Genomic DNA, 52,666 nt, shown 5'->3' with positions numbered 1-52,666 from the left:
AGGCGCAGAGCTTCCTGCTGATGAGCCAGATCCTCGAAGACATCGCTCCCGAGGCACGCATCGGTGTGCTCTCCGGCCCCAACCTGGCACGCGAGGTGGCCGACCACGCCCTAACCGCCACCGTGGTCGCCAGCGAAGACACCGAGCTGTGCCAGCAGGTGCAGGCCGCCCTGCACGGCAAGACCTTCCGCGTCTATGCCAGTGCCGATCGCTTCGGCGTCGAGCTGGGCGGTGCGCTGAAGAACGTCTACGCGATCATCGCTGGCATGGCCGCGGCGCTGGGCATGGGCGAGAACACCAAGAGCATGCTGATCACCCGCGCGCTGGCGGAGATGACCCGCTTCGCCGTGAAGCTCGGCGCCAACCCCATGACCTTCCTCGGCCTGGCCGGCGTCGGCGACCTGATCGTCACCTGCTCCTCGCCCAAGAGCCGCAACTACCAGGTCGGCCACGCCCTGGGCGAAGGCCTCAGCCTGGAAGACGCGGTGGCGCGCCTGGGCGAGGTGGCCGAGGGCGTCAACACCCTCAAGGTGCTCAAGGCCCGTGCCGAGGAGCTGCAGGTGTACATGCCGCTGGTCGCTGGCCTGCATGCCATTCTTTTCGAGGGGCGTACGCTGGCCCAGGTGATCGAGGCGCTGATGCGCGCCGAACCCAAGACCGACGTCGACTTCATTCCCACCAGCGGCTTCTGAGCCCCGCCAACTTCGGACAAGGAGATTCCCATGAGTGATGAGCGCGAAGACCTGCAGCGGGAGTCGATCCTGCTGCGCGTGCTGTGGATGCTGATCTTCGTCGTCGTCTGGCAACTGGCCGAGATCGTCCTCGGCGTGGTGGTCCTGGCGCAGCTCGGCTACCGGGCCTTCTACGGCGCGCCCAGTGGCGGCCTGATGGGGTTCGGCGACAGCCTGAGCCAGTACCTGGCGCAGATCGGCCGCTTCGGCACCTTCAATACCGAGGAAAAGCCCTGGCCCTTCGCCGACTGGCCCACGCCGCGCCCGCCGGAAGGCGAGGCCGCCCATGTGGTGCCGCCGGCACCGCACCCCGCGCGCGACGAAGAGCCCAAGCTGTGAGGCTGTGGTTGCTGCGCCACGGTGAGGCCGAGCCCCGCGCGACCACCGACGCCGAACGCCCCTTGACCCGCAATGGCCGCCAGGAGGTGCTGCATGCTGCGGCACGCCTGGCCGGTCGCCCGTTGCAGGCCATCATCGCCAGCCCCTACCTGCGGGCCCAGCAGAGTGCCGAACTGGTGCGCGAGGCGCTGGATTTCTCCGGCGCGCTGGTGACGCAGCCCTGGCTGACCCCGGAAAGCGACCCGCGTGAAGCCCTCGCGCGACTGGCCGAGCGGGAGGAGGGCGAGCTGTTGCTGGTGACCCACAACCCCTTCGTTGGCGAACTGGCGGGCCTGCTGATCCACGGTCATCGCCAGCAGCCGCTGCCCCTGGGCACCGCCAGCCTCGTCGAGCTGGAGGGCGATATGGCCCTCGCGGGCCTGATGGAGCTGCGCTCCCTGCACCACGCACACCGGATCTGACCCCGCCCCAAGGACGACCCACATGCTCAGACGCATCACGCTCCGCGCCCTGATGGCGCTCGCCACCCTGCTGCCCGGTTCCACCCTCCTGGCGGCGGACAACCCGGACCCTTCCTTCTTCGTCGGCAACTACTGGATCGTCGGTCGCGACCTCGACACCGGCAAGCCCTACACCGGCGAGCTGGACATCTACCAGGACGAGGGCGAGCTGTCCCTGGCCTGGACCGTGGGCGAGGAGAGCTGGACGGGCAAGGCGCACTTCGAGAACTCCGAACTGGTGGACGGCGCCTCGGGGCTGCGCATCGACTTCAAGCGCAACGGCAAGGAGTACCAGGGCACCATGCTCTGGCGCACCGACTGGGACAACTATGCGCGGGTTTCCGGTTACATCTACCGGCCCGGTCAGCAGACCGACAAGCCCGGGCTCGAGGCCTGGTTCGTCTCGCCGTCGAACTGACGGGCGCTCCCGGTCCGGAGCACTCGGCCCGCCCTGTGGCGGGCCCGCTCGGGTAGGGGCGCCTGAGTCGCCAGGCAGCGCGCAACGCCGCCGCCCTCTCCATCATTTCCCGCTGCAACCCCCGCCCCAGAGGCTCCCGGAGCCTGTGTCCGAGCCCGATACATTTCTTAACTTGCGCCGCTTCCTACTGCGTGGAATATTCGCCCAAGCAAGTGCTTGGTTGTCCCCAGAAAAACAAAAAAGGAGGAGGCCCTGTGGCTGATGCAGTCCGTTTGCCGCTCGATATGTTCTTCGAGCGAGAGGCACGTCACCCCAACAAACGCTACCTGGTCCAACCGCTGTCCGGCGGCAGGGTCGAGGAGCTGACCTGGGGCGATGTCGGCGACCAGGCGCGACGCGCCGCCAGCTGGCTGAGAGGGCGTGACCTGCCTCCGGGCAGCCGCATCGCCATCATTTCCAAGAACTGTGCCCACTGGATAGTCGCCGATCTTGCGATCTGGATGGCCGGGCACGTTTCCGTTCCCCTCTACCCCAACCTCACCGGCGAGTCCGTGCACCAGGTACTGGCGCATTCGGAAACCGCCCTGGCCTTCATCGGCAAGCTGGACGACTGGCCCGCCATGGCCAGCGGCATTCCCGAAGGCGTGGCCACCATCGCGCTGCCGATCCACCCCGAGGGCACCTTCGACTACCAGTGGAGCGAGTTGCAGGCGGAGACGCCGATCCGCGACAACCCCCGGACCGCCGCCGAGCAGCTGGCCACCATCATCTACACCTCCGGCACCACCGGGACGCCCAAAGGCGTGATGCAGAGCTTCGGCAATTTCGCCTTCGCCGCCGGCCACGGTGTCGACCTGTTCAAGACCGGTGAAGACGACCGCCTGCTGTCCTACCTGCCGCTGTGCCATGTGGCCGAGCGCATGTTCGTCGAGATGGCCTCGCTCTATGCCGGGCAGACGGTGTTCTTCGCCGAGAGCCTCGACACCTTCCTCGAAGACCTCAAGCGCGCCCGTCCCACCGCCATCTTCGGCGTGCCGCGCATCTGGACCAAGTTCCAGATGGGGGTGTACGCGAAGATGCCGGCGCAGAAGCTCGACCGCCTGCTCAAGCTGCCGATCATCGGTCGCATCGTCGGCCGCAAGGTGCTCGCCGGGCTCGGGCTGGACGCCGTGCGCGTGGCCCTGTGCGGCGCCGCGCCGGTGCCCGAGGCGCTGCTGCACTGGTACAAGCGCCTGGGCCTGGATGTGCTGGAGGTCTACGGCATGACCGAGAACTGCGGCTACTCCCACGTGTGCCGCCCGGGCGAGCAGAAGACCGGCTGGATCGGCCGCAACAGCCCCGGTGTCGAGGTGCGCATCAACGACGATGGCGAGGTGCAGGTGCGCAGCGGCGCCACCATGCAGGGTTACTACAAGGACCCGGAGAAGACCGCCGAGACCATCACCCCCGACGGCTTCCTGCGCACCGGCGACAAGGGCGAGCAGGACGCCGCCGGCAACCTGCGCCTCACCGGCCGCATCAAGGAAATCTTCAAGACCAGCAAGGGCAAGTACGTGGCCCCGGCACCCATCGAGAACCGCCTGGCGGTGCATACCCGCATCGAGCAGGTGTGCGTGGTGGGCGATGGCCTGCCGCAGCCGATGGCGCTCTGCGTGCTTTCCGACGTCGGTCGCCAGGAAGCGGCCAACGGTACCCGCGCCGAGCTGGAGGGCAGCCTGCGCGAGTTGCTGGAGCAGGTGAACGAGGCGCTGGACAAGCACGAACGCCTGCTCGGCCTGGTGCTGGTCAAGGAGGTCTGGGCGGTCGACAACGGCTTCCTGACGCCTACCCTGAAGATCAAGCGCAACGTCGTGGAGGGCACCTACGGCTCGCGCTTCCCCGAGTGGATCGAGCGCCGCCAGGCGGTGCTCTGGCACGAGTGACCCCTGACCGCCGGGAGCCCTGGCCACCCCGGCGGCATTCTTGCGAGGAGCCGACATGAGCCTGTGGCGCCAGACCCCCGATCTCGAAAAACTCAATGCATCCCAGCAAGGCACCATCGGCGGCCTGCTGGATATCCGCTTCGAAGCCTTCGACGACGAATCGATCACCGCCAGCATGGTGGTCGACAGCCGTACCCACCAGCCCTACGGCCTGCTCCACGGCGGCGCTTCGGTGGTGCTGGCCGAGAGCCTCGGCTCCACCGCCAGCTACCTGTGCATCGACACCAGCCGCTTCTACTGCGTGGGCCTGGAGGTCAATGCCAACCACCTGCGCGGCCTGCGCAGTGGCCGCGTCACCGCCGTCGCCCGTCCCGTGCACCTGGGGCGCACCACCCATGTATGGGACATCCGCCTCAGCGGCGACGACGGCAAGCCCAGCTGCATCTCGCGCCTGACCATGGCCATCGTGCCCCTGGGCGAGCAGCCGCCGAAGGGGTGATCACACCGCTCTATGCAGGGGCGAGTTCAGTCGCCCCTGCGGTTGCCGCGTGCCTTCGGCGGATGATTCCCGGCAGTCGCGCAATTTCATCCAAGCCGATCGCACTGCCACGCGCTAGAGTGGCGTCCATGGAGCGCATCAGTCATATCGTCAGCGGCCTGCCCGGCGTCCGCCTGATCGATGCCGAGTACCGCGATTTCGCCTTTCCCCGGCATTTCCACCTGGAGTACCACGTGGGCCTGCTGCTGAACGGGCGGCAGCGTTTCGTCTGCCGGGGCGAGTCGCGCCTGGCCGGGCGCGGCGACGCGCTGCTGATGGCGCCGGAACAGATCCACGATGGCGCCAGCCAGGGCGGGGAGGGTTATCACATCCGCGTGCTGGCCATCGAGCCGCAATGGCTGGATGAAGCCAGTCGCGTGCTCAGCGACGGTCGCCAGGGCGCCCCCCGCCTGACCAGCGCGACCCTGCGCGACCCCACCCTGCAGGCACGCCTGCAGGCCGTGCACGCGGGGTTTCTCGGCCACTCCCGCCTGGCCCTGGAAAGCCTGCTCTGGCCGGCGCTGGCCTGCCTGCTCGGGCAGGGCTCGACGCTGCGGGTCAGCGAGCCCGCCCAAGGCTTCGATGCACGTACCTGGCAGCGCCTGCGCGAGTGGCTGGAGTCGCGCCTGGAATCGCCGCCGTCCCTGGAGGAGCTGGCGGCCTTCTGCGGCCTCAGCCCCTGGCAGGCGCTGCGGCGTTTCCGCCAGCACTGCGGCCTGCCGCCCCACCAGTGGCTGACCCAGCTGCGCCTGGAGCGGGCCCTGCCGCTGGTGCTGCGTGGCCAGCAGCCACTCAGCGACGTGGCCCTGCAGCTGGGCTTCTACGACCAGGCGCATTTCTCCCGGCTGTTCCGCCGCACCTACGGAGTGCCGCCGGCACGCTTGCGCACGCTGGGTTGAGGGCCGTCCGCCGCTGTGGCAATAGCGCCATCATCACTGGCAGTTACGGTCATTGCCGAGGGCGCCGGGCTGCCGGAAAATCCCTGGCAGTTCCCAACCAGCCGGCATCGCCATGTCCCAGACGATCTTCTTCGCCCATGCCAACGGCTTCCCGTCGGCCACCTACGCCAAGCTGTTCCAGGCGCTGGGCCCGGACTTCCGCATCCGGCACCTGGACCAGCACGGCCATGACCCGCGCTTCCCGGTCAACGACAACTGGGAAAACCTGGTGGACGAACTCATCCACCACCTCGAGGCCCACGGTGAGCCGGTGTTCGGCGTCGGCCACTCCCTCGGCGGCGTGCTGCACTACCACGCGGCACTGCGCCGCCCGGACCTCTACCGCGGCGTGGCGATGCTCGACTCGCCGGTGCTGACCCTGGCCGACCGCATCGTCATCCGCGCGGCCAAGCGCTTCGGCTTCATCGACCGCATCACCCCGGCCGGGCGCACCCTGGGCCGGCGCGAGGAGTTCGCCGACCTCGACGAGGCGCGCCTGTATTTTTCCGGCAAGTCCCTGTTCCGCCGCTTCGATCCGGACTGCCTGGAGGCCTACGTGCGCCACGGCTTCACCGAGACCGGCAGCGGCCTGCGGCTGAAGTTCGACCCGGCCACCGAGATCAGCATCTACCGCAGCGTCCCGCACAACAGCCCGGGCCGTCCGCAGCAGCTCGAGGTGCCCCTGGCGGTGGTGCGCGGCCGCCACAGCCGCGTGGTGCTGCCCCATCACGCACGCCTGGTCAAACGCGTACCCAAGGGTGAATACCTGTCCCTGCCGGGCGGCCACATGTTCCCCCTGGAGCGCCCGCAGGACACCGCCGAACTGCTGAGGAACCTCTTCAACCGCTGGGAAGGCCAGCGCACCGACCGGGAGCACGCATGACCGCGCACGTCGAGGAAATCCGCCTGAACCTGCCCCACGTCGAACTGGCGGCGCACATCTTCGGGCCCGAGGACGGCAAGCCCGTGCTGGCCCTGCACGGCTGGCTGGACAACGCCATGACCTACGCGCGCCTGGCTCCGAAGCTCCAGGGGCTGCGCATCGTGGCCCTGGACTTCGCCGGCCACGGCCATTCCGGGCACTACCCGGCGGGCTCCAGCTACCAGCTGTGGGAATACGCCGAGGACGTGCTACTGGTGGCCGAGCAACTGGGCTGGGAGCGCTTCTCGCTGATGGGGCACTCCCTCGGCGCCATCGTCTCGGTGCTGGTGGCCGGTTCCCTGCCCGAGCGCATCGAGCGCCTGGCGCTGATCGACGGGCTGATTCCCTACACCGGCGAGGCCGACAGTGCGCCCAAGCGCCTGGGTGATGCGCTCAAGGCGCGGCTGGCGCTGCGCGAGAAGCGCAAGCCGGTGTACACCGATGTCGAGCGCGCGGTGGAGGCGCGCATGAAGGGCGTGGTGGCGGTGAGCCGCGAGGCCGCCGAACTGCTCGCCAACCGTGGCCTGATGCCGGTGCCCGGCGGCTACACCTGGCGCACCGACATGCGCCTGACCCTGCCGTCGCTGATGCGCCTGACCTTCGCCCACGCCACCGAGTTCGTCCGCGCGGTACGCTGCCCCACCTCCCTGGTGCTGGCGGAGCAGGGACAGATCCGTGCCGAGCCGCGTATCGCCGAGCTGCTCCAGGGTCTAGGCTTCGACGTGCACTACAAGCCGGGCGGCCACCACCTGCACCTCAATGACGAAAGCGGCGCCCAGGCCGTAGCAGACTGTTTCAATAGCTTCTTCGCCTCGCCTTGACTTGATCGGGGCAACCGGGAAGGCTGGGCGCCTTCCCAAGGAGAGCCCGGATGATCGATCTCTATACCGCTGCCACGCCCAACGGACACAAGGTCTCCATCGCCCTCGAGGAACTGGGCCTGCCCTACCGGGCCCACGCGCTGTCCTTCGAGCGCAAGGAACAGAAGGCGCCGTCCTTCCTGGAGATCAACCCCAACGGGCGCATCCCCGCCATCGTCGACCGTGATGAGGGGGACTTCGCCGTGTTCGAGTCCGGCGCCATCCTCGTCTACCTCGCCGAGAAGACCGGCCGGCTGCTGCCTGCCGACGCCAAGGGCCGCTCGGTGGCCATGCAGTGGCTGATGTTCCAGATGGGCGGGGTCGGGCCGATGCAGGGCCAGGCCAACGTCTTCTACCGCTACTTCCCGGAAACCCTCCAGCCGGCCATCGACCGTTACCAGCACGAGACCCGCCGCCTCTACGAGGTGCTCGATTCGCGCCTGGCGCTGGTGGAATACCTGGCCGGCGACTACGGCATCGCCGACATCGCCACCTTCCCCTGGGTGCGCCTGCACGACTGGGCCGGTGTGCCGGTCGAGGGCCTCGTCCACCTGCAGCGCTGGCTGGCGGCCATCGAGGCCCGCCCGGCCGTGCAGCGTGGCCTGCAGGTGCCCAGGCGCCAGGAAACCGCCGAGACGGTGGTCAAGTCCGCCCAGTCCATGTTGATTCGCTAAGGAGGCGCATGCGCTCTTTCATCGTTAGCGGCCTGCTCCTGGCCGCGTCCCTGCAGGCGATCGCGGTGCACGCCGCCGACCTGCCCGACAGCCACGACCTCAGCGCGTTGCCGCGCTTCCCCCACGCCGAGATCGTCGACTTCAAGGAAGCCGGCGACCAGGAGCGCATCTACCCGCAAGGCTCGATCCGGCGCATCAGCAACCAGCTGCGCTTCGAGCAGAAGATCGATGCCCAGGGCCGGCAGACCTCGGTCACCTACCTGCTGCCCAGCGGCCACGGCTCGGGCGAGGCCTTCGACAACGCCCGGGTCGCCCTGCTCGACAAGGGCGCCGTGCCCCTCTACTGGTGCCAGGGCCGCGACTGTGGCTCCAGCAGCCTGTGGGCCAACTCGGTGTTCGGCAACGCCCGTCTCTATGGGCCGGACGAGCAGCAGGCCTACCTGCTGGTGCGCCTGGCCGAACCCCAGCAGGACAGCCTGCTGGCGCTGTATGCCATCACCCGGGGCAATCGCCGCGCCTACCTGCACGCCGAGCAGCTGGATTCCGCAGCGCCCCTGGGCGAGATACTGCCGACCCCCGGCACCCTGATGCGCGAGCTCAAGAGCAGCGGCGAGCTTCACCTCACTAGCCTGCCGGCGGCGCCCACGCCCGCCTGGGCGACCCTGCTGGCGCGCTGCCTGAACCTCGACAGCACCCTGCGCATCAGCCTGTCCGGCATGGGCGGCGAAGCCTGGCGCCAGGCCCTGGTGGAGCAGGGCGTGCGCGCCGCACGCCTCGAACTGGGTGAAAACACCGCAGAAGGCCTGCACCTCGAGTGGCTGCGCTGAAGCGCAGCGTCCATGCTTGTCACCCGTGGCGCCCTTCGGCGCCACGGTCGCGTTTTGCCACGGAGTGCCCCGTTCATGCTGAATAACGATCGCCTGCTGGTGCAGATACTGCTGCTCGCGTTGCTGGGCGCCTGCATCTGGGTGCTGGCCCCTTTCTGGTCGGCGCTGTTCTGGGCGGCCGTGCTGGCCTTCGCCAGCTGGCCGCTGATGCGCCTGCTCACGCGGCTGCTGGACGGACGCGTGTCCCTGGCTGCGGGGCTGCTCACCGCTGGCTGGATGTTGCTGGTGGCGGTGCCGCTGGTGTGGATGGGCTTCAACCTCGCCGACCACATCCGCGATGCCACCGAGCTGGTCAAGAACGTCCAGGTGGAAGGCCTGCCGCAGCCACCGGAGTGGTTGGGCGAGCTGCCCCTGGTGGGTGAGCGCCTGGTGGCGCTGTGGCAACGGGTCGACGCCCAGGGCGCGGCCTTCTTCACCAGCCTCAAGCCCTACATGGGCCAGGCCGGCAACTGGATCCTGGCACGCAGCGCACAGATCGGCGGCGGCATGCTGGAACTGGCCCTGAGCCTGGTGCTGGTGTTCTTCTTCTACCGCGACGGCCCGCGCATGGCACTGTTCGCCGAGCGTGCCCTGGAGCGCCTGATCGGCGACCGCGCACCGCACTACCTGGAGCTGGTGGCCGGCACCGTGCAACGGGTGGTCAACGGCGTGATCGGCACCGCCGCCGCACAGGGCCTGCTGGGGCTGATCGGCTACTGGATCGCCGGGGTGCCGGGTGCGCTGGTGCTGGGCCTGGCCACCTTCGCCCTGAGCCTGATTCCGATGGGGCCGCCGCTGGTGTGGGTGCCCGCCACCGCCTGGCTGTTCTGGCACGGCGACTACGGCTATGGGGTGTTCCTGGCGATCTGGGGCTTCTTCATCATCAGCGGCGTGGACAACGTGCTCAAACCCTACCTCATCAGCCGTGGCGGCAACCTGCCGCTGGTGGTGGTGCTGCTCGGTGTGTTCGGCGGCATCCTCGCCTTCGGCTTCATGGGCCTGTTCCTCGGGCCGACGCTGCTGGCGGTGGCCTACAGCCTGATCTCCGACTGGATCGGCCGGCCCCAGCCGCTGGTGATCGACAAGCCTGACGGGCCCGGCCCGCACTGAACGTCGACTGGCCAGCAGAACCGCAGGCCGCCGCTTGGAGGCGCAATGGCGCAGTGATAGCCTTTGCGCCGCATTTTTCCGCGCCGCTTTGCATCGGCCCCGCTTGCGGATGCAGGGAAGCAACATTCACATGGATACTCCGCGAGTCGAACAATGAGCAAAACCGTAAAGATCGCCCTGGGCGCAGTCGTCGCCATCGCCGCTGTCTCCGCCGCGGGGGCCTGGTACACCGGCACCCAGCTGCCCGCCGTGCTGGACACCTCCATCAAGGAGGCCAATGCGCAGCTGAAGCTGTCCGCGCCGGCCTTCGGTACCTCCGCCTCGATGGAGCTGGTCTCCCTCGAACAGGGCCTGTTCAGCAGCACCGCCCATTACCGCGTGCGCGTCGGCGAGGAAGGCCAGGGCCTGGAGCTGTTGTTCGTCGACAACATCGAGCACGGCCCCTTCCCGGTGTCGCGCCTGAAGGCCTTCAAGCTGGCGCCGGTGATGGCTGCCAGCAACTACGCCCTGGAATCCAGCCCCAGCGTCGAGAAGTGGTTCGCCGCCAGCAAGGGCGCCGCGCCCCTGGTCGGTGACGTCAGCATCGGTTACGACCGCTCCATGAGCGGCAGCCTGGCCCTGCTGCCCCTGGACATGCAGATGGACGACGAGTCCCACCTGAGCTTCTCCGGCCTGAACCTGGAAGTGCGCAGCGATGCCGGCGGCAACCGCGTCGCCGCCATCGGCACCATGGACAGCCTCAAGGTCGACGCCGTTTCCGAACAGGGCGAGCCGGTGCACGTGCTGTTCCAGGGCCTGTCCCTGGCCAGCGACCAGAGCCGCGCCGCCAGTGGCCTGTACGTGGGCAAGAGCGACTTCAGCCTGAAGACCGCCAACGTCGCCATCGGCGAAAACCCGGCCGTGGTGCTCGCCGACCTGGCCCAGCGCCAGGACACCCGCGAGAACGGCAGCAACATCGAAGGCAGCCTGACGCTCGACGCCGGCAGCATCAGCTACGCCGACAAGCCCATCGGCAGCGCGCAGATGGTCTGGACCATGAAGAACCTCGACTCGGTCGCGCTGAAATCCCTGGCCGACTTCTACGGCGCGCTGTACCAGCAGGTCGGCCAGGCTGGCGAGCCGGGCCTCGGTGAGCTGACCGAGGCGCAGCAGGAGCAGGCCAAGGCCGACCTCGTCAAGCTGCTGGAAGGCAAGCCGCAGTTCGCCCTGGAGCGCCTGAGCCTGAAGACCGCCAATGGCGAGAGCCGCTTCAGCCTGGCCATGCAACTGGCCAAGCCGGCGTCCTTCGACCTGCCGCCGGACCAGATCGCTCGCGAAGCCATCACTAGCCTCGACCTGGACCTGAGCCTGTCCAAGCCGATGATCAGCGACCTGGTCAGCGTGCAGGCCGTGCTCCAGGGCCAGGACGACCAGGAAGCCATCGCCCAGCAGGCCTCCATGACCACCGAGATGGCCAGCGGCATGCTGCTTTCCACCCAGCTCGTGGCCCTGGAGGGCAACGACATCCGCGCCCGCCTGCACTACGCCGACGGCCAGGTGGAGTTCAACGGCAAGAAGATGACGGTCGAGGAGTTCGCCGGCCTGGTCATGGCCAGTGCCGGTGGCCTGGGCGGCGCCATGGGCGGCGAGCAGCCGGCCTTCCCGGACGAAGAGATGCCGATCGAGGAATAATCCTCCCAGGCACGACAAAGGGCCGGCCGCCACCAGGCGCCGGCCCTTTTTCATGGGCGCAATACCGCCCCGTAGGATGGCGTAGAGCGCAGCGAAAGCCATGGATTCGAAGCCTCCAGTCCCATCGTGTACGCCGGCTGACACAGCATGGGTTTCGCACGGCTCTACCCATCCTACGAATTGCATGGCACCGCTTCGTAGGATGGTGTAGAGCGCAGCGAAACCCATCGATTGGAAGGCTCCAGCCACACCGCGAGCGTCGGCCTGCACAGCATGGGTTTCGCACGGCTCTACCCATCCTACGAATTGCATGGCACCGCTTCGTAGGATGGCGTAGAGCGCAGCGAAACCCATCGATTGGGATGCTCCGGCCACACCGCGAGCGTCGGCCTGCACAGCATGGGTTTCGCACGGCTCTACCCATCCTACGAACTCCGTGGAACCACTTCCGTAGGATGGTGTAGAGCGCAGCGAAACCCATCGATTGGAAGGCTCCAGCCACACCGCGAGCGTCGGCCTGCACAGCATGGGTTTCGCATGGTTCTACCCATCCGACGAATTGCATGGCACGGCTTCGTAGGATGGCGTAGAGCGCAGCGAAACCCATCGATTCGAACCCACCATCGGGCTGATCGCCGAACCAAAAACCGGCCGCTGCGCGTGAACGCAGCGGCCGGTTTTCCTTTCGCGGCGCAGGCTCAGGCGGCGGTGCTGAGCTGGCTGCCGACGCGGGCCTCGTAGGTGCCGGCGCTGCTCTCGTACTGCTTGAGCAGGGCGGCGGCGAGGCGGGCATAGACGTCGTCGCCGCTGGCGGTGGTGCTGCCGGAATCGCCCTGTTCGCCGCTGCCGGCCTGGCTGAACAGGCTGCCCAGTTCGTCCTGGCTGATGCTGCCGTCGCCATCGGCGTCCAGGGCGCTGAACAGCTCCTCGCTGTCGCCGCCGAAGCCACCGGCCGGCGGCGGGGGAAGTGGCGGGGTGAGGGCGGCGGTTTCGTCGAGGTCGATGGAGCCGTCGCTGTTGGCATCCAACTGGGCGAACAGCTCGTCGATGTCGAGGGTGATGCCGCTGTCGCTTTCCTTGGCGTTGGCCAGCGCGGTGCCGAGTTCGTCCTTGGCGACGCTGCCGTCGCCATTGCTGTCCAGCAGGCTGAACAGCTTCTCCTGCAATTTCGCTTGTCCCGAGGCGCAGCCGCCACTGCTGCTGGTGCCGCTGGCGGTGCTTTTCGAGGAGAGCGCCGAGCCATAGCTGCCGTAGCTGCTATAGCCCGAGTAACCACTGACGCCACTGATCATGGGAGTCACTCCTGTGCGTGATGGCAAGGCCGGAGTGGGTTCTCCGGTGCTCGCAGGTTCAGGCGCAAGCGTGTCGGGGGTTTATGCGCTTTGTATCGGCACGGAGACAGGGTCAGGCGCGGGGGATGGTGAGGATGGCCAGCAGGCCGCCGCCGGGGTTCTCGCCCAGGACCAGGTCGCCGCCCTGGCGCCGGGCGGCCTCGCGGGCGATGGTCAGGCCCAGGCCGACGCCACCGGAGCTGCGGTTGCGCGAGCCTTCGAGGCGGAAGAAGGGTTCGAACACCGCTTCGCGTTGCTCGGGGGCGATTCCGGGGCCGTGGTCGCTGACGCTGATGCGCACCTCGGCGGGGCCGTCTTCCAGGCGGATCAAGGCATGCCCGGCGTAGCGCAGGGCGTTCTCCACCAGGTTGCTGACGCAGGAGCGCAACGCCATGGGCTGGGCCCGCAGGGGGGCGCACTGGCCTTGCGCGCGCACGTCGGCGCCACGGTCCTGGGCGTCTTCGGCCATGGATTCCACCAGGGCCTGGAGGTCGAACATCTGCAGCGCTTCGTCGGCGCGTTGCTGGTGCAGGTAGCTGAGGGTGGCGTCGAGCATGGCGACCATCTCGCCGAGGTCCTGGTCCATGCGCTGGCGCAACTGGGTGTCCGGCACCTGCTCCGCGCGCAGCTTGACCCGGGCGATGGGCGTGCGCAGGTCGTGGGAGACGGCGGCGAGCATGCGGCTGCGCTGGGCCACCTGCTCGCGGATGCGCTGCTGCATCAGGTTGAAGGCGTGGGCGGCCTGGCGCACCTCGCGCGGGCCGCGCTCCTCCAGGGGCGGTGCCTGGAGGTTCTCGCTGAGGCGGTCGGCGGCGCTGGCCAGGCGCTGGATGGGCCGCGACAGGACCCGGGCGCCGTACCAGGCGGCGACGATAAGGGTCAGCAACTGGAAGGTCAGCGGCACCAGCGGCCCGCCGAACAGCGGGCGTGGAGGCGGGGGCTGCCGGGGTGGCGGGCCCCCGGCGGCGTTCTGCGGTGGCGGCTGGGGCGGTGGGTAGCCGTACTGCTGGAACCAGAGGAAGGCCAGCAGGTGGGCGAGGACGATGGCGGCCAGGAAGATGCCGAACAGGCGTGCGAACAGCGTGTCGGCCTGGCGCATCAGCCGATCTCCCGCGCGTCGAACAGGTAGCCCTCGCCGCGCACGGTCTTGATCAGGCGCGGTGACCGGGGGTCGTCGCCAAGCTTCTGCCGCAGGCGCGAGACGAGCAGGTCGATGCTGCGGTCGAAGGCTTCGATGGAGCGGCCACGGGCGGCGTCCAGCAGCTGTTCGCGGCTGAGCACCCGGCGCGGGCGTTCGAGAAACACCCAGAGCAGGCGGAACTCGGCGTTGGACAACGGCACCACCATGCCCTCGGGGGATTGCAGCTGGCGCAGCACGCCGTTCAGGCGCCAGGCATCGAAGCGGATGCTGGCGCGCTGGTCGGCACGCAGGCCTTCGCGGTCGTCGCGCACGCGGCGCAGGATGGTCTGGATGCGCGCCACCAGCTCGCGTGGCTCGAAGGGCTTGGCCATGTAGTCGTCGGCCCCCAGTTCCAGGCCGATGATGCGGTCGGTGGGTTCGCAGCGGGCGGTGAGCATGAGGATCGGGATATCGGACTCGCTGCGCAGCCAGCGGCACAGGGAGAGGCCGTCTTCACCGGGCAGCATCAGGTCCAGGACCACCACGTCGAAGGGGGCGTCGGCCAGCGCTTCGCGCATTGCCTCGCCGTCGTCCACACCCACCGCCTCGATGTTGAAGCGGGCGAGGTAGTCGCAGAGCAGGTCGCGGATCGGCACGTCGTCGTCCACCAGCAGGGCGCGGATGTTCCAGCGGCGGTTGTCGAGGGGGGCGGGGGCTTGGTTGTGCATGGGTGTGTTGCCATCTGGCGGGTCGACCGGGCCGGTGGACCACTGTTCTTCGCGTCTGGCGGCGAGCGTCGAGCGGCGGGCCTTGGGCTTGCATCGGGCGCATCCTACTCCGCCGTTCTGCCACCGGCCATCGCGGCGAGAGGCTCGCCGATGACGGTGTCGCCAGCGTGTCGGCTTTGTACCGGGGCCGATACAAAGCGGCGGCGTTGCATTCGGAAGGTGCCGGCAGGGTGTAGGGGATGCGCGCGGCTGCTTTCTGCGGGCGGATGGGGTACTTATGTCGCGCCGCATCCGGACCTGTCGTCGATAAAGGAGTTGTCATGCAGATTTCCACCACCCTGCTCGCCGGTTTCTGGGGCTGGCTGGCCGCCAGCAGCCTGCTGCTTGGCGCCGCCATCGGCTTCTGGGTGACGCTGCCCAGGGCGGTCACCGCCTCGGTGATGGCCTATGGCAGCGGTGTGCTGATCGCGGCGCTGTGCTTCGGGCAGATCCCCGAGGCCGAGCGCCTCGGCGGGCTGGGGCCGACCCTGGCGGGCATGCTCGCCGGCGGCGCGCTGTTCGTCCTCGCCAGCCAGTTGCTGGACCGCTGGGAGGCGCATCACCGCCAGCGCAGCGGCGGCGCCGGCTCCATGGTGGCGCTGCTGATCGCGGTGGGCGCCTTCCTCGACGGCATTCCCGAATCCCTGGGGCTCGGCCTGGGCCTGCTGGACGGCGGCGAGGTGAGCCTGCTGATGCTGGTGGCGATCTTCCTCTCCAACCTGCCGGAGGGGCTGGCCAGCGCCGCCGGGCTGCGCGAGGAGAAGCGCAGCGGCCTGTTCGTGTTCTGCCTGTGGGGCAGCATCGTCCTGCTGTCGGGCCTGGCGGCCATGGCCGGCCCGGGGCTGATGAGCGACCTGCCGCCGGCCTGGCTGGGCTTCGCCCTGGCGTTCTCCGCCGGTGCGGTGCTGTGCATGCTGGTGGACACGCTGATCCCCGAGGCCTTCGAGAGCACCCATGCCTGGACCGGGCTGATCACCCTGGCCGGCTTCATGACCGCCTTCGCCCTCGACCACCTCTAGTCGGCGGCGATCACCGGAGCAGCGGCGGGCGCGGGCTTCCGCTACAATGCGCGCCGTTTTCGACTTGCCAGAGAGCCCGCCCATGTCCGCCTGCCAGACGCCCATCATCGTCGCCCTCGATTTCCCCACCCGCGAAGCCGCGCTGGAGCTGGCCGACCAGCTCGACCCCAGGCTGTGCCGGGTCAAGGTGGGCAAGGAGCTGTTCACCAGCTGCGCATCGGACATCGTCGCCACCCTGCGCGAGCGCGGCTTCGAAGTGTTCCTCGACCTGAAATTCCACGACATCCCCAACACCACCGCGATGGCGGTGAAGGCGGCGGCGGAGATGGGCGTGTGGATGGTCAACGTGCACTGCTCCGGCGGCCTGCGCATGATGGCGGCCTGCCGCGAGACTCTGGAGCGGTTCAACGGGCCCAAGCCGTTGCTGATCGGCGTCACCGTGCTGACCAGCATGGAGCGCGAGGACCTGGCCGGCATCGGCCTGGACATCGAACCCCAGGAGCAGGTGCTGCGCCTGGCCGCCCTGGCGCAGAAGGCCGGGATGGACGGCCTGGTGTGCTCGGCCCAGGAAGCGCCTGCCTTGAAGGCGGCGCACCCGGCCCTGCAGCTGGTCACCCCCGGCATCCGCCCGGCGGGCAGCGCCCAGGACGACCAGCGCCGCATCCTCACCCCGCGCCAGGCGCTGGACGCCGGCTCCGACTACCTGGTGATCGGCCGCCCCATCAGCCAGGCCGCCGACCCGGCCCAGGCCCTGGCCGCCGTGGTTGCCGAACTCGCCTGAGGCTCGATCGGCGCGCCCCGTGTGTTTGGGGCTCCCAAATAAAATGGCCCGGACTGCACTGCAGCCCGGGCCATTTTTATTGGCGCGGAAGGGTTACCTGACCTTCAGCACCAGCTTGCCGAAGTTCTCGCCGCTGAACAGCTTGCCGAGGGTCTCGGGGAAGGTTTCCAGGCCTTCGACGATGTCTTCCTTGCTCTTGAGCTTGCCGGCGGCCATCCAGCCGCCCATTTCCTGGGCGGCGCTGGCGAAGTTGGCGGCGTGGTCCATGACCACGAAGCCTTCCATGCGTGCGCGGTTGACCAGCAGCGACAGGTAGTTGGCCGGGCCCTTAACCGCTTCCTTGTTGTTGTACTGGCTGATGGCGCCGCAGATGACGATGCGTGCGCGGGGGGCCAGGCGGGTGAGCACCGCGTCGAGGATGTCGCCGCCGACGTTGTCGAAGTACACGTCCACGCCTTTCGGGCACTCGCGCTTGAGGCCGGCGGCGACGTCTTCGTTCTTGTAGTCGATGGCGGCGTCGAAGCCGAGCTCGTCGATCAGGAAGCGGCACTTGTCGGCGCCACCGGCGATGCCGACCACGCGGCAGCCTTTGATCTTGGCGATCTGCCCGGCGATGCTGCCGACGGCGCCGGCGGCGCCGGAGAGCACCACGGTGTCGCCGGCCTTGGGCGCGCCGACGTCGAGCAGGGCGAAGTAGGCGGTCATGCCGGTCATGCCCAGGGCGGAGAGGTAGAGCGGCAGCGGCGCGCGGCTCGGGTCGACCTTGTAGAAGCCGCGCGGCTCGCCGACGAAGTAGTCCTGTACGCCGAGCGCGCCATTGACGTGGTCACCGACGGCGTAGTCGGGATGGTTGGAGGCGATCACCTTGCCCACGCCCAGGGCGCGCATCACCTCGCCCAGGCCCACCGGCGGGATGTAGGACTTGGCGTCGTTCATCCAGCCGCGCATGGCGGGGTCGAGGGACAGGTAGAGGTTCTCCACCAGGATCTGGTTCGGGCCGGGTTCGCCCACCGGTTTCTCGACGTAGGAGAAGGTGTCGCGGGTGGCCGCGCCGACCGGGCGCTTGGCGAGCAGGAACTGGCGGTTGAGCTGGGGCATGGCAGGGCACTCCGAATAGGGAAAACACCGGTTTAGTCCGCGCGGCGGTGGAGGGCAAGCTTAGTCGCGCCAGGGAATGTGCGGCCATGAATGGCAATGATCATCGCGGGCGGGTTTCATCAGTCAACTGGATGCAGCACCCACCACGGACCTGATGATGCTGACGCTGGCCACCCGCCAGTGGCTAGACTCCGTGCCGGTTCCCATCCTTCCTTCCGAGGTTTCACAGATGAGCATGACTTTCTCCGGCCAGGTCGCCCTGGTGACTGGCGCCGCCAACGGTATCGGCCGCGCGACCGCGCAGGCCTTCGCCGCCGAGGGGCTGAAGGTGGTGGTGTCCGACGTCGACGCCGCCGGCGGCGAGGCCACTGTGCAACTGATCCGCGATGCTGGGGGCGATGCCACCTTCATCCGCTGCAACGTCACCGTCGATGCCGAGGTGAAGGCCCTGGTGGAAGGCACCGTCGCCGCCTATGGCCGCCTCGACTACGCCTTCAACAACGCCGGCATCGAGATCGAGAAGGGCAAGCTGGCCGAGGGCTCCGAGGCCGAGTTCGACGCCATCATGGGCGTCAACGTCAAGGGCGTCTGGCTGTGCATGAAGTACCAGATCCCGCAGATGCTGGCCCAGGGCAGCGCCGGCGCCATCGTCAACACCGCCTCCGTCGCCGGCCTCGGCGCGGCGCCGAAGATGAGCATCTATGCCGCCTCCAAGCACGCGGTGATCGGCCTGACCAAGTCCGCTGCCGTCGAGTACGCGAAGAAGAAGATCCGCGTCAACGCGGTGTGCCCGGCGGTGATCGACACCGACATGTTCCGCCGCGCCTACGAGGCCGACCCGAAGAAGGGCGAGTTCGCCGCCGCCATGCACCCGGTGGGGCGCATCGGCAAGGTCGAGGAAATCGCCGGTGCGGTGCTCTACCTGTGCAGCGACGCCGCGGGCTTCACCACCGGCCATTCGCTGGCCGTGGACGGTGGCGCCACCGCCATCTGACCGGCTTCGCGGTCATGCAGGGGCGCCTTCGGGCGCCTTTTTGCATTCTGTTACAGGTCGGACCTGGGCTGGCTCGCGAGGCCACTATCCAGCCACGTGCGGCGTGCGCAGAATCCGCCGAGGTCCGACAAGGAGAACAACATGACCGCAAGCCCCCTGGTAACGATATTCCTGCCCCTGGCGCTGGGCATCATCATGCTCGGCCTCGGGCTGTCCCTGACCCTGGCGGACTTCGCCCGGGTGGTGAAATTCCCCAAGCCGGTGCTGATCGGCCTCGGCTGCCAGATCCTCCTGCTGCCGCTGGCGTGCTTCCTGCTCGCCAAGGGCTTCCAACTGGAGGCGGCGCTGGCGGTGGGCATGATGCTGCTGGCGGCGTCGCCCGGCGGCACCTCGGCCAACCTCTACAGCCACCTGGCCCATGGCGATGTGGCGCTGAACATCACCCTGACGGCGGTGAACTCGGTGATCGCCATCCTCACCATGCCGTTGATCGTCAACCTGTCCCTGGCTCACTTCATGAGCGGTGACCAGGCCATTCCGCTGCAATTTTCCAAGGTGCTGCAGGTGTTCGTCATCGTCCTGGGCCCGGTGGCCATCGGCATGTTCCTGCGCAGCCGCTTCCCCGGGTTCGCCGCGCGCATGGAAAACCCGGTGAAGATCATCTCGGCGCTGTTCCTGCTGCTGATCATCGTGCTGGCGGTGGCCAAGGACTGGCGCACCTTCGTCGACTACGCCCCGGTGGTGGGCCTGGCCGCGCTGGCGTTCAACCTCATCAGCCTGGCGGTGGGCTATTTCGTGCCGCGCCTGTGCCGCCTCAGCCAGCGCCAGGCGGTGGCCATCGGCATGGAGATCGGCATCCACAACGGCACCCTGGCCATCGCCCTGGCGCTGAGCCCGATGCTGCTGAACAACCCGACCATGGCGATCCCGGCGGCCATCTACAGCATCATCATGTTCTTCACTGCCGCCGCCTTCGGCTGGTGGGTCAACCGCGTGCACGGGCGCGAGCTGGCGTCGGAGGCCTGAGGGCGTGTGCCAGTGGCCCGGCTACGGTGCTGTTCCGGGCTCCGTTGCGGTGCACCGGTGAAGCGTGGTTCACCCTGCATTCCCAGGCGGTGCCGGCCGGGGCACAGCAGACACCGTAGGTTGGGCCTCGCTGCGCTCGACGCCAACCTACGAAGCTGATCGATGTGTAGGGTGGATGACGCTCTTTTCATCCACCAGCGGTGCCGGTCATCGCACCGATATCAAGCCGCACGCACGTCAGTTCTTGCCGGTATTCCAGTTGAGGATCACCAGCGTCAGCACCCCGGCGATCAGGCCCCAGAAGGCCGAGCCGATGGACAGCAGGCTCATGCCCGAGGCGGTGACCATGAAGGTGATCAGCGCGGCTTCGCGCTCCTTGGGTTCGTTCATCGCCACGGTCAGGCCGTTGCTGATGGAGCCGAACAGCGCCAGGGCGGCCACCGACAGCACCAGTTCCTTGGGGAAGGCGGCGAACAGCGCGGCGAGGGTGGCGGCGAAGATGCCGGCGATGCCATAGAAGACCCCGCACCAGACGGCGGCGGTGTAGCGCTTGTTGCGGTCCTCGTGGGCGTGCGGGCCGGTGCAGATGGCGGCGCTGATGGCGGCCAGGTTGATGCCGTGGGAGCCGAAGGGCGCCAGCAGCAGCGAGGCGAAGCCGGTGGCCGAGATCAGCGGCGAGGCCGGCACCTGGTAGCCGTCGGCACGCAGCACGGCGATGCCGGGGATGTTCTGCGAGGCCATGGCGACGATGAACAGCGGGATGCCGATGCTGATGATGGCGGTGAGGGAGAAGCTCGGCGTGGTCCACACCGGGCGCGCCAGGGCGAAGCTGAAGCCGCTGAAGTCGAGCAGCCCCAGCGCCGCCGACATGCCGCAACCCACCAGCAGCGCCACCAGCACCGCGTAGCGGGGTTGCAGGCGCTTGAACAGCAGGTAGCTGAAGAACATCGCCAGCACCAGGGCGGTGCGGTGCTGCGCGGCGACGAAGATCTCGCTGCCGATCTTGAACAGGATGCCGGCCAGCAACGCGGCGGCCAGGGAGCCGGGCAGGCGGCGCATCAGGCGCTCGAAACCACCGGTGAGGCCGACCAGGGTGAGCAGCACGGCGCAGACGACGAAGGCACCGATGGCCTCGGCGTAGGGCACGCCCGGCAGGCTGGTGATCAGCAGTGCGGCGCCGGGGGTCGACCAGGCCACGGTGATGGGGGTGCGAAAGCGCAGCGACAGGCCGATGCTGCAGACCGCCATGCCGATGGAGATGGCCCAGATCCACGAGGAGATCTGCCCGGCGCTGAGGCCGGCGGCCTGGCCCGCCTGGAACATCAGCACCAGTGAGCTGGTGTAGCCGGTGAGCATGGCGATGAAGCCCGCCACCACCGCCGACAATGACGAGTCGGCCAGCGGGCGCAGGCGGGGCAGGGGGGCGCTGGAGTCGGAGGCCTGGGTCATCAGACGGTTCCCTTGATGTCGACGAGGATCGGATAGAGCGAGGCCACCAGTAGCAGGGCCATGCCGATATTGAAGGCGCGCAGCACCCGTGGCGAGGACAGCCAGCGGCGCAGCAGGCTGCCGGCGACGGTCCAGAGGCCGACGCTGGGGCAGTTGATCAGGGCGAACAGCGCGGCGATCAACAGCGCGTTGGTGACGAAGTTCTCCTGGGGGGTATAGGTGGTGATGGCGCCGATCGCCATGACCCAGGCCTTCGGGTTGACCCACTGGAAGGCGGCCGCCTGGAGGAAGGTGAAGGGGCGCGCGCCGCTGTCACGGCTGTCCGGGGCGCCGGAGCCGGCGATCTTCCACGCCAGGTAGAGCAGGTAGGCCGCGCCCAGGTAGCGCAGGGCGGTGTAGAGCACCGGCACCTGCTCGAAGACCTGGTGCAGGCCGAGGCCGACCGCCATCACCAGGACCATGAAGCCCAGGCTGATGCCGAGCATGTGCGGCACGCTGCGGCGCACGCCGAAGTTCACCCCGGAGGCGAGCAGCATCATGTTGTTGGGGCCGGGCGTGACCGAGGTGACGAAGGCGAACAGGGCGAAGGCGAGCAGCAGTTCCAGGCTCATGGCAGGGCACTCTTTTTGGAATGCTGGAAGCCTACGGCGTGGCGCGTTGCCGCGCCCCGTACAGCGAAGCGCGCAAAAAGCGATACAGTCGCGTGACGAGTGCGGGAAGAGCCACTACTGTTCCGGTTTTCAGTTTTCCGAGGAGCCCCACGCCATGGACGAGAATCCCTACGCCGCCCCGCAGACCGACCTGGTCGACGCCCAGGCGCCCCGTGAACTGCCGGACTGGAGCCCGGGGCTGCTCAACCTGCTGGGTTGGCTGTGCCTGATCTCGGCGCTGGGCTCGGTGGTGTTGCTGGCGTTCATTTTCCTGGGGGATTTCGTCGGGCTGGAAAGTGCGTCGCGGGTCGCCGACTGGCTGGGGCTCGCAGTGATGCTGTTGGGCAGCTACCTGAGCCTGCGCCTGAAGGGCTTCGCCGAGGCGCGTTTCGCCGCCGGCGGCCTGGCCTGGCCGACCTGGCTGGTGATCCTGGCGGGGGTGGTGACCCAGGCGATGCTGATGCTGGTGGACGACCAGGCCCTGGCGAAGCTGGGCTGGGAGCTGGGCTCGTACCTGGCGCTGATGGTCGGTTACGGCGCGGTCACCGTCTGGCTGGCGGTGCGCCTGCTCAAGGTGCAGAACGTCTACCCGGTGTTCCGGGTGATGGCCTGGCTGCTGCTGGTGGGCGGGGTGATGATGGCGACCGTGCTGCTGGTGATGGTCGCACTGCTGCCGCTGCTGGCCTCTTCCGTCGCCATGGCCCTGGTGTTCTTCCAGGGCGCGCGGGACATGACCGGGCGCGCCTGATCAGGCCGCTTCCTCGCTCTCGCCCGGACGGGCGCTGGACAATGCCTGGTTGACCTTCAGCCAGCCGTCCACGGCGTCCGCCCCGGCCTCGCTGAAGGCGCGCTCCAGCAGGCGCGCCTGTTCGCGGCGCAGGCTCTTCTCCAGTTTCGAACCGTCGGCGGTCAGGCCCAGCTGGCGCTTGCGCTTGTCGTCGTCGGCGGTGCTGCTCTGCACCAGGTCCATCTCCATCAACTGGCGCAGCGGCGTGTTCAGCGCCTGCTTGCTGACGCCCAGGTAGCCGAGCATCTCCTTCACGCTCAGGCCCGGGTACTTGGCGATGAAGAACAGGATGCGGTGGTGCACCCGCGACAGGCCGCGACGGGCGAGCATTTCGTCGGGCTTGCTGGTGAAGGCCTGGTAGCCGAAGAAGAAGGCTTCCATGGCGGCGTGCTGGACGGCTGGGTTTTTAAGGTCAAGCATATTGACGTATCCATCCCGGGCATCGTAATTTCGGTCAAGCAGTTTGACTTAATTTTCCCGCCTTCGCACCCGGTGACAACCCATGGCCTTCTCCGAACGCATCGCCCGCCTGAAAAGCTCCTTGATCCGTGAAATCCTCGCCGCGGCGCAGCGCCCGGAAGTCATGTCCTTCGCCGGGGGCCTGCCGGCCGAGCCGATGCTGCCGAAGGTGGAGTGGGCACAGATGCCGGTGAGCATGGGCCAGTACGGCATGAGCGAGGGTGAACCGGCGCTGCGCGAGGCCATCGCCGCCGAGGCGCAGAAGCTGGGCGTGCAGTGCGACGCCAGCCAGGTGCTGATCGTCAGCGGCTCCCAGCAGACGCTGGACCTGGCCTCCAAGCTGTTCATCGACCCGGGCACCGAGGTGCTGCTGGAGGCGCCGACCTACCTGGCCGCCCTGCAGGCCTTCCAGCTGTTCGGCGCCGACTGCATCGCCGTCGCCCAGGAGGCCGACGGCCCCGAGCTGGCCTCCCTGCGCCAGCGCCTGGAGCAGCACAAGCCGGCCTTCGCCTACCTGATCCCGACCTTCCAGAACCCCTCGGCCGTGCGTTACAGCGAAGCCAAGCGCGACGCCGTGGCAGCGCTGCTGGACGAGTTCGGCGTGACCCTGATCGAAGACGAGCCCTATCGTGAGCTGGTGTTCGACGAAGGCACCGCCACCCCCATCGTCAGCCGCCTGAAGAAGGCCAGCTGGATCTACACCGGCACGGTTTCCAAGACCCTGCTGCCGGGCCTGCGCGTGGGCTTTTTGATCGCCAGCCCGGACCTGTTCCCCTACCTGCTGCGCCTGAAGCAGTCGGCCGACCTGCACACCAACCGCATCGGCCAGTGGCAGGCCCTGCAGTGGCTGGGCACCGAGCAGTACCGCGAGCACCTGGCCGAGCTGCGCGGCTTCTACCGCCAGCGCCGCGACGCCATGCAGGCGGCGCTGGAGGAGCACTTCGCCGACCTCGCCACCTGGCAGGTGCCCCAGGGCGGGCTGTTCTTCTGGCTGGCGCTGAAGCAGCCGCTGGACACCCGTACCCTGCTGAAGCCGGCGCTGGAGCAGAATGTCGCCTTCATGCCGGGCGAGCCCTTCTTCATCGACCCGGACCAGCACCCCGGCTACCTGCGCCTCAACTTCAGCCATGTGGCGCCCGAGCGCCTGGGCGAAGGCCTGCAGCGCCTCGCCGGGGTCATCCGTCACGCACTGGCCGCCGAGGCCGCCTGATCCAGGAGCACGACATGTACAAGGTCCACGGCGATTACATCTCCGGCAACTGCTACAAGGTCAAGCTGATACTCACCCTGCTCGGCAAGCCCTACCAGTGGGTGCCGGTCGACATCCTCAAGGGCGAGACCCAGAGCGAAGCCTTCCTGGCGCTGAACCCCAACGGCAAGATCCCGGTGCTGGAACTGGAAGACGGCACCACGCTGTGGGAGTCCAACGCCATCCTCAACTTCCTCGCCGAGGGTAGCGACCTGCTGCCCAGCGAGCCGCGCCTGCGCACCCAGGTGCTGCAGTGGCAGTTCTTCGAGCAGTACAGCCACGAGCCCTATGTGGCGGTGGCGCGCTTCATCAAGCTGTACCAGAGCATGCCCGCCGAGCGCGAGGAGGAGTACCGCACCTGCCTGGTGCGTGGCTACAAGGCGCTCAAGGTGATGGAGCAGCAGCTGTCGCGCACGCCGTACCTGGTGGGCGAGCAGTACTCCATCGCCGACATCGCTCTCTACGCCTACACCCATGTGGCGGAAGACGGCGGTTTCGACCTCTCGCGCTTCCCGGCCGTGCTGGCCTGGATGGAGCGCGTGGCCAGCCATCCCAGGCACGTGGGCATGCTGGGCTGAACCCGGCCGGCAGGGCATGCAGGGCCCTGCCGCGTCACGTGGCGCGCCTGCTTTCGCTGGTCTAACGTGGCGACATCGGCTCGCGACGGGCCAGGCAGGGAGACGTCCATGAAATACAAGGGTGGCTGCCACTGCGGCCGGATTGCGTTCGAGGTGGACGGCAGTCCGCTGGCCGAGGTGATGGAGTGCAATTGCTCGTTGTGCAGCAAGCGCGGCTACTTGCTGTGGTTCGTGCCACGGGCGCAACTGACGCTGTCGACACCGGATGCGGACCTGTCCACCTACCGCTTCAATCGCATGCACATCGCCCATCACTTCTGCGCCCACTGCGGCTGTGCGCCCTTTGGCGAGGCGGCCGATCCCAAGGGCAATGCCATGGCGGCGGTGAACGTGCGCTGCCTGGAAGGGGTCGATCCCGACACCCTGAAGGTGGTGAAGGTGGATGGACGGAGCTTCTAGCTCGCTTGGTCAGGCAAAACGATGTGCTGCATTCGACTCCGCCCGACGGAGATGAAGAGCGACCTCCACCCTACGCAGCGGTCATGCGGGATGCACCTGCAGGGGCGACTCCAGTCGCCCGGCGGTGCCTCGCCGCCGGTCTTGTGGGGGGAGTTCACTGGCTCTGTCTGCGTTAGCTTTGTGGATTCAATGAAAAGCCTCAAGAGCGGCGCTTTCAGGACGATTCTGGATTCCTGGAGCACCCGCCGCATGGGTTTCGCTTCGCTCTACACCCTCCTACGAAAGCCGCCAGCCGCGGCGCGCCCCCAGTGGTGATGCGCACATCAGCGGAGCATTGGGCATCGATGTTGGAGCGAGGGGAGTCTGGCGGAGCCAGACCCGTATGCAGGGGCAAGCCTCTTTGGTTTCTTTCTTGTGGGCGGCATTCCGACGACTGAAGAAAGAACTCGCCCGGCAAGGCGAAACAGAAACCATCAGCAAGACTCGGCAATCAACCGGGCTCCAAATCTGCTAGCAACCCTTAACGCAGACAGAGCCAGTTCATTCGCGAGAAGAGCCCACCTCGAATCCTGAAACCCGATAAACGAAAAAACCGGCCGAGGCCGGTTTTTTCATGGGCGCGCGAATCAGCGGATCAGGCTGAGAAACTCGCTGCGGGTCGCGGCGTTCTGGCGGAATTCGCCGAGCATCACCGAGGTGACCATGGAGGAGTTCTGCTTCTCCACGCCGCGCATCATCATGCACATGTGCTGGGCCTCGATGACCACGGCGACGCCGGCGGCGCCGGTGACCTGCTGCACGGCCTCGGCGATCTGGCGGCTGAGGTTCTCCTGGATCTGCAGGCGGCGGGCGAACATGTCGACGATGCGCGCGACCTTGGACAGGCCCAGCACCTTGCCGCTCGGCAGGTAGGCGACGTGGGCCTTGCCGATGAAGGGCAGCAGGTGGTGCTCGCACAGGGAGTACAGCTCGATGTCCTTCACCAGCACCATTTCGCTGTTGTCGGAGCTGAACAGCGCACCGTTGGTGACTTCCTCCAGGGTCTGCTCATAGCCACGGCAGAGGTACTGCATGGCCTTGGCGGCGCGCTTGGGGGTATCCAGCAGGCCTTCGCGGGAGACGTCCTCGCCGAGCTGGCCGAGGATCGCGGTGTAGTGTTGCTCGAGTTTCTGATTGCTAGATTCCATGGGGCTTCCAGGGGCTAGTGAAATATCAGCGTGCCCGTCGTGGGCCTCCCGGTGCCCGGGGGCCGCACCGCGTGCCCATCTCGGTGGGCTCGGGACAGCTTCTGCACGCTATGGCCGGGTTGCTGGCGATAGAGGTGGGCATCATACCCGCCATGACGCTTCGGGTCGCGTCGGTGAAGCGGCCATTGTACTGCGCGCGCCGTTGCGCCCGGGTATCCGTATGCGCCATGCGGGGGCTCAGGCGGCGACGGCGCCCCGGCTGAAGTGCAGGTAGGAGCCCTTGAAGCGCTCGCCGTTGGCCAGCATGCAGTCGGCGTGGCTGACGTTCATGCCGTAGCCGAGCTCGGCCATCTCGTCGTGGAAGGTCTGCTGGCCCTGGCGATCCGGATCGACCAGCAGCACTTCCACGGAGCTCGCGGAGTGGCGGTCGATGAAGTCGGCCAGGTCGGCCTGGTTGTCATGGTCATAGAGCAGGTCGCTGCCGATGATCAGGTCGAACTCGCCGAACGCCTCGGTGCCGCTCCAGTCGCAGGTCTCGTAGCGCATCGGCGGCAGGCCGTTGAGGCGGGCGTTCTCGGCGAGGAAGGTGGGGATCAGCGGGTGGATGTCGCTGGCGGTCATGTCGCCGCCGCGCTGGTGGCCCACCAGGCTGGCCAGGCAGAGCCCGGCGCCGACTTCCAGCACGCGCAGGCCGGTGAGGTCGCGGGTCGCCATCGTCTGGGCCAGCGCTTCGCCTGCCGGCCAGACCTGGCCGAACAGGGCCCAGGTGTCTGCGGTGATGCCCAGGCCGGCAGCCTCGCCCAATGGGTCATGGAATTGCTCGGCGTCCAGCAGCGACTGCATGTGGAAGTCCCGGCCGCCCACGCGGAAGGTGCTGGTCTTGATCAGATAGCCTGGCATGTCGCTCCTCAGCGCTGGAAAAAGAGAAGGCAAAAAAAAGCCCCGGAAACCCGGGGCTTCTTTGGAGGCGGGGGTCAGACCACCTGGACTTGCTCGGCCTGCAGGCCTTTCGGGCCTTTGGCGACCAGGTAGCTCACCTGCTGGCCTTCGGCGAGCGACTTGAAGCCGGCGCTTTCGATGGAGCGGTAGTGAACGAAGAGGTCCGGGCCTTCCTGGGGGGTGATGAAGCCGAAGCCTTTTTCATCGTTGAACCATTTGACGGTGCCGGATTGACGATTGGACATGATGTATCTCCAGGGAAATGTAATGGCATCGACGCCGGGACATCCGGGTCGAGACTGAGGGCGAAAGCGAAGGAAGCCGAGGAGATGAAAAGATGGGAATCGTTACATCAGGTCAGAAATCGCAATGACACGTTGCATCCAGTGCGCACACCATACTCCTAATGTGGGAATAACCCAGGTTTATTTTTGTCGGTGCGCCGTCAGGGGCGTCCGGTAGGGAAGAAAAGGCCGCCATCAGCTGAATATGGGGGGACCGATGGCGGCCCTACTGCAGCCCTCAGCAGGGCTTCCAGAGGATAGTGAGGCTCCCGCCACGCGCCATCGCCGCCCGTCGCCGGGCCGCCGGCAGCTCACGCGTCCGAGGGCGGTGGCAGGCGTTCGGCCCAGGTTTCAGCCCACTCGGCAAGGGGCAGGCAGCGGCGGACCAGTTCCTCGCCGTCCTCGCTGAGCCGATAGCCGGCATCCCCCGTGTCGATCAGCAGCGCCTGGCGCAGTTCGCCCATGCGGGTATTGAGCACCGAGGGCGAGAGGCCTTCGCAGCGCGCCTGGAGTTCGCGGAAAGTAGCCGGGCCCTGGCGCAGTTCCCAGAGGATACGCAGGCTCCAGCGGCGGCCGAGCAGGTCCAGCAGGGCCATGATGGGCCGGCCGGTGGCGGAGCCACGGACGGGCTTGCCGGGGAGGGGGAGGGTCATGATCTTGCTCCTTGCTTCTTTTTTAGTAGCAGGCGAAAGGCTTTGCTGCTACGTTTTGCGTAGCGTAACAGCCCGACAGGAGATTCGGCCATGAGCACTGCGCGTATCCAGCCCCTCGAAGCCCCCTATGACCCGGCGGTACAGGCCGCCTTCGACAAGGTGATGCCGCCCGGCGTGCCGCCGCTGAAGCTGTTCCGCAGCATGGCGCACAACCCCCGCGTGTTGCAGCGCTTGATCGCGGGAGGCCTGCTCGACCCCGGCAGCATCAGCCTGCGTGAGCGCGAGGTATTGATCCTGCGCACCACCGCCCGGTGCGGCGCCGAATACGAATGGGGCGTTCACGTGGCCTTCTTCGCCGAGCGCGCGGGGTTCAGCGCGGAGCAGGTGGCGGACAGCTGCAGCGAACGGCCTGAGCCGTCACTGTGGAGCGCGGCCGAACTGGCGCTGATGGAACTGGCCGATGGCCTGAACCGCTCGGCGCGGGTGGAGGAGGGGCTGTGGCGGCGGCTGGCCACGTACTTCAGCGACGCGCAACTGATCGAGTGCCTGACGCTGGTCGGCTTCTACCACGCGGTGTCGTTCGTGGTGAACGGCACCGGCGTGGAGCGGGAGGCGGGCGTGCCGCGCTTCCCGCGCTGACTACTCGTCGCGGCCTTCGAGCATGGTGCGGCGCAGCATCACGTAGAGCGCGCCGGTGCCACCGTGGCGCGGCAGGCAGGAGGTGAAGCCGAGCACTTGCGGGTGCTGGCGCAGCCAGGTGTTGACGTGGCTCTTGATCAGCGGGCGCTTGCCGTCCAGGCGCGCGGCCTTGCCATGGGTGATGCGCACGCAGCGGATCTCGAACTTCGCCGCTTCGGCGAGGAAGTCCCAGAGGGTTTCGCGGGCTTTCTCGACGGTCATGCCGTGCAGGTCGAGGCTGCCTTCGAAGCCGATCTGGCCGAGCTTGAGCTTGCGCATCTGGCCTTCCTGCACGCCGTCGCGGGCCCAGTGCAGTTCGTCCTCGGCGCCGACGTCGATGACGAACAGGTCGGAGAGGCCGTCCACCTTGGTCGATTCGGTTATCTGGGTCGCATTCTGGCGCAGGCTGGCGACCTGTTTGCGGTCGGCCTTCGGCTTGCCGGTTTCCGCACGGTCGTTCTGGATGCGCTTCACGCCGCGCATCTCGTTGGTGAACAGGGAAAAGTCGTCGTCTTGCATAGGGCCTCCACGAAGGAGGCCTAGTTTAACCAACAGAGGGGGGCGGGCGTCAGTCGCGCTTCTTCATCAGCCCGGGAGAGAGGCTCAGGTCGTTGCGACGGCGGGAGCGGCGGCGGGCGATGCGCCAACCGGCGACGCCGAGCCAGAGGAACACCAGGCCGATGACCAGGAGCACCACGGCGGAACCGGTGCTGTCATTGAGCGTACCGAGGGCCGGCGGGCGACCGAGCAGGGTGGCGGTGCCGGCCATGGCCAGCAGGATGCCGAAGCTGGCGATCAGGGCGGCCAGGGCCGCAGCGAAGCGCCAGCGCCAGCTGCCCGGGCCACGGGGGCGCAGGCGGCGGGCATCGAAACCATCGGATAACTTCATCCGGACGTCCTCTGTTGCAATCGGGCGTATGACCGGCGCATGTCGGCGTGGTTCCGGTCATGCGCCCGATTGGATGTCGCGAGATGTTCAGCGCTCAGGTTCAGGCCAGGGCGCGTGCGTGGGGCACCACGCTGGCGAAGTTGTCGGCGAGGGCGATGACTTCGACGCGGTGCATGTCTTCGGCGCTGATCACGCCGCCGTCGGTGGTGGGCAGGTCGCGGGTGGCGCAGGCGGCGGCGACCAGGGTGCAACGGTAGCCGTAGTCCTTGGCGGCGCGCACAGTGGTGCTGACGCTGGAATGGGTCATGAAGCCGCAGACGACGAGGTCCAGATGGCCGATGTCCTGCAGGCGGTCATGCAGTTCGGTGCCGGCGAAGGCATTGGGCAGGCGCTTCTCGACCACGATCTCGCCCGGCAGCGGAGCGACTTCGGGGAGGTGCTGGCCGCGTTCGCCCTGAGGGTCGAGCAGGCCGCCGGGCACCCCCAGGTGTTTGACGTGGACCACGGCGCTGCCGATGGCGCGGGCGGCCGCCAGCAGGGTGGCGATCTCCTCGAGCGCGGCGTCCAGGCCGGGCAAGGCGAGGACGCCGCTGCGGTACTCCTCCTGCGCGTCGATGATCACCAGGGTGGCGTTGTTCAGGCTGGCGGGCGGGTAACCACGGCCACTCAGTTGGAACATGGATTTGGGGGCGGACATGCGGATCTCCGGTACGGCTGTGCCGCCCATTGTCCGCCGAGCGGCGCGATAAGTGAACCATGTCGCGCATCCTACTTGTCGATCCCGGTACGGCCGTGCACCATCGATGCGTTTCGCAGGATGCGAAGTCCCCCGCAGAAGGAGCTGCCCATGCCCGATTTCTCTGAAGTCCCCGCTTATTTCTGGTTGCTCTTCGCCCTGGCCGTGGCCATCGCGGTGATGCGCGAACTGCGTCGTGAACGGCGCGAGGACATCGGGCAGCCGCCGCGTCGCCGGCCATGAGCCGACGGGTGTAGAATCGCCTGTCCGTTCTTGTCTGAGGTCGTCCTTCGTGTCCGAATCCCGCTTGCGCACCCTGCGCGATCACATCCGCTGGGCGGTCAGCCGTTTCCATGCGGAAAACCTGTTCTTCGGTCATGGCACTGACAACGCCTGGGACGAGGCGCGCCAGTTGGTACTCGGCGCCCTGCACCTGCCCTACGAGGTGGCCGACAGTTACCTCGACTGCCGCCTGGAAGACGACGAGCGTGCCCACGTCCAGGCGCTGTTGCGCCGCCGCATCCTCGAGCGCGTGCCGGTGGCCTACCTGCTGGGCGAGGCCTGGTTCTGCGGCATGCCTTTCGTGGTGGACGAGCGTGTGCTGGTGCCGCGCTCGCCCATCGCCGAACTGATCCAGCAGGGCTTCGAGCCCTGGCTGGCCGCGGACCCTGCCCGCATCCTGGACCTGTGCACCGGCTCCGGCTGCATCGGCATCGCCGTTGCCCACGCCTTCCCGGATGCCGAGGTGGTGCTGGCCGACCTGTCCTTCGACGCGCTGGAAGTGGCCAACCTGAACATCGAGCGGCATGACCTGGAAGACCGCGTCTTCACCGTCCAGGGCGATGGCTTCGATGGCCTTCCGGGGCAGCGCTTCGACCTGATCCTGTCCAACCCGCCCTATGTGGACGCCGAGGATTTCGCCGACATGCCCGAGGAGTTCCAGCACGAGCCGGCCATGGGCCTGGCCTGCGGCGACGACGGGCTGGACCTGGTGCGCCGCATGCTGGCCGAGGCCGCCGACCACCTCACCGAGCGCGGCACGCTGATCGTCGAGGTCGGCAACAGCCAGGTGCATGTCGAGGCGCTGTATCCGGAAGTGGACTTCACCTGGCTGGAGTTCAGCCACGGCGGCCACGGCGTGTTCCTGCTCAGTGCCAGCCAGTGCCGGGAGCACCAGGCGCTGTTCCGCTCGCGCCTGAACGGCTGAACAACGCCAAGCCCCGAAGCCCGTCCCCGCCAGGCGACGGGCTTTTTCATGCCTGGGCATTTTGGGGGGGCCGTGGGCGGGTGGAGCCCGCGCAAGAGAGGCAACGGCCCTGTCGGGGTGCACCCGACCTAGGGGCAGTGCCTCCCGTGGCGCGTGTGGGGCGCGCGCAGGCTCAATGCGTGGCGATCCAGATCAGCAGCCCCGCCTGGAACACCGCGAACACCACCAGGCAGGCGATGGTGAAGCGCAGGCCGCTGTCTTCGCGCTGGAAGGCGTCGACCCGCTCCTGCAGCTTGCGGATCTCGATCTCCTGCTGGTGCAGGTTGTGGTCGGCCTGCTGGAGCATGGCGGCGGCGTCGAGCATGTCGACGACCTGCACCTTCTCCCGGTTCCAGTCCTCGTGCAGCTCGCTGACGCGACCGGCGCGGTACTCGGCCTTCAACTGCAGCGCATCGAGGTAGGCGACTTCGAAGCCCTGTGCCTTGAGGAAGTGGTCGCGGCGCAGGCGGAAGTCTTCGGCTACGGCGTCCTTGGCTGCCAGGGCACCGCCCTCGACCTTGTAGTGCGGCCAGTGACGCCGCGCCCAGCCGATGCCGCGTGCCAGCAGGAAGCGGCCGAGGCCGCGGTTCTGCGGCTCCAGCTGAAGGCCGCTGTCGGCGCCGAAGCGCACTTCCTTCAGGCGGTGGTCGGCCCAGACCTCGAACAGGTTCTGCTCCTTGCGCACGCGCTGCCCGGGCAGGTGCAGGCTCAGGTGCAACACGCTCTGGTCGGTGCTGTGGCGCTCCACCTCGCCGAGCTGGACGAAACGCAGCGGCCGCGCACCGGTCTGGCGATCGGTGGGCAGGGGCGCCAGGCGCAGCAGCTGGAAACGCTCCGGCGGCAGGTCGGCCCAGGGGTGCGGCTGCGGCGTCGGTTCGGTGGTTTCCTGCTGTTCGGTTTCGCTGTCGGTCATCGAGCACAATCCTGTGGCGGAGTGCAGCGGCCCAGTGGCGGCGCGCTGACCTGACCCTTATCGGCCGCTTTTCCCGTCGCTGGAGGGCAGGCGTTCGATGAAGGCGATCAGGCGTTCGCCGAGCTCGCGGGCCAGGGGCAGGCCGGGGGAATTATAGGTGGCGAGCGGGTCGCGGGCATCCGCCGGGGTGATGCGCAGGACGTGGTCCATGCCCGGGATTATCGCCAGCTCGGCATCCGGGCGGATCGCCTGCAGGGCACGGGCGTCAGCCACCTCCACCTGGCTGTCGTGGGTGCCCTGGACGATCAGCGCCGGCACCCGCACGGCGGCGAAGGCGGCGGCCGGGTCCTTGGCGAAGAGCGAGATGAGGTAGGGCTGCACGCTGGGGCGGTAGAGCACCAGCAACGGCTTGGGCACGCCCGGCACCTGATGCCCGGCCCTGAGGCTGGCGAGGATTTCGTTGCTGCGTGCCAGCAGTGGGGACGGCAGGCGCCGTTGCAGTTGCTCCTGCAGCACCTGGTCGATGGGGCGGGCGCTGCCGGCGATGGAGACCAGCGCATCGGCGCCGGCATCTGGCGCGGCCAGGCTGGCGATCAGCGCGCCCTCGCTGTGGCCGATCAGCACCAGGCGCGAGAAGCGTGGGTCGGCCTTCAGCGTGCGGCCCCAGGCCACCGCATCGGCCACATAGAGGTCGACGCTCAGTTGCCGCTCGTCGGGGCCGGCGGCCCGGCTCGCGGCGATGCCGCGCTTGTCGTAGCGCACGCTGGCGATGCCGTTGCGTGCCAGCAGCTCGGCGAGCTTCTTCAGGCTGTCGTTGCGCCCGCCCATGGGGTTGTTGCCGTTGCGGTCCGTCGGGCCGGAGCCGGCCAGCAGCAGCGCCACCGGCACCGGCGCCTCGCTCTTGGGCCGCAGCAGGGTGCCGTGCAGGGTGCCGCTGGCGGTCTCCAGCTCGATGGGGCGCTGCAGGACGGTCCAGGGGCTGGCCAGGGCGCTACCGGTGAAGGCCAGGAAGAGGAGGGCAAGTAAGGGGAGGAAGCGTGGCATGAAGGGTTCCGGGTACGGCGACGTGGCTTTGACGCCGGCGCCGGCGCAAGGTTCGTGGGTGAACTGGCCGGGCGCCGCAGGTATACTCCTCGGCCTTTCTTCGAGGCCCATTTCAGCGGAGCACTGTGCATGTCCGGCAACACCTACGGCAAGCTGTTCACCGTCACCACGGCTGGCGAAAGCCACGGCCCGGCGCTGGTCGCCATCGTCGACGGCTGCCCGCCCGGGCTGGAGCTTTCCCTGGAGGACCTGCAGCGTGACCTCGACCGCCGCAAGCCGGGCACCAGCCGCCACACCACCCAGCGCCAGGAAGCCGACGAGGTGGAAATCCTCTCCGGCGTCTTCGAAGGCCGCACCACCGGCTGCTCCATCGGCCTGCTGATCCGCAACACCGACCAGAAGTCCAAGGACTACTCGGCGATCAAGGACCTGTTCCGCCCGGCCCACGCCGACTACACCTACCACCACAAGTACGGCGTCCGCGACTACCGCGGCGGCGGCCGTTCCTCGGCGCGCGAGACCGCCATGCGCGTCGCCGCCGGCGCCATCGCCAAGAAGTGGCTGGCCGGGCAGGGCATCCGCATCCGCGGCTACATGAGCCAGCTCGGCCCCATCGAGATCCCCTTCAAGACCTGGGACTCGGTGGAGCAGAACGCCTTCTTCAGCCCCGACCCGGACAAGGTGCCGGAGCTGGAGGCCTACATGGACCAGCTGCGCCGTGACCAGGATTCCGTCGGCGCCAAGATCACCGTCGTCGCCGAAGGCGTGCCGCCGGGCCTGGGCGAGCCGATCTTCGATCGCCTGGACGCGGAACTGGCCCACGCGCTGATGAGCATCAACGCGGTGAAGGGCGTGGAGATCGGCGCCGGCTTCGCGTGCGTCGCCCAGCGTGGCACCGAGCACCGCGACGAGCTGACCCCGGAAGGCTTCCTCAGCAACAACGCCGGCGGCATCCTCGGCGGCATTTCCTCGGGTCAGCCGATCGTCGCTCACCTGGCGCTCAAGCCCACCTCCAGCATCACCACGCCGGGCCGCTCCATCGACGTCGACGGCAACCCGGTGGACGTGATCACCAAGGGCCGCCACGACCCCTGCGTCGGCATCCGTGCCACGCCCATCGCCGAAGCCATGATGGCCATCGTGCTGATGGACCACCTGCTGCGCCATCGCGGGCAGAACGCCGATGTGCGCGTCACCACCCCGGTGCTCGGCCAGCTGTGACCGGCGGCGCGCTGCCGTACTGGCGGCTGTCCGGCTTCTACCTGTTCTACTTCGCCCTGCTGGGCGCCACGGCGCCCTTCCTCGGGCTCTACTTCGCCCACCTGGGCTTCTCCGCCGCGCGCATCGGCGAGCTGGTGGCCATCCCCATGCTGATGCGCTGCGTGGCACCCAACCTCTGGGGCTGGCTGGGCGACCGCAGCGGCCGGCGCCTGGCCATCGTGCGGTTGGGCGCGCTCTGCACCCTGTGCACCTTCGCGCTGATCTTCGTCGACAAGAGCTACGCCTGGCTGGCGATGATCATGGCCCTGCACGCCTTCTTCTGGCATGCGGTGCTGCCGCAGTTCGAAGTGATCACCCTGGCGCACCTCAAGGAGCAGGCGGCGCGCTACAGCCAGATCCGCCTGTGGGGCTCCATCGGCTTCATCCTCACCGTGGTCGGCCTGGGCAAGGCGTTCGAGGTGTTCAGCCTGGACGTCTACCCGGTGGCGCTGGTGGTCATCATGGCCGGCATCGTGCTCAGCAGCTGGTGGGTGCCCAATGCCACGCCAGTGGCCCGGGAGGGGGGCGCCAGCGGCGGCTTCCTCGACCAGCTGCGGCAACCCGGGGTGCTGGCGTTCTACCTGTGCGTGGGGTTGATGCAGCTGTCCCACGGCCCGTACTACACCTTCCAGACCATCTACCTGGAAAGCCTCGGCTACCCGCGCGGCTTCATCGGCCAGCTGTGGGCGCTGGGCGTGGTGGCGGAGGTCTTGATGTTCCTGGCGATGGCGCGCATCCTCTCGCGCTTCCCGGTTCGCCAGGTGCTGGCCGCGAGCTTCCTGCTCGCCGCGTTGCGCTGGCTGCTGCTGGGGCATCTCGCCGACAACCTCGCGGTGCTGCTGTTCGCCCAGGTGCTCCATGCGGCGACCTTCGGCAGCTTCCATGCGGCGGCCATCCATTTCGTGCAACGCCAGTTCGGCCCGCAGCAGCAAGGCCAGGGCCAGGCGCTCTACGCAGCCCTCGCCGGCACCGGCGGCGCGCTCGGAGCCCTGTACTCCGGTTACAGCTGGAACAGCCTGGGCGCCTCCTGGACCTTCGTCATCGCCAGCCTGGCCGCCATGGCCGCTGCCGTTATCATTGCCACTCAATTGAAAGAGGAGCGGGCATGAACCGCCAAACACTCACCCGTGAAATCATCGAGGCCGGCCGCTTCCTCTATGGTCGCGGCTGGTCCCCGGCCACCAGCAGCAACTACTCGGCGCGGCTGTCGGCCGACCAGGCGCTGCTGACCGTCTCCGGCAAGCACAAGGGCCAGCTCGGCGAGGACGACGTGCTGGCCACCGACCTCGACGGCATCAGCCAGGAGCCCGGCAAGAAGCCTTCCGCCGAGACCCTGCTGCACACCCAGCTGTACCGCTGGAAGCCGGAGATCGGCGCCGTGCTGCACACCCATTCGGTCAATGCCACGGTGCTCTCGCGCCTGACCCTGGCCGACTCCCTGGTGTTCGCCGACTACGAACTGCAGAAGGCCTTCAGCGGCGTCTCCACCCACGAGTCGCAAGTGCTGGTGCCGATCTTCGACAACGACCAGGACATCGCCCGCCTGGCGGCCAAGGTGCAGCCCTGGCTGGACGCACACCCCGACTGCGTCGGCTACCTGATCCGTGGCCACGGCCTCTACACCTGGGGCCCACGCATGAGCGACGCGCTGCGCCAGGTCGAAGCCTTCGAGTTCCTGTTCGAGTGCGAGCTGAAGGTTCGCGCCCTCCACAAACCCTGACGCTTCCTTCCACCGAAGATGCATGACCGATCGAGCGTCCGCCCGACCCGCCCCAGAGCGGGAGCGCGGCGCCAGGAGCAGCCCCGATGAGCAGCCTTACCGTCTATCACGAGTCCAGCCCCGAGGTTCCGAACAAGATGCTGACCCATGTCGACGACATCGCCAGCACCCTCGCCGATGTCGGCGTGCGTTTCGAGCGCTGGCAGGCCAGTGCGCCGATCACCGCCGGCGCGTCCCAGGAGGAGGTGATCGCCGCCTACCGCCCGCAGATCGACGCCCTGATGCAGGAGCGCGGCTACGTGACGGTGGACGTGGTCAGCCTCGACCGCGACCACCCGCAGAAGGCCGAGCTGCGTGCCAAGTTCCTCGACGAGCACCGCCACGCCGAGGACGAAGTACGCTTCTTCGTCGCCGGGCGCGGCCTGTTCACCCTGCACATCGACGACTACGTCTACGCCGTGCTGTGCGAGAAGAACGACCTGATCTCGGTGCCCGCCGGCACCCGCCACTGGTTCGACATGGGCGAGGAGCCGCACTTCGTCGCCATCCGCCTGTTCAACAACCCCGAGGGCTGGGTGGCGCAGTTCACCGGCGAGGAGATCGCCAGCCGGTTCCCGCGGTTGGAGGATTGAGCGTGCAAACCCCATCGGTGGGCTGAAGCCCACCCTACGCCCACCCTGCGTTCGCCCCGACGCCCAGAGCCGCAGCCTGATCGCCTCTGCCTGTGGGGCACCTGAAAGGGTGGGGTCCACTGAACATCGAAACATCGGAGCCTGCATGCCCATCAAAGCCATCCTCACCGACATCGAAGGCACCACCAGCGCCGTCAGCTTCGTCTTCGACGTGCTCTTCCCCTATGCCGCCCGCCACCTGCCGGAGTTCGTCCTGGCCCACGCCGAGCGGGCGGATGTCGCCGAGCAGCTGCAGGCGGTGCGCGCGGAGAGCGGCGAGGCGGGCGCCGATGTGCAACGGGTGGTGGAGATCCTCCTCGGCTGGATCGCCGAAGACCGCAAGGCCACGCCATTGAAGGCGCTGCAGGGGATGGTCTGGGAGCAGGGCTATGCCGCCGGCCAGCTCAAGGGCCACGTCTATCCGGACGCGGTGGATGCGCTGAAGCGCTGGAAGCAGGACGGCTACGACCTCTATGTCTATTCCTCCGGCTCGATCCAGGCACAGAAGCTGATCTTCGGCTGCTCCGAGGCGGGCGACCTGACGCCGCTGTTCTCCGGCTATTTCGACACCACCTCCGGACCCAAGCGCGAGGCGGCCTCCTATGCACGCATCGCCGAGGCCATCGGGCGCCCGGCCGAGGACATCCTCTTCCTCTCCGACGTGGTGCAGGAGCTGGACGCCGCGCAGCAGGCCGGCATGCCCACCATCGGCCTGGCCCGCGAAGGCGGTGAGCTCGCCGGCCATCCCACCGTGGCCAGCTTCGCCGTGATCGACCCGGCGCGCGCCTGAGCCGCCCCGGGGCCTACTGGTCCAGCCACACCGCGCGGTGATCCGAGCCGCGCCAGGGCAGGGTGCCCACCGCGCGTACCGGCCGCTCGCCGCGCACCAGGATGTGATCCAGCCCGAGCATGCCCGGCCACCAGGTGGGGCGGATGCGCGGGCTGGTCAGGCGCAGCCCGGCGGTGGCGAGGAAGTCCTGCAGGCGCGGTGAATAGGCCGTGCTGTTGAAGTCCCCCAGCACGACCACGTCCGGCCCTTCGGAAGCCACGCGCTCGGCCAGCTGCCGCAGCGACTCGTCACGCGCCAGCGCCAGTTGCGTGCCCAGCGGCGGCGGCGGGTGCACGCCGTAGAGCACCGTGCCGTCCTCCAGCTCCGCGCGCAGGTAGGGGTAGCCGGCAGCAGGGCCGGTGAGCTCCAGCACCTGGCAGCTTTTCAGTGGCAGGCGCGAGAACAGCGCCAGGCCGAAGGGCGAATCGCTGTAGCGGGCGCAGGCCTCGAATGGGCGCAGCGCGGTCAGTTGCTCCGACCAGGTGGGCGTGGCCTCGCTGACGAAGATCAGGTCCGCCTTCTGTTCCGCCAGCCAGCGGGCATCGGCGGCGGCATCCGCGTTGTCCAGCTTCAGGTTGAAGGCCAGGAAGCGCCGCGTGGGCGCATCCGTCGCCAGGGGCTCGGCGGGCAAGGGGGTCAGGGCCCAGCCCAGGGCGCCCAGCCCACAGAGCGCGAACAGCAACGATGAGGCATTGCGCGGCTGCACGGCGGCCCCGAGCAGCATCACCACGGCCTGGATCGGCACGAAGTGGCTGAGCAGCTCCAGGCCCCAGTGCAGGCGGCCGAACTGGCCAAGCACCAGGGTGACCAGGGCCAGCCAGGCGAGCTGATTGAGATGAAAGCGCAAGGCCTTGAGCACGCGTGCGTCCTGAATTCTCGGGAAAGGCGCGAATTGTAGGCCATCCGCCGCGCCTCGCGTGATCGGCGACGGGAACCCTGGCCGGCGCCCGTGTCCTAACACTGGAGAGCCACCCTGCCGGAGCCCGCCATGAGCCAACACGCGATGACCCTCTACGCCACGCTGGGCACGCTGTACCTGCTGCTCACCGCCTGGGCCCTGTTCAACGTGCTGGGCAGCGGCGCGCGGCGCGAGCAGAAGGTCCTCTGGACCGCATTGTTGCTGCTGTTCCCGCTGCTCGGGCTGTTCAACTGGGCCTGGATGGGACCGCGTCGCCAGCACCGTTGATCCAGCCTCACCTATCCTGCACTCACAACCCCCGCAACAAGGAGCAACGCCATGGGTTCGATCCTCAACAGCCTGGCCGGGCTGATCATCCTCGCACTCGACATCTGGGCCATCCTCAACGTCATCAAGAGCAACGCCGAGATCGGCATGAAGGTGCTGTGGATCCTGCTGATCGTGCTGCTGCCGGTTATCGGCCTGATCATCTGGGCCATCGCCGGCCCCCGTGGCGATGTGAGGATATGAACCTCCGCCGTGGCGCCTGGCTGCTGCTCGGGGCCTGCCTGGCGCTGCCGGCCCACGCCTACGAGGATGCCGCCTGGGCCGCGCTGCGCAGTGGCCAGGCGGTGTTCCTCATGCACCACGCCACCGCGCCGGGAGCGGGCGACCCCGACACCTTCCGCCTTGGCGACTGCACCACCCAGCGCAACCTCGACGGTGGCGGACGCTACCAGGCCCAGCAGTGGGGCCAGCTGTTGCGCAGCCACTGGATCGAGGGGCCGCGCATCTTCACCGGGCGCTGGTGCCGCACCCAGGACACCGCCCTGGAAATGGGCATGGGCGCCTCGCAGCCGATGCCCGAGCTGGACTACTTCGAGGGGGATACCGCCGTCATGCAGCGCATGCGCCAGGCCATCAACGCGCTGCCGCGCGGCCTGCCGCTGGTACTGGTGACCCATGGGGTGAACATGACGGCCCTGACCGGAGTCCCGGCGGCGCCGGATGAAGCCCTGATCGTCGCGCTGCCCATCACCGAGCCGGCGCGGGTGCTGGCACGGGTGCCCGCGCCGCGCTAGGCCCTGGCGCTCCCGGCGCTGGAGCGAAACGGGGCTCAGATGAGCTGCAGCTGATCCTGCACCGGCTGCATCGCCGCGCCTTCCAGGCGCAAGAGGATGGCCTTGCGCTCCAGCCCTCCGCCGAACCCGGTCAGGCTGCCGTCGCGGCCGATGACCCGGTGGCAGGGGATGATCACCGCGATGGGGTTGGCGCCGTTGGCCAGGCCGATGGCGCGCACCGCCTTGGGCCGGCCGATGCGCAGGGCCTGGGTGGCGTAGCTGATGGTCTGGCCGTAGGGGATCTCCAGCAGTGCCTGCCAGGCGGCGCGCTGGAACTCGGTGCCCTGGGGCGCCAGTTGCAGGTCGAAGCGCTTGCGCTTGCCGGCGAAGTATTCGTCCAGCTGGCGGCAGGCCGCATCGAGCTGGCGGGTGGCCGGGTGCCAGAGCGGGTCCAGCTCCGTGGGCCGTTCGGTCTCCATGTGCAGCAGGCGCAGCCCGGCCTCGTCGCCGGCCAGCAGCAGTGGGCCTATGGGGCTGTCCTGATAGCGGAAGTACATGGATCAATTCTCCGATGCGTAGCTGTGCCAGAGGTACACGGCGGCGTAGGCGCGCCAGGGCCGCCAGTGTTCGGCGCGGCTGGCCAGGGCCTTGGCGCTGATGCCCGCATCGCCCCAGAACGGCGACTTGAGCAGGCCCAGGTCGGCGGTGGGGAAGGCATCCGGCTGGCCGAAGGCACGCAGGGCGATGTATTCGGCGGTCCAGGGGCCGATGCCGGGCAGGGCGCAGAGCCGCGCGATGAGCGCTTCGACGCCCTCGGCCACCGAGAGTTCCAGGGCACCGGAAGCCACCGCGTCGGCGAAGCGGCGCAGCGTCTCCACCCGCTTGCCGGGCATGCCGATGCCGGGCAGCGCGTCGTCGGCGATGGCGCGGGCGGTGGGGAACAGGCGCAGCGGACCGTCGTCGGGGGAATCCGCCAGGGGCTCGCCAAGGCGCTCCACCAGGCGCCCGGCGATGGTCACCGCCGCCTTCACCGTCACCTGCTGGCCGATGATGGTGCGCACGCCCTGCTCGAAGGGGTCGAACGCCACCGGCAGGCGCAGGCCGGGGTAGCGTTCCAGCAGGGGTTGCAGCTGCGGGTCGCCGCACAGGTGCCGGGCGATGGCCAGGGGGTCGCTGTCGAGGTCGAACATCTGCCGCACCCGCGCCACCAGCTCCGCTTCACGGCCGAGGCACGAGGGGCTCAGCTCCAGGGCGAGGTGCCCGGCACCGGGGCGCACGCGAAACCAGCCGTGCAGCTCGCCGAGGCGGAAGCTGCGGCAGTAGCTGGCGGCGTCGATGCGCTCGACGCCGGGCAGGCGGCGCAGGGCGAAGTGGCGCAGGAACTGCTCCCAGCTCCAGGGTTCGATGTAGGGCAGGTGCAGGCCGGTGGCGGCGGGGAGGGATGCGTTCATGGCGCGACGATACCGTCGGTCGTGGCGGCTGTCTCTCGGAAACTGATCATCGAATTCCCCCGCTTCACGGTTCGACCTGAAACCCGGGCCATCGTAGAATGCGCGCCTTTTCTTCGGACGGGCCCGGGCCAGCCGCCCACCCACCTGCAGCCATCACGGGAGACCCCTCATGAGCGACTACCAGGAAACTCTCTACGAAGGCTACGGCCAGCGTTTTCGCATGGACAAGCTGCTCCACGAAGTGCGCACCGAGCACCAGCACCTGGTGATCTTCGAGAACCCGCGCATGGGCCGCGTAATGGCCCTGGACGGCGTGATCCAGACCACCGAGGCGGACGAGTTCATCTATCACGAGATGCTCACCCACGTGCCCATCCTCGCCCACGGCGCCGCGCGGCGCGTGCTGATCATCGGCGGTGGCGACGGCGGCATGCTGCGCGAGGTGCGCAAGCACAAGAGCGTCGAGAGCATCACCATGGTCGAGATCGACGGCACGGTGGTGGAGATGTGCAAGGAGTTCCTGCCCAACCACTCCAGGGGCGCCTATGACGACCCGCGACTGAACCTGGTGATCGACGACGGCATGCGCTTCGTCGCCAGCACCGAGGAGAAGTTCGACGTGATCATCTCCGACTCCACCGACCCGATCGGGCCGGGCGAAGTGCTGTTCTCCGAGAACTTCTACCAGGCCTGCCGCCGCTGCCTGAACGAAGGCGGCATCCTGGTCACCCAGAACGGCACGCCCTTCATGCAACTGGGCGAGGTGCAGACCACCGCCGGCCGCATGAACGGCCTGTTCGCCGACTGGCACTTCTACCAGGCGGCCGTACCCACCTACATCGGCGGTGCCATGACCTTCGCCTGGGGCGCCACCGACCCCGCGTCGCGCAAGGTCTCCCTGGAAACCCTGCGCCAGCGCTTCGCCGGCAGCGGCATCGTCACCCGCTACTACAACCCCGAGATCCACCTCGGCGCCTTCGCCCTGCCGCAGTACGTGCTGCAGGCCATCGGCAAGCCGAGCAACGACTGAGTCCAGTGCCACGCAAAAGGCCCCGCGAGGGGCCTTTTTTGTGCCCGCTCGATGGGCCAGAGGACCCTCCCTGCGGGAGCGGTTTCAACCGCGAAATGGGCTCGCGAAGGACACCGTGGCGGCATAAAACCCGTAGGGGCCAATTCATTCGCCCACGGGCAACGGCGTTGCCCTGATGTGGGCGGGGCAGCCCTGCGGGCTGCTGGGCGACCGAAGTCGCCCCTACAGATCGTGATGCAGGTAGCTCGCCTGCTTCGGCAGCCGCAGGCTGAAGAGGAAGGCCACCACCATCATGGCCGAGACGTACCCGTAGAAGGTCTCCTCCATGCCGATGGACTTCAGCCCCAGCGCCGCGTATTCCGCCGAGCCGCCGAAGACGGCGTTGGCCACCGCATACGCCAGGCCAACGCCCAGGGCGCGGACTTCCGGCGGGAACATCTCGGCCTTCACCAGCCCGCTGATGGAGGTGTATAGGCTGACGATGGCCAGGGCCAGGATGATCAGCGCGAAGGCGATGTAGGGGCTTTGCACGCCCTTGAGCGCGGTGAGGATCGGCCAGGTGCACAGCGCGCCCAAAGCGCCGAACCAGAGCATCGAGGTGCGCCGGCCGATGCGGTCGGAGAGGGCGCCGAACAGCGGCTGCATGAGCATGTAGACGAACAGCGCGCAGGTCATCACGGCACTGGCGGTCCTGGTGGTCATGCCGGCGCTGTTGACCAGGTATTTCTGCATGTAGGTGGTGAAGGTGTAGAAGATCAGCGAGCCGCCGGCGGTGTAGCCGAGCACGGTGACGAAGGCGCGCTTGTGGTGACGGAACAGGTGGCCCAGGCTGCCGGATTCCTCGCTGTGCAACTGGTCCTGGCGGGCGGTCTCGTTCAGCGAGCGGCGCAGGTAGAAGGCGATCACCGCCGTCGCCGCGCCGATCACGAAGGGGATGCGCCAGCCCCAGGCTCGCAGCTCGTCCTCGCTCAGCAACTGCTGGAGGATCACCACCACCAGCACTGCCAACAGCTGCCCGCCGATCAGGGTCACGTACTGGAAGGAGGCGAAGAAGCCGCGCTGGCCCCTGAGCGCCACCTCGCTCATGTAGGTGGCCGTGGTGCCGTACTCACCGCCCACCGACAGCCCCTGGAACAGCCGCGCCACCAGCAGCAGCGCCGGCGCCAGGGCACCGATGGCGGCATAGGTGGGCATGCAGGCGATGGCCAGGGAACCGGCGCACATCATCAGCACCGAGATCATCATCGAGCGCTTGCGCCCGTACTTGTCGGCCACGCGGCCGAACAGCCAGCCGCCGATGGGGCGCATGAGGAAGCCGGCGGCGAACACGCCGGCGGTGTTCAGCAACTGCACGGTCGGGTCGTCGGAGGGGAAGAAGGCCGGGGCGAAATAGATGGAGCAGAAGGCGTAGACGTAGAAGTCGAACCATTCCACCAGGTTGCCGGAAGAGGCGCCGACTATCGCGAACACGCGTTTGCGGCGTTCTTCGAAGCTGTAGTGCGGATGGGGGCTATCGAGATGTTCGGTCGTACTGCTCATGGGGCTGGGCACTCGTTCTGGAAGGAGTTGCGGCCCGCGCCCTCGAACGGGGGGCGGGCCGGGCCTGTCCTTGGATTGACTGCCGGTGTCACAAAATGTTGCGGCTCCTGATATCAGCCAAGCCCCGCTTGGGCGGGAAAGCAACGACCGCAGGGCGGCTCGCGGGGCGATGTTAGGGGACGTATAGGGCGCGCGTAGGATGGGTAGAGCTTGGCGAAACCCATGCTGTGGTGGTCGGTGGCGTGGGTTCGGGCTCGGGATTGATGGGTTTCGCTGCGCTCTACGCCATCCTACGAGACGGGTGCGGGGATCACCGGGCCGAGGCGCAGTTGCATGGCCACGCGGTCGGCCAGGCCGAAGGCCTTTTCCTCCTTGAGGCGGCGGATCAGCTCGTCGTGCAGCTCGGCTTCCTCCAGCGGGCGGAAACCGAGCCGGGCGTAGTAGGGGGCGTTCCAGGGGATGTCGGCGAAGGTGGTCAGGTACAGCGCATCGTGGCCGCGTGCCTCGGCCCAGTCGCGGGCGGCGGCGATCAGGCGACGGCCGATGCCGCGACGGCCCAGGGAAGGCAGCACGTCCAGTTCCGCCAGCAGGGCGATGCCGCCGAGCACCTCCACCAGGGCGAAGCCCACGGCCATGCCGCCGCCCTCCTGTGCCACCCACAGGCGGCCTTCGGCCTGCCCCTGCGCCAGCAGCGCCTGGGGCACGGTCGCCTCGCGCAGGAGTTCGGGAATGGTGCCCTCCGGGAACAGGCTGGCGGCGGCGCGCTCGATCTCGGCCAGCACCGCCAGGTGATGGGGCTCGGCCGGGACCACCGGGTAGTCCTCCTGGGCGGGCATCAGCGCCACTCGCCTTGCTGGTCCACCAGCGTGCGCTCGCCCCGGGTCACGCTCAGGTGGCCGTCTTCGCCGACGACGTAGCGGGTATCGCCGTTGTTGAACTCGTAGCCCAGGGCTTGGCAGGGGGTGACGCCATCGGCACACAGGCGCATGAGCTGGCGGCCCTTGAGTTCCAGGGTGTTGCCGCTCTTCTTGCTGGTGCCGCGGTAGAGCACGTCGTCGCAGCCGACGGTGCCTTCCTCGCACTGCTCGATGATTTCGATGCGGTAGCCGGGGGTTTCCAGGGTCTGTGCCGGCAGCGGACCGGCGACGAGGAGCAGGGGCAGGGCGAGGGTGTATCTCATGACAGGGCGTTCCGGGGCTGGAGTTGGCTGCGGTACTGGCCGGGCGTGATGCCCTTCCAGCGTTTGAAAGCATGGATGAAGTTGGACAGTTCGCCATAGCCGAGGCGTTCGGCGATCTCTTCCAGTCGGATGCCGACGGTGGCCAGCAGTTCCTCGGCCAGGGCGTTGCGCACTTCCTCCTGCAACTGGCGGAAGGAGGTGCCTTCGGCGTCCAGGCGGCGACGCAGGGTGCGCGAGGTCATGTGCAGCTCGTTGGCGATGCGCTCCATGTCCGGCAGCAGACCCGGCTGGGACAGCAGGCGATCGCGGATGCGTCCGGCGAGCCCCACGCGCACCCTGCGGCGCGCCAGCAGTGCCTTGCACTGGGCTTCGCACTGCTGCGCCACCTGCGGGTTGGCGCCGGGCAGCGGCAAATCGAGCAGGGCGCGGGCGAAGACGATGCGATTGTCCTGTGCGCCGAAGCCCGGCGTCACGCCCAGCAGTTCGCGGTAGGGCGTGGCGTCGGCCGGCGCGGGCAGGGCGAGGCTCACGCGCTGCAGCGGCAGGTCGGCATTGTTCAGGTCGCGCTGCACGCTTAGGGCCCCGGAGATGTCGCGCTCCAGCAGGAAGCCGCGCAGGTCCTCGGGCAGGCCGCGCCCCTCCAGCACCAGGTGCGCTTCGTCGTCGTGCTCTTCCAGGCGCATGGTGTGGAAGGCGTAGGTCAGATCCAGGTAGCGCAGGCCCAGTTCGGCGGCACTGCGGTAGGTGGGGCTGCTGAGCAGGGCGAAGCCCCAGATGCCATAGGTGCTGAGGTGGTAGCGGCGGCCGGCCTTGAGGCCGATGCCGGGGATGTGCCCGAGGGCCTGGACGATATTGCGCACCAGGGCCAGTTCCTGCTGCGAGTCGACCTCGGCGCCGGGGTCGGCCAGGGCGTTCCAGTCCAGGCCGGTACCGGCCAGGCAACGCTCCACGGCGAGCCCGTGGTCGAGGCCGAACTGGGTGAGCAGCTGCACGCTGATGGCACTGCGGCGGGGTGGCCAGTGGGAAATGTCCTGCATGTCGTGTCGCGTTCCTTGGCGGTTGAACGGGCATTTCTGTCCGAAAAGCACAATTCGCTGTCCGATCATGCCATAAACAGCGTGCGCCGCCGCGCATTAGCATCCTCTCATCCGCACGTTCGGCTGGCCTGGTCCCCGACGGTTGCGGCGAGCATGGGAGAAAACAATGAACAACAATCCCCAGCACCCGGCGCCCCTGCGCGTGCTGATCATTGGTGCCGGCTTCGGTGGCCTCGGCCTGGCCATCCGCCTGCAGCAATGCGGCATCGAGGATTTTCTGATCCTCGAGAAGGCCGCCGACCTCGGCGGTACCTGGCGTGACAACACCTACCCCGGCGCGGCCTGCGACGTGCCTTCGCACCTCTACTCCTTCTCCTTCGAGCCCAAGCTCGACTGGTCGCGCAAGTTCGCGCCCCAGGCGGAGATCCACGCCTACCAGCAGCAGTGCGCCGAGCGCCACGGCCTGCGCCGGCGCATCCGCTTCGGCACCGAGGTGGCCGGCGCCCGCTTCGACGAGGCGGCGGCGCTGTGGCGGGTGGAGACCACCACGGGCGAGCATTTCAGCGCCCGTGCCCTGGTCAGCGCCTGCGGGCAGCTGAACCGGCCGGCCATGCCGCGCCTGCCCGGCATCGAGAATTTCACCGGCGAGGTGTTTCACTCGGCGCGCTGGAACCACGACTACGACCTGGCCGGCAAGCGCGTGGCGGTGATCGGCACCGGCGCCAGCGCCATCCAGTTCGTGCCGCAGATCGCGCCGCAGGTGGCGCAGCTGCACCTGTTCCAGCGCTCCGCCGCCTACGTCATCGCCAAGCCCGACCGCGCCTACCGCCCATGGGAGCTGGCGCTGATGAAGCGCCTGCCGGCGCTGCAGAAGGTCGACCGGCTGCTCAAGTACATCCAGCACGAGGCGCGCGCCCTGGCCTTCACCGTCTTCCCGCCGCTGATGAAGGTGATGCGCCTGGGCTTTCACCTGCACCTGGCGCGCAGCATCCGTGACCCGGAGCTGCGTCGGCGCCTGCAGCCGGACTACCCGCTGGGCTGCAAGCGCATCCTCATCTCCAACGACTTCTACCCGGCCCTGTCGCGGGACAACGTCGAGCTGGTGGAGCAGGCCATCACCGGCGTCAGCGAGCGTGGCGTGCTCACCGCCGACGGCCGCGAGCGCGAGGTGGACGCGATCATCTATGGCACCGGTTTCGCCGCCACCGATTTCCTCGCCCCCATGAGCATCCAGGGTCGCAGTGGCCGCGACCTCAACGAGGCCTGGCGCGAGGGCGCCGAAGCCTACCTGGGCATCAGCGTCAGCGGCTTCCCCAACCTGTTCATCCTCTACGGGCCGAACACCAACCTGGGGCACAACTCGATCCTCTACATGCTGGAAAGCCAGTTCGCCTATGTGCTCGGGTGCCTGCGCGCGCTGCAGCGCGACGGCCTGCGCTACATGGACCTCAAGCCCGAGGTGCAGCGCCGCTTCAACGACAGGCTGCAGCACGCCGTACGCCATACGGTGTGGGAGCGTGGCTGCAACAGCTGGTACAAGACCGCCGATGGCCGCAACACCAACAACTGGCCCGGCTTCACCCTGACCTACCGCCAACAGACCCGCCAACCGGAGCTCGACCACTATGAATGCGTCCGTTGATTTCACCGCGCCCGATGCCGGCCAGCCGCTGTTGCGTGCGGTGCTGCGTGGGGGCTTGCGGGTGCTGTTCCGGGGCCTGGTGCGCCCGCCGATGCCCATCGCCGGGCAGCGGGCGGTGATCCGCGCGCTGACCTCCACCCCGGTGGCGATGCGCGGCGTCACCCGCAGCCGCGACAGCCTCGGCGGGGTGCCCTGCGAATGGCACCGCCCGGCACAGGACAACGGCAGCGTGCTGCTCTACCTGCATGGCGGTGCCTTCCTCATCGGCGCCGCCGCGACCCACCGTGCCATCACCGCCACCCTGGCGCGCCGTGGCGGGTTGTCGGTCTGTGCGCTGGACTACCGCCTGGCGCCCGAACACCCGTTCCCCGCCGCCCGCCAGGACGCCGTGGCCGCCTACCGCGCTCTGCTGGCCCAGGGGTATTCCAGCGAGCGCATCTTCATCGGTGGTGATTCCGCCGGGGGCAACCTCAGCCTGATCACGGCCCTGGAGCTCGGTCGCCAGGGGCTGCCGCAGCCGGCGGGGCTGGTGCTGCTGTCGCCGGTGACCGACTTCAGCGGCGAGCAGATGCACCAGCCGCCGGCCGGCGACCCGCTGCTCAATCCGCTGTGGATGGAACAGGCCATCAGCCTCTACGCCCCTGCCGGACTGGATCGCCGCGACCCCGGGCTGTCGCCGATCTACGCCGACCTGGCCGGCCTGCCGCCGATCCTGGTGCAGGTGGGCGAGGACGAGCTGCTGCTCAACGACAGCCTGCGCCTGGCGGACGCGGCGCGGGCGGCCGGGGTGCCGGTGCGCCTGGAGCGCTACCCGGGGCTGTGGCATGTGTTCCAGGCCCACGCCGGCATGCTGCGTGCCGCTGACCAGGCGCTGGCCAGCATCCTCGCCTTCATCCACGCCCGCAGCGGCGAGGGGGCTTGAAATGCACAACATCCTCATCACCGGCGCCGCGTCCGGCATCGGTCGGGCCACCGCGCGACTGTTCCACCAGAAGGGCTGGACGGTGGGCCTGCTGGACATCGCCCCGCAGCCGCTGGAAGAACTCTCCACCGAACTGGGCGGGCTCTGGTACCAGGCCCTGGACGTCACCGACCTGGCCGCCGTCGAAGGCGCCCTGGCGGACTTCTGCGGGCGCCACGACGGCCAGTTGCGGCTGCTGTTCAACTGCGCGGGCCTGCTGCGCTTCGGCCACTTCGAGACGATCGATGTGGCCGAGCATGCGCGCATCCTCGCGGTGAACGTGCTGGGCCTGGTGCAGATGACCCACGCGGCCTTCCCCTATCTCAAGACCACCGCCGATGCCCAGGTGATCAACATGGGCTCGGCCTCGGGCCTCTACGGCACGCCGCACATGGCCAGCTACTCCGCCTCCAAGTTCGCCGTGCGCGGCTTCACCGAGGCCCTGGAGCTGGAGTGGCGGCGCCATGGCATCCGTGTCGGCGACCTGATGCCGCCCTTCGTGCGTACCCCGATGGTCGAGAGCCAGCGCTTCGAACCGCCGACCCTGCGCCGCCTCGGGGTGAACCTCAAGGCCGAGGACATCGCCGAGGCCGCCTGGCAGCAGGCCCATGGCGCCGCCGTGCACCGGCCCATCAGCCTGCTGTTCAAGCTGATGTACTGGTCCGGGCAGGTGTCGCCGCCGTGGGTCAGCCGGCTGATCATGGGCCGGCTGAGCCGGGAGTAGGGCGGCCGACGGGTTCATGGCTGCAGCCGACATCCGGTGGGCCCCCGCTTCCGCGAGGGTGACGGTGCCTGCGCAGGCTTCCATGCACGCGGTCATCCCCGCGCAGGCGGGGCTCCGCTGGACAGGCATCTCCGGGTGGCTTTGCGCGTGAGTCGGCAGCGTATAGTCTGGCCGGCCGCACCTCCCTGGTGCGCCCCGCAAGGACGCTTTCCATGACCCCCTGGTTCGCCTACGCCTGTCTCGCCCTGTCCATGCTGCTGGTCGGCGGCAATATCGCCATCGGCAAGCTGGTGCTGGCCGAGGTGCCGCTGTTCGTCTTCGCCTGCCTGCGTTTTCTCATCGCCGCCCTGGTGCTGGCGCCGGGCATGGTGTCGACCAGGGTGCGCCGGGGGCTGGATGCCACGGCCGGCAAGGGGCTGTTCCTGCAGGCGTTCTTCGGCTGCTTCCTGTTCAGCCTGTTCATGCTCTATGGCGTGCAGCACACCAGTGCCACCAGTGCGGGCATCATCACCAGCGCGACGCCGAGCGTGGTGGCGCTGCTGGCCTGGTTCTGGCTGCGCGAGCGGATCGGCGCACAGGGCGCGCTGGCAATCGCCCTGGCGGTAGCGGGAATCGCCCTGCTCAACCTGCTGGGCGGCGGCGAGGGCGGTACCGGCAGCGTGCTCGGCAATACGCTGGTGCTGGGCGCAGTGCTGGCCGAGGCGATCTTCGCCATCTATTCGCGGCGCCTGTCCCTGGCGCTGCATCCCTGGGCCATGGCCTTCGGCGTGAACCTCGCGGGGCTGGCGCTGTTCCTGCCCTTGGCACTGTTGCAGGCCCCCGCGTTCGACTGGATGGCGATAAGCCCGGCGACCTGGGCCTGGGTGTTGTTCTATGCGCTGAGCGCCAGCGTGCTGTCCTTCCTGCTCTGGTACCGCGGCATCAGCCAGGTCCAGGCCAGCGTGGCCGGGCTGTTCACCGGGCTGATGCCGGTGGGCGCAGTGCTGGTCGGTGGCCTGCTGCTGGGCGAAGGGCTGAACGCCGGGCAGGCCCTGGGCATGGCCCTGGTGCTGGGTGCCATCGGCCTCGGTGGGCGGGCGGAGCGACGGGCGGTTTCGCCCGACGGTGCCTGAAGTGCCGCCCGTCGTGCCAGGCGAAGGAAAGTTCGCTCGGCGGCGGGCAGACCGGCCGAGCTGACGCTAACCTGCACCTTGATGCAGTCGATCGTTGTGCGTGAGAAAAGCAGCGGCCATCTCCTTCACGGGGGCTGGCCAGGGTGGTGCCCCGCGTCCGCAGGGCCGCCCGTGGCGACGCCGCCAGGCGTCGCGAGGCCGAAGCCTTCGGCCGTCTACAAGCGAAACTCATCAATCGCCAGAGAGGAGGTCGTTACCATGAGCACAACCTTCCACGATGACGTCAGCAGCAATGTTCTACGGCGCATGAAAGAGGGCGGTTTCGATTTCGCCCGGGTCCATCCCATCGAGTTCTACGCCATCTTCCCCGACGAGGACCGGGCCCGGATGGCTGCGCGAAAGTTCTGCGGTGAATGGCTGAACGCCCAGGTGTCGCCCCGCGACGACGGGGCCTGGCACCTGCAGGTGAGCAAGGTGATGTACGCCACCCACGCCGGCATCGGCGATTTCGAACACGACCTGGAGGAGCTGGTCGTGCCCCTCGGCGGGACCCTGGATGGATGGGGCGTGACCCAGGAACTCCCCGCGCCTGCGCGCTGAGTTCCCCAACGCCTGGTAATCACCGGCCAGCCCTGTGCTGGCCGGTGTCGTTCCAGGTGCCTGAAAAAACTTACCTTTTCCTGACTCGACCTCGGCATGGGCTTTGCCTCAGACTCCGGAAACGGAGGGCTGACATGACCGATATCCTGATTCTTACCCATGCCGATTTCTGTCCGGCTGGCCATCTCGCGAGCGTGCTGGACGCGCAAGGCCGGGCCTTCACCGTGTTGCGCGTGGACCAGGGCGAGCTGGACGGCCATGACCTCGATCGCCCGCGCGCGGTCGCGGTGATGGGCGGGCCGATGAGCGTCAACGACCCACTGCCCTGGATCGAGGCAGAAATCGAAGCACTGCGGCATTTCATCGCGCGGGACATCCCCATCATCGGCCACTGCCTCGGCGGCCAGCTGCTGGCACGGGCGCTGGGGGCGGCGGTGCATCGCATGCCCTATACCGAGATCGGCTGGCAGCCGCTGGAGAAACGCGCGCTGGCAGTGGGCAACCCCTGGGTGGCGCACCTGCCCATGCAGTTCCCGGTCTACCAGTGGCACAGCGATACCTTCGACCTGCCCAGCGGTGCGCAGTGGCTGTTCGACAGCCCCTGGTGCCCCAACCAGGGCTTCTCCTGGGGCGACAAGGTGCTGGCCCTGCAAGGCCACCCGGAGATGACCGAGGAACTGGTGCAACTGTGGCTCACCGACTGGGCCCACCTGCTCGACGAGACCCAGCCCAGCCAGCAGTCCAGGGAGCGCATGCTCAAAGACCTGCCGGCCAAGGTGGAGGCGCTGCACCAGGTGGCGGAAGGGTTCTACCGACGCTGGCTGGACCTGGCCTTCCAGGACCAGCCCCTGCGCTCGGCCCCGGCCTTGAGCGCCTAGCGCCGAGTTCTTCTTGCAACAGTGTCGGGTTGCACCCGACCTACATCAGGCGCAGACCCTGTAGGGGCGAATTCATTGGCTCTGTCTGCGTTAAGTGTTGCTAGAGGATTTGAGTCCAGCTGATTGCCGAGCTCTGATGATGTTTCTGGTTTCGCCCCCCGGGCGAGTCTCTTTCTTCAGTCGCCAAGAAAGAAACCAAAGAGGCTTGCCCCATCATCCGGCCCCGGCTTCGCCGGGGTTCCCTCACG

Annotated in this window: 62 protein-coding genes (1 of these 62 cut by a window edge); 39 read left to right on the top strand and 23 right to left on the bottom strand. The window is 68.2% G+C overall.

Going from position 1 to position 52,666, the window contains the following annotated elements:
- The 13 genes from ACYJSS_RS28245 to ACYJSS_RS28185 form a co-directional block, all read left to right on the top strand.
- Positions 1-692 carry the 3' portion of an NAD(P)H-dependent glycerol-3-phosphate dehydrogenase gene (locus ACYJSS_RS28245; RefSeq protein ID WP_236206203.1) on the top strand. The gene continues 331 nt to the left of window position 1, outside the view, so 692 of the gene's 1,023 nt are visible here — the last part of the coding sequence; its start codon lies off the left edge, out of view; the stop codon is at positions 690-692.
- Positions 693-722: 30 nt separating this feature from the next.
- A complete protein-coding gene (locus ACYJSS_RS28240; RefSeq protein ID WP_111263464.1) occupies positions 723-1,070 on the top strand; it encodes a DUF4389 domain-containing protein in 348 nt (115 codons plus the stop codon).
- Positions 1,067-1,531 (top strand): phosphohistidine phosphatase SixA, encoded by a 465-nt coding sequence (gene sixA / locus ACYJSS_RS28235; protein WP_236206204.1) that lies wholly within the window; start codon positions 1,067-1,069, stop codon positions 1,529-1,531. Before ACYJSS_RS28240 ends, sixA begins: the two co-directional genes overlap by 4 nt.
- A gap of 22 nt (positions 1,532-1,553) precedes the next feature.
- On the top strand, positions 1,554-1,988 hold the full coding sequence (locus ACYJSS_RS28230) for a hypothetical protein (protein ID WP_111263466.1): 435 nt from the start codon (positions 1,554-1,556) through the stop codon (positions 1,986-1,988).
- A 254-nt stretch (positions 1,989-2,242) separates the two neighbouring features.
- A complete protein-coding gene (locus ACYJSS_RS28225; protein WP_111263467.1) occupies positions 2,243-3,910 on the top strand; it encodes an AMP-binding protein in 1,668 nt (555 codons plus the stop codon).
- Positions 3,911-3,965: 55 nt separating this feature from the next.
- Entirely contained in the window at positions 3,966-4,409 is a 444-nt protein-coding gene (locus ACYJSS_RS28220) for a hotdog fold thioesterase (RefSeq protein WP_111263468.1), read from the top strand.
- A gap of 128 nt (positions 4,410-4,537) precedes the next feature.
- Positions 4,538-5,347 carry a helix-turn-helix transcriptional regulator gene (locus tag ACYJSS_RS28215; RefSeq protein WP_111263469.1) on the top strand — a complete coding sequence of 270 codons (810 nt, stop codon included), beginning with the start codon at positions 4,538-4,540 and terminating at the stop codon, positions 5,345-5,347.
- Between the two features lie 112 nt (positions 5,348-5,459).
- Positions 5,460-6,269: an alpha/beta fold hydrolase gene (locus tag ACYJSS_RS28210; RefSeq protein WP_111263470.1), complete on the top strand. Its 810-nt coding sequence runs from the start codon at positions 5,460-5,462 to the stop codon at positions 6,267-6,269.
- Positions 6,266-7,129 (top strand): alpha/beta hydrolase, encoded by an 864-nt coding sequence (locus tag ACYJSS_RS28205; RefSeq protein ID WP_111263471.1) that lies wholly within the window; start codon positions 6,266-6,268, stop codon positions 7,127-7,129. Before ACYJSS_RS28210 ends, ACYJSS_RS28205 begins: the two co-directional genes overlap by 4 nt.
- Positions 7,130-7,179: 50 nt before the next feature.
- Positions 7,180-7,842, top strand: a complete 663-nt coding sequence (locus ACYJSS_RS28200) for a glutathione S-transferase family protein (protein ID WP_111263472.1) — start codon at positions 7,180-7,182, stop codon at positions 7,840-7,842.
- 8 nt (positions 7,843-7,850) lie between these two features.
- Positions 7,851-8,669 carry a DUF4892 domain-containing protein gene (locus tag ACYJSS_RS28195; protein WP_236206205.1) on the top strand — a complete coding sequence of 273 codons (819 nt, stop codon included), beginning with the start codon at positions 7,851-7,853 and terminating at the stop codon, positions 8,667-8,669.
- Positions 8,670-8,744: 75 nt separating this feature from the next.
- Positions 8,745-9,818: an AI-2E family transporter gene (locus ACYJSS_RS28190; RefSeq protein WP_236206206.1), complete on the top strand. Its 1,074-nt coding sequence runs from the start codon at positions 8,745-8,747 to the stop codon at positions 9,816-9,818.
- 153 nt (positions 9,819-9,971) lie between these two features.
- Positions 9,972-11,489 (top strand): YdgA family protein, encoded by a 1,518-nt coding sequence (locus tag ACYJSS_RS28185; protein ID WP_111263475.1) that lies wholly within the window; start codon positions 9,972-9,974, stop codon positions 11,487-11,489.
- Positions 11,490-12,187: 698 nt separating this feature from the next.
- Here the strand turns inward: ACYJSS_RS28185 and xopAW are convergent.
- The 3 genes from xopAW to ACYJSS_RS28170 form a co-directional block, all read right to left on the bottom strand.
- A complete protein-coding gene (gene xopAW / locus ACYJSS_RS28180) occupies positions 12,188-12,781 on the bottom strand; it encodes an EF-hand domain-containing protein (RefSeq protein ID WP_236206207.1) in 594 nt (197 codons plus the stop codon).
- A 112-nt stretch (positions 12,782-12,893) separates the two neighbouring features.
- Complete coding sequence (locus ACYJSS_RS28175) at positions 12,894-13,922, bottom strand: ATP-binding protein (protein ID WP_236206222.1); 1,029 nt, start codon at positions 13,920-13,922, stop codon at positions 12,894-12,896.
- Complete coding sequence (locus tag ACYJSS_RS28170; RefSeq protein WP_236206208.1) at positions 13,919-14,668, bottom strand: response regulator; 750 nt, start codon at positions 14,666-14,668, stop codon at positions 13,919-13,921. The genes ACYJSS_RS28175 and ACYJSS_RS28170 overlap by 4 nt, the downstream gene beginning before the upstream one ends.
- A 320-nt stretch (positions 14,669-14,988) precedes the next feature.
- On the opposite strand from ACYJSS_RS28170, the gene ACYJSS_RS28165 reads away from it, so the two are divergent.
- Together ACYJSS_RS28165 and pyrF are read left to right on the top strand one after the other, a co-directional pair.
- Positions 14,989-15,726: a ZIP family metal transporter gene (locus ACYJSS_RS28165; protein ID WP_236206209.1), complete on the top strand. Its 738-nt coding sequence runs from the start codon at positions 14,989-14,991 to the stop codon at positions 15,724-15,726.
- A gap of 82 nt (positions 15,727-15,808) precedes the next feature.
- Entirely contained in the window at positions 15,809-16,507 is a 699-nt protein-coding gene (gene pyrF, locus ACYJSS_RS28160) for an orotidine-5'-phosphate decarboxylase (protein ID WP_236206210.1), read from the top strand.
- A gap of 93 nt (positions 16,508-16,600) precedes the next feature.
- Here pyrF and ACYJSS_RS28155 read toward each other — a convergent pair whose 3' ends face one another.
- Positions 16,601-17,605 carry an NADP-dependent oxidoreductase gene (locus ACYJSS_RS28155; protein WP_111264103.1) on the bottom strand — a complete coding sequence of 335 codons (1,005 nt, stop codon included), beginning with the start codon at positions 17,603-17,605 and terminating at the stop codon, positions 16,601-16,603.
- A gap of 229 nt (positions 17,606-17,834) precedes the next feature.
- Between ACYJSS_RS28155 and ACYJSS_RS28150 the strand changes: the two genes are divergently transcribed.
- Positions 17,835-18,599: an SDR family oxidoreductase gene (locus ACYJSS_RS28150; protein WP_111264108.1), complete on the top strand. Its 765-nt coding sequence runs from the start codon at positions 17,835-17,837 to the stop codon at positions 18,597-18,599.
- A 141-nt stretch (positions 18,600-18,740) separates the two neighbouring features.
- Positions 18,741-19,625: a bile acid:sodium symporter family protein gene (locus ACYJSS_RS28145; RefSeq protein WP_111264102.1), complete on the top strand. Its 885-nt coding sequence runs from the start codon at positions 18,741-18,743 to the stop codon at positions 19,623-19,625.
- Positions 19,626-19,862: 237 nt separating this feature from the next.
- Here ACYJSS_RS28145 and ACYJSS_RS28140 read toward each other — a convergent pair whose 3' ends face one another.
- A complete protein-coding gene (locus tag ACYJSS_RS28140; RefSeq protein ID WP_111264101.1) occupies positions 19,863-21,074 on the bottom strand; it encodes a benzoate/H(+) symporter BenE family transporter in 1,212 nt (403 codons plus the stop codon).
- A complete protein-coding gene (locus tag ACYJSS_RS28135; RefSeq protein ID WP_111264100.1) occupies positions 21,074-21,685 on the bottom strand; it encodes a LysE family translocator in 612 nt (203 codons plus the stop codon). The genes ACYJSS_RS28140 and ACYJSS_RS28135 overlap by 1 nt, the downstream gene beginning before the upstream one ends.
- 154 nt (positions 21,686-21,839) lie before the next feature.
- Between ACYJSS_RS28135 and ACYJSS_RS28130 the strand changes: the two genes are divergently transcribed.
- Positions 21,840-22,472 (top strand): hypothetical protein, encoded by a 633-nt coding sequence (locus ACYJSS_RS28130; RefSeq protein WP_111264099.1) that lies wholly within the window; start codon positions 21,840-21,842, stop codon positions 22,470-22,472.
- On the opposite strand, the gene ACYJSS_RS28125 is transcribed toward ACYJSS_RS28130, so the two are convergent.
- A complete protein-coding gene (locus ACYJSS_RS28125; protein WP_111264098.1) occupies positions 22,473-22,931 on the bottom strand; it encodes a MarR family winged helix-turn-helix transcriptional regulator in 459 nt (152 codons plus the stop codon).
- An 82-nt stretch (positions 22,932-23,013) separates the two neighbouring features.
- Here ACYJSS_RS28125 and ACYJSS_RS28120 point away from each other — a divergent pair, with 82 nt between their 5' ends.
- The 3 genes from ACYJSS_RS28120 to ACYJSS_RS28110 all read left to right on the top strand — a co-directional run bounded on the left by ACYJSS_RS28120 (position 23,014) and on the right by ACYJSS_RS28110 (position 25,256).
- A complete protein-coding gene (locus ACYJSS_RS28120; RefSeq protein ID WP_111264097.1) occupies positions 23,014-24,180 on the top strand; it encodes an aminotransferase-like domain-containing protein in 1,167 nt (388 codons plus the stop codon).
- A 14-nt stretch (positions 24,181-24,194) separates the two neighbouring features.
- Positions 24,195-24,797: a glutathione S-transferase family protein gene (locus ACYJSS_RS28115; protein ID WP_111264096.1), complete on the top strand. Its 603-nt coding sequence runs from the start codon at positions 24,195-24,197 to the stop codon at positions 24,795-24,797.
- A gap of 108 nt (positions 24,798-24,905) precedes the next feature.
- Positions 24,906-25,256 (top strand): GFA family protein, encoded by a 351-nt coding sequence (locus tag ACYJSS_RS28110; RefSeq protein WP_111264095.1) that lies wholly within the window; start codon positions 24,906-24,908, stop codon positions 25,254-25,256.
- Positions 25,257-25,882: 626 nt separating this feature from the next.
- Here the strand turns inward: ACYJSS_RS28110 and folE are convergent.
- The 4 genes from folE to ACYJSS_RS28090 form a co-directional block, all read right to left on the bottom strand.
- Positions 25,883-26,443, bottom strand: a complete 561-nt coding sequence (gene folE / locus ACYJSS_RS28105) for a GTP cyclohydrolase I FolE (protein WP_021222675.1) — start codon at positions 26,441-26,443, stop codon at positions 25,883-25,885.
- 237 nt (positions 26,444-26,680) lie between these two features.
- A complete protein-coding gene (locus tag ACYJSS_RS28100; RefSeq protein ID WP_111264093.1) occupies positions 26,681-27,343 on the bottom strand; it encodes a class I SAM-dependent methyltransferase in 663 nt (220 codons plus the stop codon).
- A 74-nt stretch (positions 27,344-27,417) separates the two neighbouring features.
- Entirely contained in the window at positions 27,418-27,627 is a 210-nt protein-coding gene (locus ACYJSS_RS28095) for a cold-shock protein (RefSeq protein ID WP_111264092.1), read from the bottom strand.
- Positions 27,628-27,977: 350 nt separating this feature from the next.
- Positions 27,978-28,319: a winged helix-turn-helix transcriptional regulator gene (locus ACYJSS_RS28090; protein WP_111264091.1), complete on the bottom strand. Its 342-nt coding sequence runs from the start codon at positions 28,317-28,319 to the stop codon at positions 27,978-27,980.
- A 90-nt stretch (positions 28,320-28,409) separates the two neighbouring features.
- On the opposite strand from ACYJSS_RS28090, the gene ACYJSS_RS28085 reads away from it, so the two are divergent.
- Positions 28,410-28,958 (top strand): carboxymuconolactone decarboxylase family protein, encoded by a 549-nt coding sequence (locus ACYJSS_RS28085; protein ID WP_111264090.1) that lies wholly within the window; start codon positions 28,410-28,412, stop codon positions 28,956-28,958.
- Here ACYJSS_RS28085 and ACYJSS_RS28080 read toward each other — a convergent pair whose 3' ends face one another.
- The 3 genes from ACYJSS_RS28080 to ACYJSS_RS28070 form a co-directional block, all read right to left on the bottom strand.
- Positions 28,959-29,516, bottom strand: a complete 558-nt coding sequence (locus tag ACYJSS_RS28080; RefSeq protein WP_111264089.1) for a Smr/MutS family protein — start codon at positions 29,514-29,516, stop codon at positions 28,959-28,961. It abuts the gene before it with no gap.
- A gap of 49 nt (positions 29,517-29,565) precedes the next feature.
- Positions 29,566-29,886, bottom strand: coding sequence for a hypothetical protein (locus tag ACYJSS_RS28075; protein ID WP_111264088.1), 321 nt, complete (start codon positions 29,884-29,886; stop codon positions 29,566-29,568).
- Positions 29,887-29,986: 100 nt separating this feature from the next.
- Positions 29,987-30,583: a cysteine hydrolase family protein gene (locus ACYJSS_RS28070; RefSeq protein WP_111264087.1), complete on the bottom strand. Its 597-nt coding sequence runs from the start codon at positions 30,581-30,583 to the stop codon at positions 29,987-29,989.
- A 150-nt stretch (positions 30,584-30,733) separates the two neighbouring features.
- On the opposite strand from ACYJSS_RS28070, the gene ACYJSS_RS28065 reads away from it, so the two are divergent.
- Together ACYJSS_RS28065 and prmB are read left to right on the top strand one after the other, a co-directional pair.
- Positions 30,734-30,865 (top strand): hypothetical protein, encoded by a 132-nt coding sequence (locus ACYJSS_RS28065; RefSeq protein ID WP_256604867.1) that lies wholly within the window; start codon positions 30,734-30,736, stop codon positions 30,863-30,865.
- A gap of 49 nt (positions 30,866-30,914) precedes the next feature.
- Positions 30,915-31,829 (top strand): 50S ribosomal protein L3 N(5)-glutamine methyltransferase, encoded by a 915-nt coding sequence (gene prmB, locus ACYJSS_RS28060; RefSeq protein WP_111264086.1) that lies wholly within the window; start codon positions 30,915-30,917, stop codon positions 31,827-31,829.
- A 172-nt stretch (positions 31,830-32,001) separates the two neighbouring features.
- On the opposite strand, the gene ACYJSS_RS28055 is transcribed toward prmB, so the two are convergent.
- Positions 32,002-32,781, bottom strand: a complete 780-nt coding sequence (locus tag ACYJSS_RS28055) for a hypothetical protein (RefSeq protein ID WP_236206211.1) — start codon at positions 32,779-32,781, stop codon at positions 32,002-32,004.
- Between the two features lie 57 nt (positions 32,782-32,838).
- A complete protein-coding gene (locus ACYJSS_RS28050; RefSeq protein ID WP_111264084.1) occupies positions 32,839-33,825 on the bottom strand; it encodes an alpha/beta hydrolase in 987 nt (328 codons plus the stop codon).
- Between the two features lie 129 nt (positions 33,826-33,954).
- On the opposite strand from ACYJSS_RS28050, the gene aroC reads away from it, so the two are divergent.
- From aroC to mtnC, 5 genes are all read left to right on the top strand, one after another.
- Positions 33,955-35,046: a chorismate synthase gene (gene aroC, locus ACYJSS_RS28045; protein ID WP_173178359.1), complete on the top strand. Its 1,092-nt coding sequence runs from the start codon at positions 33,955-33,957 to the stop codon at positions 35,044-35,046.
- Positions 35,043-36,194 (top strand): MFS transporter, encoded by a 1,152-nt coding sequence (locus ACYJSS_RS28040; RefSeq protein WP_069560487.1) that lies wholly within the window; start codon positions 35,043-35,045, stop codon positions 36,192-36,194. The genes aroC and ACYJSS_RS28040 overlap by 4 nt, the downstream gene beginning before the upstream one ends.
- Positions 36,191-36,805, top strand: a complete 615-nt coding sequence (locus ACYJSS_RS28035; protein WP_111264083.1) for a methylthioribulose 1-phosphate dehydratase — start codon at positions 36,191-36,193, stop codon at positions 36,803-36,805. The genes ACYJSS_RS28040 and ACYJSS_RS28035 overlap by 4 nt, the downstream gene beginning before the upstream one ends.
- An 86-nt stretch (positions 36,806-36,891) precedes the next feature.
- Positions 36,892-37,437: a 1,2-dihydroxy-3-keto-5-methylthiopentene dioxygenase gene (locus ACYJSS_RS28030; RefSeq protein ID WP_111264082.1), complete on the top strand. Its 546-nt coding sequence runs from the start codon at positions 36,892-36,894 to the stop codon at positions 37,435-37,437.
- 145 nt (positions 37,438-37,582) lie between these two features.
- Positions 37,583-38,266: an acireductone synthase gene (mtnC, locus tag ACYJSS_RS28025; protein WP_111264081.1), complete on the top strand. Its 684-nt coding sequence runs from the start codon at positions 37,583-37,585 to the stop codon at positions 38,264-38,266.
- A 13-nt stretch (positions 38,267-38,279) separates the two neighbouring features.
- On the opposite strand, the gene ACYJSS_RS28020 is transcribed toward mtnC, so the two are convergent.
- A complete protein-coding gene (locus tag ACYJSS_RS28020; protein WP_111264080.1) occupies positions 38,280-39,164 on the bottom strand; it encodes an endonuclease/exonuclease/phosphatase family protein in 885 nt (294 codons plus the stop codon).
- A gap of 129 nt (positions 39,165-39,293) precedes the next feature.
- On the opposite strand from ACYJSS_RS28020, the gene ACYJSS_RS28015 reads away from it, so the two are divergent.
- From ACYJSS_RS28015 to ACYJSS_RS28005, 3 genes are read left to right on the top strand one after another with little or no spacing between them, the layout of a single operon-like run.
- A complete protein-coding gene (locus ACYJSS_RS28015; protein ID WP_236206213.1) occupies positions 39,294-39,491 on the top strand; it encodes a PLDc N-terminal domain-containing protein in 198 nt (65 codons plus the stop codon).
- A 51-nt stretch (positions 39,492-39,542) separates the two neighbouring features.
- Positions 39,543-39,734 (top strand): PLDc N-terminal domain-containing protein, encoded by a 192-nt coding sequence (locus ACYJSS_RS28010; protein WP_111264079.1) that lies wholly within the window; start codon positions 39,543-39,545, stop codon positions 39,732-39,734.
- Positions 39,731-40,285, top strand: a complete 555-nt coding sequence (locus ACYJSS_RS28005; RefSeq protein WP_236206214.1) for a histidine phosphatase family protein — start codon at positions 39,731-39,733, stop codon at positions 40,283-40,285. Before ACYJSS_RS28010 ends, ACYJSS_RS28005 begins: the two co-directional genes overlap by 4 nt.
- Before the next feature lie 35 nt (positions 40,286-40,320).
- Here ACYJSS_RS28005 and ACYJSS_RS28000 read toward each other — a convergent pair whose 3' ends face one another.
- Together ACYJSS_RS28000 and ACYJSS_RS27995 are read right to left on the bottom strand one after the other, a co-directional pair.
- The gene (locus tag ACYJSS_RS28000; protein WP_236206215.1) at positions 40,321-40,821 is read right to left on the bottom strand and encodes a methylated-DNA--[protein]-cysteine S-methyltransferase; all 501 of its coding nucleotides are present in this window, start codon (positions 40,819-40,821) and stop codon (positions 40,321-40,323) included.
- Positions 40,822-40,824: 3 nt separating this feature from the next.
- Positions 40,825-41,715, bottom strand: a complete 891-nt coding sequence (locus ACYJSS_RS27995) for a DNA-3-methyladenine glycosylase family protein (protein ID WP_236206216.1) — start codon at positions 41,713-41,715, stop codon at positions 40,825-40,827.
- A 169-nt stretch (positions 41,716-41,884) separates the two neighbouring features.
- On the opposite strand from ACYJSS_RS27995, the gene speE reads away from it, so the two are divergent.
- Positions 41,885-42,745, top strand: a complete 861-nt coding sequence (gene speE, locus ACYJSS_RS27990) for a polyamine aminopropyltransferase (RefSeq protein WP_111264075.1) — start codon at positions 41,885-41,887, stop codon at positions 42,743-42,745.
- 222 nt (positions 42,746-42,967) lie between these two features.
- Here speE and ACYJSS_RS27985 read toward each other — a convergent pair whose 3' ends face one another.
- From ACYJSS_RS27985 to ACYJSS_RS27970, 4 genes are all read right to left on the bottom strand, one after another.
- Entirely contained in the window at positions 42,968-44,284 is a 1,317-nt protein-coding gene (locus ACYJSS_RS27985) for an MFS family transporter (protein ID WP_236206217.1), read from the bottom strand.
- A gap of 290 nt (positions 44,285-44,574) precedes the next feature.
- The gene (locus ACYJSS_RS27980) at positions 44,575-45,120 is read right to left on the bottom strand and encodes a GNAT family N-acetyltransferase (protein ID WP_236206218.1); all 546 of its coding nucleotides are present in this window, start codon (positions 45,118-45,120) and stop codon (positions 44,575-44,577) included.
- Entirely contained in the window at positions 45,120-45,464 is a 345-nt protein-coding gene (locus ACYJSS_RS27975; RefSeq protein WP_236206219.1) for a hypothetical protein, read from the bottom strand. The genes ACYJSS_RS27980 and ACYJSS_RS27975 overlap by 1 nt, the downstream gene beginning before the upstream one ends.
- Complete coding sequence (locus ACYJSS_RS27970) at positions 45,461-46,501, bottom strand: AraC family transcriptional regulator (RefSeq protein ID WP_236206220.1); 1,041 nt, start codon at positions 46,499-46,501, stop codon at positions 45,461-45,463. Before ACYJSS_RS27970 ends, ACYJSS_RS27975 begins: the two co-directional genes overlap by 4 nt.
- 166 nt (positions 46,502-46,667) lie before the next feature.
- Here ACYJSS_RS27970 and ACYJSS_RS27965 point away from each other — a divergent pair, with 166 nt between their 5' ends.
- The 6 genes from ACYJSS_RS27965 to ACYJSS_RS27940 all read left to right on the top strand — a co-directional run bounded on the left by ACYJSS_RS27965 (position 46,668) and on the right by ACYJSS_RS27940 (position 52,418).
- Positions 46,668-48,143, top strand: coding sequence for a flavin-containing monooxygenase (locus ACYJSS_RS27965; protein WP_111264291.1), 1,476 nt, complete (start codon positions 46,668-46,670; stop codon positions 48,141-48,143).
- Positions 48,127-49,065, top strand: a complete 939-nt coding sequence (locus ACYJSS_RS27960; protein WP_236206221.1) for an alpha/beta hydrolase — start codon at positions 48,127-48,129, stop codon at positions 49,063-49,065. The genes ACYJSS_RS27965 and ACYJSS_RS27960 overlap by 17 nt, the downstream gene beginning before the upstream one ends.
- 1 nt (position 49,066) lies before the next feature.
- Complete coding sequence (locus ACYJSS_RS27955; RefSeq protein WP_111264289.1) at positions 49,067-49,828, top strand: SDR family oxidoreductase; 762 nt, start codon at positions 49,067-49,069, stop codon at positions 49,826-49,828.
- 212 nt (positions 49,829-50,040) lie between these two features.
- A complete protein-coding gene (locus tag ACYJSS_RS27950) occupies positions 50,041-50,940 on the top strand; it encodes a DMT family transporter (RefSeq protein ID WP_111264288.1) in 900 nt (299 codons plus the stop codon).
- A gap of 258 nt (positions 50,941-51,198) precedes the next feature.
- On the top strand, positions 51,199-51,540 hold the full coding sequence (locus ACYJSS_RS27945) for a ribonuclease E inhibitor RraB (RefSeq protein WP_111264287.1): 342 nt from the start codon (positions 51,199-51,201) through the stop codon (positions 51,538-51,540).
- Between the two features lie 134 nt (positions 51,541-51,674).
- Positions 51,675-52,418, top strand: coding sequence for a type 1 glutamine amidotransferase (locus ACYJSS_RS27940; protein WP_111264286.1), 744 nt, complete (start codon positions 51,675-51,677; stop codon positions 52,416-52,418).
- Positions 52,419-52,666: the final 248 nt, after the last annotated feature.

The sequence above is a fragment of the Pseudomonas sp. No.21 genome, from assembly GCF_054558415.1.
This window is presented reverse-complemented; position numbering and strand designations above follow the sequence as displayed.

What these genes read in the sequence shown, in the direction of transcription:
- ACYJSS_RS28240 (WP_111263464.1), top strand. Translation starts at nt 723, where the DNA reads ATGAGTGATGAGCGCGAAGACCTGCAGCGGGAGTCGATCCTGCTGCGC.
- ACYJSS_RS28230 (WP_111263466.1), top strand. Translation starts at nt 1,554, where the DNA reads ATGCTCAGACGCATCACGCTCCGCGCCCTGATGGCGCTCGCCACCCTG.
- ACYJSS_RS28220 (WP_111263468.1), top strand. Translation starts at nt 3,966, where the DNA reads ATGAGCCTGTGGCGCCAGACCCCCGATCTCGAAAAACTCAATGCATCC.
- ACYJSS_RS28215 (WP_111263469.1), top strand. Translation starts at nt 4,538, where the DNA reads ATGGAGCGCATCAGTCATATCGTCAGCGGCCTGCCCGGCGTCCGCCTG.
- ACYJSS_RS28210 (WP_111263470.1), top strand. Translation starts at nt 5,460, where the DNA reads ATGTCCCAGACGATCTTCTTCGCCCATGCCAACGGCTTCCCGTCGGCC.
- ACYJSS_RS28205 (WP_111263471.1), top strand. Translation starts at nt 6,266, where the DNA reads ATGACCGCGCACGTCGAGGAAATCCGCCTGAACCTGCCCCACGTCGAA.
- ACYJSS_RS28200 (WP_111263472.1), top strand. Translation starts at nt 7,180, where the DNA reads ATGATCGATCTCTATACCGCTGCCACGCCCAACGGACACAAGGTCTCC.
- ACYJSS_RS28195 (WP_236206205.1), top strand. Translation starts at nt 7,851, where the DNA reads ATGCGCTCTTTCATCGTTAGCGGCCTGCTCCTGGCCGCGTCCCTGCAG.
- ACYJSS_RS28190 (WP_236206206.1), top strand. Translation starts at nt 8,745, where the DNA reads ATGCTGAATAACGATCGCCTGCTGGTGCAGATACTGCTGCTCGCGTTG.
- ACYJSS_RS28185 (WP_111263475.1), top strand. Translation starts at nt 9,972, where the DNA reads ATGAGCAAAACCGTAAAGATCGCCCTGGGCGCAGTCGTCGCCATCGCC.
- xopAW (WP_236206207.1), bottom strand. Translation starts at nt 12,781, where the DNA reads ATGATCAGTGGCGTCAGTGGTTACTCGGGCTATAGCAGCTACGGCAGC.
- ACYJSS_RS28170 (WP_236206208.1), bottom strand. Translation starts at nt 14,668, where the DNA reads ATGCACAACCAAGCCCCCGCCCCCCTCGACAACCGCCGCTGGAACATC.
- ACYJSS_RS28165 (WP_236206209.1), top strand. Translation starts at nt 14,989, where the DNA reads ATGCAGATTTCCACCACCCTGCTCGCCGGTTTCTGGGGCTGGCTGGCC.
- pyrF (WP_236206210.1), top strand. Translation starts at nt 15,809, where the DNA reads ATGTCCGCCTGCCAGACGCCCATCATCGTCGCCCTCGATTTCCCCACC.
- ACYJSS_RS28155 (WP_111264103.1), bottom strand. Translation starts at nt 17,605, where the DNA reads ATGCCCCAGCTCAACCGCCAGTTCCTGCTCGCCAAGCGCCCGGTCGGC.
- ACYJSS_RS28150 (WP_111264108.1), top strand. Translation starts at nt 17,835, where the DNA reads ATGAGCATGACTTTCTCCGGCCAGGTCGCCCTGGTGACTGGCGCCGCC.
- ACYJSS_RS28145 (WP_111264102.1), top strand. Translation starts at nt 18,741, where the DNA reads ATGACCGCAAGCCCCCTGGTAACGATATTCCTGCCCCTGGCGCTGGGC.
- ACYJSS_RS28140 (WP_111264101.1), bottom strand. Translation starts at nt 21,074, where the DNA reads ATGACCCAGGCCTCCGACTCCAGCGCCCCCCTGCCCCGCCTGCGCCCG.
- ACYJSS_RS28135 (WP_111264100.1), bottom strand. Translation starts at nt 21,685, where the DNA reads ATGAGCCTGGAACTGCTGCTCGCCTTCGCCCTGTTCGCCTTCGTCACC.
- ACYJSS_RS28130 (WP_111264099.1), top strand. Translation starts at nt 21,840, where the DNA reads ATGGACGAGAATCCCTACGCCGCCCCGCAGACCGACCTGGTCGACGCC.
- ACYJSS_RS28125 (WP_111264098.1), bottom strand. Translation starts at nt 22,931, where the DNA reads ATGCTTGACCTTAAAAACCCAGCCGTCCAGCACGCCGCCATGGAAGCC.
- ACYJSS_RS28120 (WP_111264097.1), top strand. Translation starts at nt 23,014, where the DNA reads ATGGCCTTCTCCGAACGCATCGCCCGCCTGAAAAGCTCCTTGATCCGT.
- ACYJSS_RS28115 (WP_111264096.1), top strand. Translation starts at nt 24,195, where the DNA reads ATGTACAAGGTCCACGGCGATTACATCTCCGGCAACTGCTACAAGGTC.
- ACYJSS_RS28110 (WP_111264095.1), top strand. Translation starts at nt 24,906, where the DNA reads ATGAAATACAAGGGTGGCTGCCACTGCGGCCGGATTGCGTTCGAGGTG.
- folE (WP_021222675.1), bottom strand. Translation starts at nt 26,443, where the DNA reads ATGGAATCTAGCAATCAGAAACTCGAGCAACACTACACCGCGATCCTC.
- ACYJSS_RS28100 (WP_111264093.1), bottom strand. Translation starts at nt 27,343, where the DNA reads ATGCCAGGCTATCTGATCAAGACCAGCACCTTCCGCGTGGGCGGCCGG.
- ACYJSS_RS28095 (WP_111264092.1), bottom strand. Translation starts at nt 27,627, where the DNA reads ATGTCCAATCGTCAATCCGGCACCGTCAAATGGTTCAACGATGAAAAA.
- ACYJSS_RS28090 (WP_111264091.1), bottom strand. Translation starts at nt 28,319, where the DNA reads ATGACCCTCCCCCTCCCCGGCAAGCCCGTCCGTGGCTCCGCCACCGGC.
- ACYJSS_RS28085 (WP_111264090.1), top strand. Translation starts at nt 28,410, where the DNA reads ATGAGCACTGCGCGTATCCAGCCCCTCGAAGCCCCCTATGACCCGGCG.
- ACYJSS_RS28080 (WP_111264089.1), bottom strand. Translation starts at nt 29,516, where the DNA reads ATGCAAGACGACGACTTTTCCCTGTTCACCAACGAGATGCGCGGCGTG.
- ACYJSS_RS28075 (WP_111264088.1), bottom strand. Translation starts at nt 29,886, where the DNA reads ATGAAGTTATCCGATGGTTTCGATGCCCGCCGCCTGCGCCCCCGTGGC.
- ACYJSS_RS28070 (WP_111264087.1), bottom strand. Translation starts at nt 30,583, where the DNA reads ATGTCCGCCCCCAAATCCATGTTCCAACTGAGTGGCCGTGGTTACCCG.
- ACYJSS_RS28065 (WP_256604867.1), top strand. Translation starts at nt 30,734, where the DNA reads ATGCCCGATTTCTCTGAAGTCCCCGCTTATTTCTGGTTGCTCTTCGCC.
- ACYJSS_RS28055 (WP_236206211.1), bottom strand. Translation starts at nt 32,781, where the DNA reads ATGACCGACAGCGAAACCGAACAGCAGGAAACCACCGAACCGACGCCG.
- ACYJSS_RS28050 (WP_111264084.1), bottom strand. Translation starts at nt 33,825, where the DNA reads ATGCCACGCTTCCTCCCCTTACTTGCCCTCCTCTTCCTGGCCTTCACC.
- aroC (WP_173178359.1), top strand. Translation starts at nt 33,955, where the DNA reads ATGTCCGGCAACACCTACGGCAAGCTGTTCACCGTCACCACGGCTGGC.
- ACYJSS_RS28035 (WP_111264083.1), top strand. Translation starts at nt 36,191, where the DNA reads ATGAACCGCCAAACACTCACCCGTGAAATCATCGAGGCCGGCCGCTTC.
- ACYJSS_RS28030 (WP_111264082.1), top strand. Translation starts at nt 36,892, where the DNA reads ATGAGCAGCCTTACCGTCTATCACGAGTCCAGCCCCGAGGTTCCGAAC.
- mtnC (WP_111264081.1), top strand. Translation starts at nt 37,583, where the DNA reads ATGCCCATCAAAGCCATCCTCACCGACATCGAAGGCACCACCAGCGCC.
- ACYJSS_RS28015 (WP_236206213.1), top strand. Translation starts at nt 39,294, where the DNA reads ATGAGCCAACACGCGATGACCCTCTACGCCACGCTGGGCACGCTGTAC.
- ACYJSS_RS28010 (WP_111264079.1), top strand. Translation starts at nt 39,543, where the DNA reads ATGGGTTCGATCCTCAACAGCCTGGCCGGGCTGATCATCCTCGCACTC.
- ACYJSS_RS28005 (WP_236206214.1), top strand. Translation starts at nt 39,731, where the DNA reads ATGAACCTCCGCCGTGGCGCCTGGCTGCTGCTCGGGGCCTGCCTGGCG.
- ACYJSS_RS28000 (WP_236206215.1), bottom strand. Translation starts at nt 40,821, where the DNA reads ATGTACTTCCGCTATCAGGACAGCCCCATAGGCCCACTGCTGCTGGCC.
- ACYJSS_RS27995 (WP_236206216.1), bottom strand. Translation starts at nt 41,715, where the DNA reads ATGAACGCATCCCTCCCCGCCGCCACCGGCCTGCACCTGCCCTACATC.
- speE (WP_111264075.1), top strand. Translation starts at nt 41,885, where the DNA reads ATGAGCGACTACCAGGAAACTCTCTACGAAGGCTACGGCCAGCGTTTT.
- ACYJSS_RS27985 (WP_236206217.1), bottom strand. Translation starts at nt 44,284, where the DNA reads ATGAGCAGTACGACCGAACATCTCGATAGCCCCCATCCGCACTACAGC.
- ACYJSS_RS27980 (WP_236206218.1), bottom strand. Translation starts at nt 45,120, where the DNA reads ATGCCCGCCCAGGAGGACTACCCGGTGGTCCCGGCCGAGCCCCATCAC.
- ACYJSS_RS27975 (WP_236206219.1), bottom strand. Translation starts at nt 45,464, where the DNA reads ATGAGATACACCCTCGCCCTGCCCCTGCTCCTCGTCGCCGGTCCGCTG.
- ACYJSS_RS27970 (WP_236206220.1), bottom strand. Translation starts at nt 46,501, where the DNA reads ATGCAGGACATTTCCCACTGGCCACCCCGCCGCAGTGCCATCAGCGTG.
- ACYJSS_RS27965 (WP_111264291.1), top strand. Translation starts at nt 46,668, where the DNA reads ATGAACAACAATCCCCAGCACCCGGCGCCCCTGCGCGTGCTGATCATT.
- ACYJSS_RS27960 (WP_236206221.1), top strand. Translation starts at nt 48,127, where the DNA reads ATGAATGCGTCCGTTGATTTCACCGCGCCCGATGCCGGCCAGCCGCTG.
- ACYJSS_RS27955 (WP_111264289.1), top strand. Translation starts at nt 49,067, where the DNA reads ATGCACAACATCCTCATCACCGGCGCCGCGTCCGGCATCGGTCGGGCC.
- ACYJSS_RS27950 (WP_111264288.1), top strand. Translation starts at nt 50,041, where the DNA reads ATGACCCCCTGGTTCGCCTACGCCTGTCTCGCCCTGTCCATGCTGCTG.
- ACYJSS_RS27945 (WP_111264287.1), top strand. Translation starts at nt 51,199, where the DNA reads ATGAGCACAACCTTCCACGATGACGTCAGCAGCAATGTTCTACGGCGC.
- ACYJSS_RS27940 (WP_111264286.1), top strand. Translation starts at nt 51,675, where the DNA reads ATGACCGATATCCTGATTCTTACCCATGCCGATTTCTGTCCGGCTGGC.